Genomic DNA, 57,671 nt, shown 5'->3' with positions numbered 1-57,671 from the left:
CACGCACGATACCGCCAGCGCAGTGCTGGCCACGCCGCTCATGCAAGACGACGCCGCTTATCTCAGCTCTGGCACCTGGTCCTTAATGGGTATTGAAAGTTTACAACCCTGCGTCAGCCGCACGGCACTCGATGCCAACATCACCAATGAAGGAGGCGCGGAGGGCTATCGGGTGTTGAAGAACATCATGGGCCTGTGGTTGTTACAGCGCGTTTGCGGTGAATTGCACATTTCAGATCTCTGCACATTGATTGACGCAGCGGAAAATGAACCTGCCTGTCGTGCCCTGATCAATCCCAATCATCCGCGTTTTATCAATCCTGCCAGCATGGTGCAGGAGATTCAGGACGCCTGCGCCGAGCAGCACATGCCGATTCCACAAAGCCCTGCAGCGCTGGCGCGCACCATTTTCGACAGCCTGGCGCTGCTGTATCGCCAGGTGATAGGCGAACTGGGCAACCTGCGCGGAGCACCGGTTCGCCAATTACATGTGGTTGGTGGTGGCAGTCAGAACCCATTACTGAACCAGTTATGCGCCGATGCCTGCGAAATGCCCGTATTAGCTGGCCCAATTGAAGCCTCCACGCTGGGTAATGTCGGCTGTCAGCTGATGGCGTTGGGTGAACTGCGCGATGTGGCCGAACTGCGCCGCTGCATCGACAAGAATTTCCCGTTAGAAACGTTTGTACCTCAGAACGCCAGCATCTTCGCTGCCCACCAGGCACGCTTTGCGGCACTGAGCCAACCTGCTAAGGAACTTGCATATGACAAAGCTGATTGAACAAGCCTTTGAACTGGCGAAACAACGCTACGCGGCGTTGGGTATTGATGTGGACCAGATCATGACGAAACTGGATGGCATTCCGGTGTCCATGCACTGCTGGCAGGGGGATGATGTTCGTGGCTTTGAAAACCCGAATGGCGAACTGACGGGCGGCATTCAGGCCACCGGTAACTATCCGGGGCGCGCTCGCAATGCAGATGAACTGCGCGCTGACATTGAGAAAGCGATGTCACTGATCCCCGGCGCCAAACGCCTTAACCTGCACGCCATTTATCTGGAAAGCGATTCGCCGGTTGAACGCGATGCCATTGAGCCGAAGCACTTCAGCGGCTGGGTAGAGTGGGCAAAAGCCAACAAATTAGGACTGGATTTTAACCCCAGCTGCTTTTCGCACCCGCTGAGCGCCGACGGCTTTACGCTGTCCCATGCGGATAAAAGGATTCGCCAGTTCTGGATCGACCACTGCAAAGCCAGCCGCCGTATTTCAGCGCACTTTGGTGAACAGCTCGGGACGCCATCGGTGATGAACATCTGGGTGCCGGATGGCATGAAAGATCTCACCATCGATCGTCTGGCACCGCGCGAGCGTCTGGCCAGCGCGCTGGATGAGGTGATCAGTGAGAAGCTCGACCCCCGTCATCATATTGATGCGGTGGAGAGCAAACTGTTCGGTATCGGCGCGGAGAGTTACACCGTGGGCTCCAACGAGTTTTGCCTCGGCTACGCCGCCAGCCGTCAAACGGCGCTGACGTTGGACGCCGGACATTTCCATCCAACCGAAGTGATTTCCGACAAGATATCCACTGCCATGCTGTATGTGCCGCGTTTGCTGCTGCACGTCAGCCGCCCGGTACGTTGGGATAGCGATCATGTGGTACTGCTTGATGATGAAACCCAGGCCATCGCCACGGAGATCGCCCGCCATCAACTGTTCGACAAAGTGCATATCGGCCTGGATTTCTTTGACGCCTCGATAAACCGCATCGCAGCCTGGGTGATTGGCACCCGCAACGCCAAAAAAGCGCTGCTGCGCGCACTGCTGGAACCCAGCGATCAGCTGCGGAAATGTGAGCAGGAAGGGGATTACACCGCGCGTCTGGCGCTGCTGGAAGAGCAGAAATCGTTACCCTGGCAGGCGGTCTGGGAAGCCTGGTGTCTGCGCCATGATGTGCCTGCCGATGCCAGCTGGCTGAGCGAAGTGCGTCACTATGAACAACAAACATTGCGTCTACGTTAAGGGATCAACCATGCAAAATATTCTCTCTTCTTCATTCGTTCAGGACATGGTGAAGGCGACCAGTGATATGTGGCTGAAAGGCTGGGATGAGCGCAATGGCGGCAATGTCAGCCTGCGTTTGCTGCCGGAAGAAGCACAGGCCTGGTCAGCTGATTTTTATGCCGAACCGCGCTGTATTGAGTTAACCCAACCGGCGCCGGCCCTGGCCAACGATTGGTTCCTGGTCACCGGTTCTGGCAAGTTCTTCCGTAACGTCCAGCTTGATCCTGCCGACTGTCTGGCGCTGTTACAGGTGGACGACAAAGGGCTGTCGTACAAAATCCACTGGGGGCTCAGCAACGGCGGGTTACCTACCTCGGAACTGGCGGCGCATTTTCAGTCGCACAGCGTGCGTAAGCAGGTATCTAACGGGGCTGACCGCGTGATTATGCACTGCCATGCCACGAATTTTATGGCGTTGAGTTACGTGGTGAATCTGGATTCCGCCCGTTTCACGCGTTTGTTATGGGAAGGCAGCACCGAATGTCTGGTGGTGTTCCCGGATGGCGTCGGTATCCTGCCGTGGATGGTGCCGGGAACCGATCAGATTGGTCAAGCCACCGCCGATGCCATGGCATCACACAGCCTGGTGATGTGGCCATTCCACGGCATTTTCGGTGCCGGTCCGAATCTGGATGAAACTTTTGGCCTGATCGACACGGCCGAGAAGTCTTCAGAAGTGGTGGTCAAAGCCTTGTCCATGGGCGGGATTCGCCAGAGCATCACCACCGAACAGCTGGTGGCACTCGGTGAACGCTTCAGTGTTCATCCGTGGCAGGCTGCATTGGATGCGGAGCGCAGCGATGTTGCGTAAAGCCTTTGTGATGCAGGTGCATGCGCACTGTCATGATGAATATCTGCGTCGCCATTCACCGATCTGGCCTGAGCTGGAGCAGACGTTGAAAGCCCACGGCGCGCACAATTATGCGATCTGGCTCGATGCGGAGCGTAATTTGTTGTTTGCCAGCGTGGAGATTGAATCAGAAGCGCGTTGGGAGGCGGTCGCGAACACGGAAGTGTGCCAGCGTTGGTGGGCATCCATGAAAGATCTGATGTCATCGAATGCGAACAATAGCCCGATCAGCCAGGCGTTGAAACCAATGTTTTTTATGCCGTAAGGCTTTCAAACATGGCACTTTGGTGCAAGTCAGGGGCGGCCTTGAGGTCGCACCTGACTTCAGGATGAGAAAACATCACGGGTCAGCATGCTATGACGCGTTTAACGCGCAGTAGCCTGCCAGAGCAGGCCAGATGGCCATCTGCGTATCGACTATTCCATCGAGATCGTCACGACTTGCGCCTTCACGGGCGCGCACCGACATGCCCTGCAACACGCAGGCCAGATAGCTGGCCAACGTACCGCTGTTGGCACACTGCGGCAATTCACCGCGCTGCTGTCGGCCATCCAGAAATTGCTGCAAAGCCCGTTCCTGCGCATGATGCTGCTTAGCCAGCATCTGTGCAATCTCGTCTGAGCCTGAAGAGAGCGCACTGGATGTGCAGATAAAGAAACAGCCAGCGGGCTTATCGCACTCGGTAAAACAGGCTGTAGTGGCACGGAAATAGGCTTCAATCGCGGCTTTGACATCGAGTGTTTCATCGTTAAGCACCTGTTGACGCTGCGCGCTGAAAGTATCGATATAGCGCTGCATTGCTGCGCGGAACAAGCCTTCCTTATTCTCAAACTCCGCGTAAAGCGTCGGCGCTTTCGCCCCCGTCGCGTTCACCAAATCTGACAGCGAGGTGCCTTCATAACCGTGTGCCCAAAACAACATTAATGCTTTATCCAGCGCATCGTTGCGATCAAATACTTTGGGGCGACCACGCATTTTGCGATTAAGCGTGTCGGTCATTTGCGTCATAGTGACACCTCACTGCATGAAGAACATGTGATTAAATTACCGATCGCTAACTAAATATGCAAGCGCAGCCGACATTCTCCCTCATTCACTTTGCCCGTTTGTGCTTTACCTGCTGCACAACACTCATATCGATAAGTGAAAAAGGGCGCTAAAGCCCATAATCACGCCACTTGCAAATAAAATAACGACCGTTAATAAAATGATTGACGAGATACCCGCTTCGGCGCTAGCATTTAATTAACGGTTGTTAACTTAATTCAGCCGACCCCTTTCATCTGCATAAGAGAGACGATCATGAAAAGCATCAAAATGGTATTAGCCGCAGTCGCACTGTCATCCATCGCGTTTGGTAGCATGGCTGCCGAATTAGTGAATCAGGCACCATTGAACCAGCAGCAAATTGGTGTAGTCAGTGCATCAGGTAGCACTAACCTGACTTCACTGGAGCATCAGCTATCGGAGAAGGCGAGTGCTGCCGGAGCAAAGTCGTTCCGCATCACTTCGACCTCTGGCAACAACAAGCTAAATGGCACAGCGGTAATTTATAACTAATCACCAAAGCGCAAAGAATGGCGCAGGGGCGCACCGATGTGTGCCCCTGGTCGTGAAGCGAATTATCCGTTAGAGCGGAGTTGCGGATACCGACGGAAGATGGTGATACACCAGAACAACGCAACCAGTCCAATTAACCCACCTACGTTACCCACATCCGACATTTTCATATGCAGGCTGACCTGGTTACCCAACAGGGCACCCGCACCAATCCCGATGTTATAAATGCCTGAGAACAATGACATCGCCACATCAGTGGCATCCGGTGCCAGTGACAGCACACGAACCTGCATCGCCAGGCCTATCATCATCATTGCCATGCCCCAGAAAATGCACAGCAGCGAAATGGCTGCCGGGCGCACGGCGGCAAACAGCAAAAGCCCCATACTCAGCGTGATGATGCCAATTGCGGCGAGTAACATCGCTGAGGGGAATTTGTTGCCCAGCGTACTGAACAGCACGCTGCCGATAATCCCGGCGGAACCGAACAGCAACAATAGTAAGGTCGTGAAGTTCTCATCCGCATTCGCGACCACCTGCATAAAGGGTTCGATGTAGCTGTAAGCGGTGTAGTGCGCGGTAACCACCAGCGTCACCAGAATATACATTGCCACCAGCGCCGGACGGCGGAACAGCATCGGTACGCTACTCAGTGAGCCAGTGTGCTCGCTCGGCAGACGTGGCAGTATCCGCACCAGCAAAATCAACAGTACCAACGCTGACAAGCCGATCATGCCGAAAGTGGTGCGCCAGCCGAGATATTGCCCAACGATACGGCCAATGGGCACGCCCAACACCATCGCCAATGCGGTACCGGTTGCCAGCATACTCAACGCCTGGGTTTTCTTGCCAGCCGGTGCAACTCGAATCGCGAGTGACGCGGTAATCGACCAGAACACCGCGTGCGCCAGCGCGATGCCGATGCGCGAAATCACCAGCGAGGTGAAATCCCATGCTACGGACGAAAGCACATGGCTGGCGATAAACAGAATGAACAACACCGACAGCAGCAGGCGGCGTTCAATATTACGCGTCAGCAGCATTAACGGCAGGGATAACAGCGCAACGACCCATGCATAAATGGTCAGCATAATACCGACATCGGCGGTCTTCATGGCGTAGCTCGCCGCGATATCCGACAACAGGCCAACAGGGACAAATTCAGTGGTATTAAAAACAAAGGCGGCAATCGCCAGCAGCACAACGCGTAGCCAGGCTGTTTTACGTGAGACGGTAGTTGGTTGCATGGGGTTCAAATCGATCTGACAGCGAGTGAGGGGGCGAAACGAGCCCGGTTAAGTGACCTGCATCACAAATTGGGGCTATTGTGGAGCATTAATGAGCGGATGAAAACCATATAGACCGTTTTTATTCCTGAATATTTTTTATCGCTGGAGGCCAGGTTAATAGCCTGAGGTTATTATCAATTCTTGCTTTTTGGCTAAAGGGTGAAAGCAGGCAAGAACCATCAAGGCGTAGCGCTTTACGATCCCGTGATGATGAAGTCGGCTGTTTCTGTATGAGAACGATGTGACAGCCGTACTTAACAACACGCCTTAAGCGCTACGCGATTGTCAGACCAGCATTATCAGAGTTGCACCATGTGTTTTAGCGCCACGCTATGCTGAGTGGTCAGGCTTTTTTTTACCGCCACCGGACAACAATGCTCGCATCCCATCGCACTGGAATAAAATTTACGGGCTTGTTGAATGGCGGCAGTGGCCGTGTAGAAAGTCCCGAGAAAGCGCCGTGCACCATCAGAAGGGAGGAACGGGCAGCCTGTTGCATGTACCACATGGTTGTCGTTATAGCCTGCATGCTTATCGACGTAATAATAGAGTTGCATCTAACGTCCTCATTGCTGTGAAAAAAGAAAATCTAACTATTGTTGGAATAAAATGGATTATAGCGACGAATTGTCGTTTTGTTTTAAGTGGGACTATTTGAAAGCGCGATTCTGACGGCTTAAACGAGAAGCGGGGCGCAGCGGCCCCGTCGTTTAGATGAAAGGTATTACAGTTTTCGGCACTGCAAACGCCAGCCGACGAACAAGGCCAGCAACAGCAACACAGTGATGAACAGCGTCACGCCCGTCCAGCCATAGCTGTGCCAGAACACACCGCCTAACGTGCCCGCCACGCTGGAACCCACGTAATAGCTGAACAAATAGAGTGACGAGGCCTGGCCCTTGGCGCGGCGTGCGCGCGGACCAATCCAGCCGCTGGCAACAGAGTGCGCGGCAAAAAAGCCCGCCGTAAACAGCATCATACCGGGCAGTATCAGCCAGAGAGAATGAAAGGCGGTGAGCAACAGTCCGGCCAGCATAATAGCCGTGGCGCTAATCATCACCGGACCACGACCAAAGCGACTGGTCATCGCGCCCGCTTTGGGAGAACTCCACGAACCGGTCAGATAAACCACCGACAGCAGGCCCACCACCGCCTGGCTCAACGACCAGGGTGCGCTCAACAAACGGTAGCCGATGTAATTAAACAGCGTCACAAACGCGCCCATCAGCAGGAAACCTTCTGCGAACAGGAAAGGTAACCCTTTGTCGCGCCAGTGCAGCCGGAAGTTAATCAACAAGCTGCGCGGACGTAACGAGGCGGGACGGAAATGACGTGACGCCGGCAAAATCTTCCAGAACATCAGTGCGCCCGCCAGCGAAAAGCAACCGATCACCCCAATCGCCACACGCCATGAGAAGAAATCGGTTAGCACGCCGGTCAGCAAGCGACCGCTCATGCCGCCAATGGAGTTACCGCTGATATACAGACCCATCGAGAAGGCAATGACGCGGGGATGTATCTCTTCACTCAAATAGGTCATACCGACCGCCGCAACGCCACTAAGAGACAAACCAATCAGCGCACGCATCATCAGAATGCCTTGCCAGCTGGTCATGGTGGCCGAAATCAGGGTGCAAATGGCAGCGAGCATCAGGGCAGTGACCATCACTGATTTACGCCCGATGGCGTCGGAGAGCGGGCCGGTCACCAGCAAGCCCAGCGCCATCAATCCCGTGGAGAGTGACAGTGAAATACTGCTCTCAGCGGGAGAGACGCCAAACTGCTGCGACAGCACGGGCAGAATCGGCTGAACACAATACAGCAGTGCGAAGGTGGCCAACCCTGCGGAGAATAATGCGAGAGTGACACGCATAAACTGCGGTGAACCACGCTCAATCCATTCTGAGGGGGCGACGGTTGAAGCAGGCTGAACGGACAACTCGTCTTCATGAATTGTCACTGCCTGGGAAGAGCGACTCACGGAATATCCTTAGATGAGAAACGGTCTGATTACTGTAGGAAAATGGGAATAGGTTGTACAATATATTAATAATCTCAAATGAGACGTTTAAAGTATGAATGTTGAGTTGCGCCATCTGCGTTATTTCATCGCCGTTGCGGAGGAGCTGCACTTTGGCCGCGCGGCACAGCGGCTAAATATCTCCCAACCGCCGCTCAGCCAACAGATCCAGCAGCTGGAGCAGGAGATTGGCGCACAGCTGTTTACCCGAACCAATCGCAGCGTGCAGATCACACCTGCCGGTCAGTTGTTTTTACAGGATGCGCGCGTCATTCTGCTGCAGGTTGAACAAGCCGCCAGTCGGGCTGCGCGTGTGCACAGTGGACAGGAAGGCGAGCTGCGCATTGGTTTCACCTCTTCCGCACCCTTCACCGGTCTGGTTTCCGATGCGCTTTATCAATTTCGTCAGCGTTGGCCGGAAGTGCACATTTCGATGCAGGAAAATAACACGCGTCAGCAGTTAGCACCGCTGCACGAAGGTCGGCTGGATTTAGGTGTGATGCGCAACACGCCGTTGCCAGGCGATTTACAGCATAGGGTACTGCTACGCGAGCCGTTGTGCGCGCTGGTGCACTGGGCACATCCGCTGGCGGATGCCGAATCGATCTCCATTCAGGCACTGGCCAACGAGCCCTTCGTGTTTTTTGATCCACAGGGGGGGACCGCGCTGTACGGGGAAACACTGGCGCTGCTGCACCGTTATCAAATCAAACCCTTTATTACTCAGGAGGTGGGCGAGGCGATGACGATTCTCGGTCTGGTCGCAACCGGATTGGGTGTTTCCATATTGCCGGCCTCATTTCGGCATGCGCGACTGGCTGATGTGGTGTGGATTCCTCTGCAGGAGAACGATGCCATTTCTGAAGTCTGGCTGGTCTGGTCAGCCACGCGGCAACCCACTGCGCAAATGCAGAATATGATGCAATTGATGATGCAGAATGCCGAAATTTAAATCGTCTGATGATCAATGGCCCGATCTTTATGTGCGATAAATCACATTTCTAATCAAATATTTGACGCTGCCTGCCAATCTGCATCACCATAGCTGCTGTTTATTTAGAAGCGCGAAAATATCCGGGAGCAGGGCGTGAATCTGGACAGTCAGCCTGGCCACATTGACCAAATAAAACAGACCAACGCAGGCGTGGTTTACCGACTGATTGACCATTACGGCCCGATATCGCGTATTGAGCTTTCTAAACGTGCCCAGCTGGCGCCCGCCAGCATCACCAAAATCGTGCGGGAAATGCTCGATGCGCATCTGGTGCAGGAAACTGAATTCCAGGAGCCGGGCAGCCGAGGGCGCCCGGCCATTGGTTTGATTCTGGATACGCTCGCCTGGCACTATCTTGCCATACGAATTCAACCGGGACAGATCACGCTGACGCTGCGCGATCTTAGCAGCCGTGCGTTGCAGGAAGATCGTTTACCCCTGCCTGCCAGCGCTGACCAGCCGCTGCTGCAAACACTGCAGAATAGGGTCAATGAGTTCTTCGTCCGCCATCAAAACAAACTTGAGCGTCTTACCGCGATTGCCATCACCTTACCCGGTTTAATTAACGCGGCATCGGGTGTGGTGCATCGCATGCCGGGCTATGATGTGCAGGAAATGCCGTTAGGTGAAACACTTTCCTCGCTCACGGGTTTACCCGTATTTGTGCAACATGACATCTCCGCCTGGACGCTGGCCGAAGCGCTGTTCGGTGCTTCGCGCGGTGCGCAGGATGTGATTCAGATAGTGATTGATGAAACGGTAGGCGCGGGCGTGATCAGCGGAGGCCAACTTTTGCACAAACGTGGTCGTGCGCTGGTAGAAATTGGACATACGCAGATCGATCCTTACGGCCAGCAGTGTTACTGCGGCAATCATGGCTGTCTGGAAACCGTAGCCAGCACCGGCAGTTTATTGCAATTGGCTGCACAGCGTTTGTCTTCGCAACCCGACAGTTTGCTGCATTGTGAACCCCTGACCATCGCCAGTTTATGTGCCGCTGCACAGCAAGGCGATCGGCTGGCGCGTGACGTCATTGCCGGGGTGGGCCACCACATTGGTCGCATGCTGGCAATGATGGTGAATATCTTCAACCCACAACAAATCCTGATTGGTTCTCCGCTTAATCAAGCCGCTGATGTGCTGTTTCCTGCAGTCAGCAGCACTATTCGTCAGCAGGCGTTACCCGCGTACAGTCATGAGATCCAACTTGCCCCTACCAGCTTTAGCGATCCGGGTACTTTTGGTGCCGCCGCGCTGATCAAAGACTCACTTTATAGCGGTCATTTGCTGGTAAAACTGTTGCAGGGCTAATCACTGCTCGCCTTAAGTTTGCGCTAACGCAATCTGCCATCCGAGACATTTCCTTAAACTGCCTTCTTCGCAGGTTACACATCGCTTCAACGAAGGAGGAGTAAGGTGAAAACAATCTTTGTCACCGGTACCGACACTGCGGTGGGTAAAACCGTCGTGTCACGCGCACTGCTGCAGTGTTTTGCCAAAGCGGGTCTCTGTGCCGCAGGCTACAAACCTGTTGCCAGGAGTGCACAGCACACGCCTGACGGGTTGCGTAATAAGGATGCTTTGCTGTTGCAGCAGGCGTCGGGTCTTGAACTGCCGTACCCTGCGGTGAATCCCATTACGCTGGAAGAAGATGAAATCAGTACCAGCGCATCGGTGCGAATGGATTATCCGTTGCTGAGCCGCTGCCTTGAGCAGTTAAAAAGTCAGGCTGCGCGGGTAGTGGTGGAAGGCACCGGTGGATGGCGCAGTTTGATGAATGATCTGCAACCGTTGTCCAGTTGGGTTCAACAGGAACAACTGCCGGTCGTCCTGGTGGTGGGCATTAAGGAAGGTTGCATTAGCCATGCTTTACTGACCGCCGATGCCATTGCACGCGATGGTCTGCCTTTAGCGGGTTGGGTCGCCAATCGTATTAATCCGGGATTAGCGCATTACGCTGAAATCATTGATGTTCTGCGTGAAAAACTGGGCGCGCCACTGCTGGGCGAGTTGCCTTATTTACCCCGTGCTGAGCAGCGCGAGCTGAGCGGTTATCTGGATATTTCTCTGCTGGACGAGACACTGATGCACGATGACAGTGCGCAGCTTGCGGCAGGATGAAACGAAGTGATGCAAATGATCGGTGGCTGAATCTAAGGTTTCGGATTCAGCATCCGAGAACATCCTACTTAAATCCTATTATTTTCATTCTGTTATAAAATTTTTCCTCATTATGAGTGCCACTGGCGTGAATTATGCATCAGCCCTGCTGATGAATATTCTGCCGGAGCACACTTATGTCACACTCCCCAAAAGGTTTATTGTATGGGCTTGATGCCCGTATTGGTCCTGTTCCCGCCTTTTTCGCTGCGTTGCAGCACGTCCTTGCCAGCGTGGTGGGGATCATTACGCCGCCACTGATTATTGGTTCAATCCTCGGATTGCAGACTTACATTCCGTATCTGATCAGCATGTCTTTGCTGGTTTCCGGTTTAGGGACGTTTCTGCAGGCGCGTCGCTTTATGGGGATTGGGGCGGGCATGATTTGCCTGCAAGGCACCAGCTTTGCCTTTCTGGGTGTCATTTTGTCCGGTGGTTTGATGGTGAAAGCGCAGGGCGGTTCACCGGAAGCTGTGATGGCGATGATCATGGGCTGCAACTTCGTGGCAGCGTTTATTCCGATGTTGATCAGCCGTTGCGTAGCGCCGTTGAAGAAAGTGCTGACGCCGGTGGTGACCGGCACGGTGATCACCTTGATCGGCATCAGCCTGATTAAAGTTAGCATCACAGATTGGGCAGGCGGGCATAACGCCGCTGACTTTGGCGCTCCGGGGAATCTGGCGCTGGGCGCGCTGACGCTGCTGGTGATCATTGTGCTCAACCGTTCCCAAAATCGCTGGATGCGTCTGGTTGCGGTGGTGGCAGGCATCGCCGTGGGTTGTCTGGCGGCGGCACTGACCGGCCATCTGCCCATCAAACCGATGGCCTCCGGCTCCTGGTTGGTTTTGCCTTCATTTTTCCGCTTTGGCTTTGATTTTAGCTGGAGCATTTTCGTGCCGATTGCGCTGGTGTCGGTGATTTGCGTGATTGAGGCGGTAGGAGATTTGACAGCGAATTGCCTGATCTCACAACAACCGATTGAGGGTGAAGGTTTTCAACGTCGTTTGCAGGGCGGCATTCTGGCAGATGGTATGAGCTGCCTGTTTGCCGCGATGTTTTCGGCATTCCCTAACACCACTTTTGCGCAGAATAACGGCGTGATTCAGATGACCGGTGTGGCCAGCCGTTATGTTGGCATGGTGATTGGCCTGATGTTATTGCTGTTGGGCGTGTTTCCGGTGATCGGCAATGTGCTGCAGCAAATCCCTGCGCCGGTCCTTGGTGGCGCGACCCTGGTGATGTTTGGCAGTGTAGTGGCGGCAGGTATTCGTGTGATGACGCAATCACCGTTGGGCCGCCGTGAGATGTTAATCGTCGCGGTGTCATTTGGCATTGGTTTAGGTGTGGAAGCGGTACCCGAGGTGTTGAAACAGTTGCCATCATTGGTGAGTAATCTGTTTGGTCATGCGGTGACCACGGGTGGCATTCTGGCGATGCTGCTGAATATTGTGTTGCCATCGGAACGCGGGGATGAACGGGTGGTTAATGCGGTAGAGGAAAATCACTGATTTTGAGTCTGTGCGTACGTCGGAAGAAGTGGGGATTTAAACCGCTGGCTGTGAGTCGGTGCGTACGTCGGAAGAGGTGGGGATCTAAACCACTTACTGTGAGTCGGTGCGTACGTCGGAAGAGGCGGCAGATCGTAAAGACGCCGTAAACCATCCCTGGGGCTCGGCCCGCGCCATCTCTGGCGCAGGACGCTTTTACTCTTCTGCCGCCTCTTCCAACGTTTTAGCTGTTGTGCGGCTTTCTGGATTCAGACTGCTGTGCGATTTGCCCTGAGATTCGTCCAGTGTGCGATTTGACTTTGAAATTGTGCGTGCGCTGGGATAGGTGGGGGTCTAAACCGCTGCCTGTGCGTATGTCGTAAGAGGTGGGGATCCAAACCACTGGCTGTGAGTCGGTGCGTACGTCGGAAGAGGCGGCAGATCGTAAAGACGCCGTAAACCATCCCTGGGGCTCGGCCCGCGCCATCCCTGGCGCAGGACGCTTTACTCCTCTGCCGCCTCTTCCAACGTTTCAGCTGTCGTGCGGTTTGTTTGCGTTCGGGCTTTCGTGCGATTTGCCCTAAAATTCAGCTGTTGTGCGGTTTGTCTGCATTCGGGCTGTCGTGCACTGTTCCTTAAGATTCAGCCATTGTGCGTTTGCTAAGGATTCAACCTACGGCGCGTACGTCCTGAGCTGAGGTAATCCGCGATATAGTCCTGCGAAATCTCACCGCTGTAGCGACCTTCCTCATCCACGATCGGCATCCAGACAGTGTTGTGCTCATACAGCTTTGATAGCACCACGCGCAGGTTCTCTTCCGCTTTGCCCGTCACCTTGAAGGTATGCAGCATCTCCTCGCAGCTTCCGGTGGCATTACGCGCTTCGCGACGTTTCACAAACCCCTGCGGCTTGCCATCATTATCCACCACGGTGACCGATCGCATATCGTTGTCATCCATAGTGGCGAAAGCCTCCTGCAACGGAGTGCTGCGCTTAACGGTGATGGTCGGCTGTTGATCGGTGACGTCACCCGCCTGCACCAGCAGCAGACGTTTCAGCGTACGATCCTGGCCCACAAAGGAACCGACGAAATCATTGGCCGGTTTCGCCAGCAGTTCGTCGGGACTGGCGCATTGCACGATCTTGCCCTGACCAAACACCGCGATGCGATCGCCCAGTTTGAGTGCTTCATCGATATCATGGCTCACCAGCATCACGGTTTTCTTCAGCTGGCGCTGCATCTCAAGAAACTCATTCTGAATCACTTCACGGTTGATCGGGTCGACAGCACCGAAAGGTTCATCCATCAGCAGCACCGGTGGATCAGCCGCCAGCGCGCGGATCACGCCGATACGCTGCTGCTGACCGCCTGACATCTCTCGTGGATAGCGATGCAGGAATTTGCTGGGGTCGAGCGCCACCATGCTCATCAATTCAGTCGCCCGTTCGCGACAGCGCTTTTTATCCCAGCCCAGCATACGCGGCACCACGGTAATGTTCTCTTCGATAGTCATATTGGGAAACAGACCAATCTGCTGAATCACATAGCCAATATTACGACGCAGCGTGACGGTATCCTGCCCACTGGTGTCTTCGCCGTTGATCAATATCTTACCGCTGCTGGCAGGAATCAGACGGTTGATCATCTTCAGCGTGGTGGTTTTGCCGCAACCGGAAGGGCCGAGCAGCACACACATCTCTCCGGCAGGCACTTCCAGGCTGACGTTATCCACGGCGTTAAACGCGGTGCCGTTCTTTTGCGTAAAGGTTTTCGTCAGGTTTTCCAGTTTTATCATTATCGAATCCCCTTAGGAGTCAGCGCCGACTGCAAACGGTGCAGTAGCCAATCAAGCACAATCGCTAATAAACAAATCATCAGTGCGCCCGCAATCAGCATGCGCACGTCACTGCCGCTGATGCCATCCAGCAGCTGTAAGCCCAATCCACCTGCGCCTATCACAGCAGCAATCGCCATGACGCCGACGTTCATCACCACGGCAGTACGAATACCGCCGAAGATCACCGGCAGCGCCATGGGAATCTCCACCCAGCGCAGGCGCTGCCAGAATGTCATGCCAATACCGCGGCCGGCTTCACGCAAGCCCGGTGACAAATTCTCCAGTGCGGTATGGGTGTTACGCACAATCGGCAGCAGGGAATAGAGAAATACCGCGCAGATAGCGGGCAAAGCACCAATACCCTGACCGATCATAGAAAACAGCGGAATCATCAGACCAAACAGCGCAATGGTCGGAATGGTCAGTACAATGGTGGCGATACCGAGCACTGGCGTTGCCAGCCATTTGAAACGCACAATCAAAATACCCAACGGCACGCCAACGATGATGGCGAATCCCACCGCCACCAGCACCAGCCAGGTATGCTGCCAGGTTAACGCCATCAGGGTGTGCCAGTTACTCATGATGTAATGCAAAGTCTCCATGACGCCTCCTTACAGCATGTTTTTCGATTGAAGGAAATCACGCGCCACCTGCTGCGGTGACTGGTGATCGATATCAACACGTTTATTCATCTCGGTGATCGCTTCGTCGGAGATCAGCGGTGAGAGTTGATTGAGGGCCGCGTCCAATCCCGGATGGCTTTCCAGCACATCCTGGCGCACGACAGGCGTGACGTTGTAACTCGGGAAGAAGTGCTTATCGTCCTCCAATACCTTGAGATCGAAGCCTTTGACTCGTCCGTCAGTGGTGTAAATCAAGCCCGCATCGACAAAGCCATCGCGTACCGCGTTGTACACCAATCCCGGGTCCATCTGGCGAATCTGCGGGCGATCCAGCGGCATGTTATAGGCTTTCTGTAATGGCTTGAGACCATCGGAGCGGCCAGAAAACTCTAAATCGAGACCGAGTTTCCAGTTGTGGTCTGGGTCAGTTTTGCGCACCTGCTCCAGCTTCGCCACCAGCTGTGACATGGTGCTGATGCCTTCTTTGTTTGCACGGTCACGCTGCATGGCAAATGCATAGGTATTATTCATTGGCGCGGGGTCAAGCCAGATCAGCCCCAGTTTGGCATCGAGCTGTTTGACGGTTTTATAGGCTTCTTCTGAGGACATCGGTTTGTTGATGTGATTGAAGATGATCAGCGAAGTACCGGTGTACTCCCAGGTCATGTCAATTTGCTTGTTGATCATCGCATTGCGGCCGATAGTCGTGGCGATATTGGTCTTGGGGACCACCTGAAAACCTTTCTTTTGCAGCCAGAGCACGGTCATGGCAGACAGGATGTGCTGTTCGGTAAAGCTCTTCGTTGCCATCACAAGTGGTGTGGCCGCAGCGGCGGATTGGCTGATGGCCAGTGTGGCGGCCAGTGCCAGCGCTGAGTGCTTCATCCAGCGCGTTAAGTTGTACGTGATACCCATCACTTAGCTCCTTGTGTTAAGCCGCAGAGTGCGGGCTGAGGAAACGTCCGAGGGCTGCCAGCAGCAAATCGAGGATCAGTGCAAACAGGGCGGTGGCCACGGCACCAAGGATCAACGTTGGGAAGTCATTGAGGTAAATGCCGGGGAAAATCAGTTCACCATAGCTGCTGGCACCGATCAGGAAAGCCAGCGGCGCTGTTCCCACGTTAATGGCAGTCGCGATGCGTACGCCCGCCAGAATCACCGGCAGTGCATTGGGAATTTCCACCTGAAGTAGACGCTGGAATTTGGTCATGCCGATACCGTTGGCGGCTTCAATCAGCGACGGCGGCACCGCGCTCAAACCGGCAAAGGTATTACGCACAATCGGCAGCAATGAGGCGAGAAACAGGGCGATTAACGCAGGGCGATCGCCAATCCCGACGATGACCATTGCTAATGCCAATACCGCCAGCGGCGGCAACGTATTTCCGACGTTAAAGATCTGCATCACATACTCAGCCCAGCGGCGGGCGAACGGGCGGCTCAGTAATACCCCGCTCGGAATACCAATCAGCAGAGCAAAAAACATTGACCAAAACACTAAAAACAGATGCTGTTGGCCGAGATAGATTAAGTCTTCTTGCCGGTCGCGCAGCGTATTCAGCCCGATTCCCCAAACCAGCAGGGCAATCACCGCGACGATGGCCAGCAGTGCTAGCCCGGCTCTACTAATGAGCGATGCATTGTGCATGCGAGAGTCTCCCTGATTCGACAAATTGTTCGATCTCGTTATGTCATTTCACGGTTTAGGGTGTAGTGAAGAAAGGGTCACATACGAAAATCCCGCACCGCATTAAATTGCAGATAAAATGACTATTAGATGCTGCTTTTACAGTGAATAACTGGAAAGTGTCGTTAAAAGCTATAGCAATGCTTAGCGTAATGCGCCAGTTTTTACGGCAAAATCAGACAGATAGAAGGGGGGATAAAACCTGCTTAACCCGCATGAAATAAGGCATCATCTGACAATAAAAAAAATTCATCGAATTGAGTGACATTGTCACTTTTCAGGCGCACACAGAGGAAACTCATCTGATGGAAAATCAGCTAGCCTTGAGAGAAAAAAGGGAGACGTATGACTGAAACTGCAGAATTGAACACGGAACATCGCCACTGGATCCTTATCGCCTGCATGCTAGCCATGTTTATGGCTGCGATTGAAGTCACCATTGTGGCGACCGCGATGCCAACCATCATTGCTGAACTCGGTGGGTTTTCGCAGTTTGGCTGGGTTTTCTCGATCTATTTGCTGACGCAGGCGGTGAGCGTACCACTGTATGGACGGCTCGCTGATATGTGGGGCCGCAAACGGCTCTTCTTCATTGGCGTCTCGCTGTTCCTGATGGGTTCGATATTGTGCGGGTTTGCGCACACCATGACGTGGTTAATACTGTTCCGCGCCTTTCAGGGGCTGGGGGCAGGCGCGATTATGCCGCTCACCAGCACCATTGTGGCTGACATCTATTCTCCGCGTGAACGAGCCAATGTGCAGGGCTGGCTCTCCAGCGTTTGGGGTGTCGCGGCTATCATTGGGCCACTGAGCGGAGCCTGGCTGGTACAGCACTTTAACTGGTCGGTGATTTTCTGGGTGAACGTGCCGATTGGCCTGTTTTCCATGCTGCTGTTAGCGCGTTTTTTACCGGCGCGTGAACATCACAAAGGGGCAACCCTGAATCTTACCGGCAGCTGCTGGCTGATGATCTGCGTCACCGCGTTATTGGTTGCGCTATTGCAGGCGGATGCCCTTGGCTATTGGCTGCTGGCTTTCTTATTATTAGCGCTTCTGGCGGGCTGGCAATTAAAGCAGCACGAGCAACGTGCTGAGGCGCCGCTGTTTCCTCTCGCCATCTGGCGTAGCCGTCTCATTCTGGCAGGCAATGCCGGTAATTTGATCATTGGCGCCACCATGATGGGCATCAGCGCTTTTCTGCCAACGTGGATTCAGGGTATTACTGGCGGTACACCGCTGCAGGCGGGGAGTGCGCTGGCGATGATGTCGATTGGCTGGCCGTTAGCCAGCACGCTGAGTGGTCGTTTGATGTTAGTCACGTCCTATCGCTTTACCGCGCAGCTGGGAGCCTTGTTATTGATTGCGGGCAGCGCGCTGCTACTGCTGTTGCGAGCCGACAGTTCGATTATGCAAGCCGGGCTGACTGCCTTTGTCATTGGCACGGGTATGGGCATGACCAGCACCACCTTCCTGGTGTCGGTGCAAAACCATGCGCACTACGACATTCGTGGCATTTGCACTGCGTCAATTATGTTTAGTCGAATGCTGGGTTCGGCGATTGGTACTGCGCTGATGGGGGCGGTACTGAACTTCAATCTTGCTCAGCGTCTGCCGCAGGCCCACGATCCGATGCAGCAAATCATGTCACATGAAAGCCGTCAGTCACTGTCCGAAGCGACGTTGCATCAGTGGACAGATCAGATCGCCGCTTCGCTGCACTGGGTATTTGTGGTGGCGTTAGCCATTGCGATGTTGACGTTGTGGATTGCGTGGTTAATGCCGCGCCAGCGGCCTGAAGCGGAATGAAAAAGGGCGGCCATCAGCCGCCCATTCAGTGTTACTGCGCAGGGGCATCCTGTGAACTGCCTGCGCTGGCCGGGACATCACTTTCGCTGTCGCGGCCGTTTTTCTTATACACGATTTTCTGGCTGTCATTTTCGCAGTGACCCACCACCTGACCGCCCGCTTGATCGGCCTGATCGTTAGGCACAATATCCAGCGTGAAGTCTGATTCGGCCACGCCATTACTGACGATTTTCTTGCTGATATCTGCTTTGACACTTTCACAGGAAGCCTGTGCCAGCACCGGCAACACCAGCATTGCCATCAACATCACTGCATTACGCTTTTTCATCACACTCTCCTTGGTTCTGAATTCCCTTGAAAACTATAGCAGCAACAGCGAATTAAGGTGCGACCGTACGGCCGGTACGACGATCTAGGCAGCGCAAGGTGTTCGGTTCCCAGTACGCATTGACGTTATAGCTCTTCTCGCAGTTATCACGGGTGTCAAAAGCCTTATCGGTTTTATCGAACTCTTTCTCCACGCGCGTATTCACTTTGTTGCGCAGATTTTTGGTGTCGTTCCACTGCTCTTTGCTTTGACGCGCGGCTTCGTTGCTGGAAGCACTGTTGCCATTCTCAATGATCAGGCGGTCAGTTTGGGCCGATGCCAGCGGTGCAGTCAGCAGCGCGCCGCAGGTTAACGTCACAGTCAGCAGGAGAGAAAACAGGTTTTTCATTGTGATTTCCTTTAGTTAACACCAGCACAGCCAGAAACCCGGCTGTTACAACCATGAGGGCTAGTATATCATCGCTGCAACTTTGCTCACCAGCGGTGAGCCTTTTGTTTAGGCGAGAGAGAGATTTTCTATGCTGGTGAAAACCACTTTGCTGTTTTTTTTGACTGCAATTGCCGAAATTGTCGGCTGTTTCCTGCCGTGGCTGTGGCTGAAGAAGGGAATGAGCGCGTGGCTATTACTTCCTGCAGCGATAAGTCTGGCGCTGTTTGTCTGGCTACTGACCCTCCATCCGGCGGCAAGTGGCCGGGTATACGCGGCTTACGGTGGTGTTTATGTTGTGACGGCGCTGATTTGGCTGCGCGTGGTGGATGGCGTCAAACTGAGTACGTGGGATTGGGTTGGCGCGTTGGTGGCGTTTAGCGGTATGTTGATTATTGTTGCCGGTTGGGGCCGGGCGTAAGTGAAGGGCGCAACCTGTGCGCCCATGGCAACAATCAGCCTTTATGCACTTTCAGACCTGCAAGCGTCTGGGAGACCGGCATGATTTCCAGCGTATTGATATTGACGTGTTTAGGCAGTGTCGTGACCCAATATACCGCCTCAGTGACATCTTCCGCTGTCAGCGCGGTGGTGCCTTCGTAAACGGCATCTGCACGCCCATCGTCGCCTTTGAAGCGCACATTAGAAAACTCGGTGCCGCCCACTAAGCCCGGCTCGATATCGGTGACGCGCAGCGCGGTGCCGTGTAAATCGGTACGCAGATTAAGGCTGAACTGGCGCACAAACGCTTTGGTCGCGCCATAAACATTGCCGCCCTGATAAGGCCAGCTGCCAGCGATGGAGCCGATGTTAACGATGTGACCGACATTGCGCTCCACCATGGCGGGCAGCACGGCACGCGTCATGTACACCAAACCTTTGTTGTTGGTGTCGATCATGTTTTCCCAATCTTCAATATTGGCTTTATGCGCGGGCTCGATCCCTAATGCCAGACCGGCGTTATTCACCAGCACGTCGATATCACGCCACTCTGCGGGCAGCGCAGCGATAGCTTCATCAATAGCGGCGCGATTACGCACATCCAACTGAATGGTGTAAAGGTTGGCACCCAACTCATCTTTCAGCTCTTTCAGACGCTCTGCGCGACGTCCGCTGGCAATCACTTTATGACCATTAGCGATGAAGCGACGGGTGATGCTTTCACCAAAACCGGCGGTGGCGCCAGTGACAAAAATAATCATCTCACTGTTCCTTAAACAATTGTACGTCAATGTTAACCAATTGATTTTAAATTTAAAAAACCAACAATGAAACTCTACGAGTTATGGGCGGGGGAAGCATGATCATTTTGCGAGTGCCCGGTTGAGCAAATTTACCCGGCAGCACTCAGCTCTCCAATCCATAAACCGTATACATCATAAACCATCTATGCAGGCTCATGGTCTTTGTGCGTTGCGATAAATGTGGGATTAGCCACCGTGGAGGGCATTTAACATGCACAACAATCTGGCTTTGCGGAGGGAGGAGGCACGGGCGCAGCGCTGTGTTACGTGGGTCAATTCATGCTAACAGGTTGCCTGATTTGGTTGAATTAAGGCATGCAGCTGCTTTTATTACTTGCTGAGTCTGACGTGTGCGATCTGGCTGGCGGTGAGAGGTATTCAATTCATCACCGGATTAAGTCTGTTGTTTCCACGTCATGAAGGAAAGCAAGCCTGGCATCGAAGTTTATCACCCCGACACCAGGTGCCTGTTTGGCTCAGTGAATCAGAAGGAACGCCAGTTATCCTCCGAGGAGGTGCCCGCTGTTACCAGCGCTGCGCGCGATTTTAGCGGGGAGAGAACCGGCTTTTTGACGAAACTTTCAGATCTCGGTGTCATGGCATCATTGCTATCCATCAATTTAAACGTGCTGACCAGTTCTGCCATCACTGCAGCCTGCTCTGACATGGACAGGGCGGCACTGGCGGACTCTTCAACCAACGCTGCATTCTGCTGCGTGGTTGTGTCAATTTGTCCCATTGCGATATTGATTTGACCGATACCCTCACTCTGTTCGCGGCTGGCATGGGCGATTTCTTCAATCAACTGCGTCATGTTGTGGATATCAGACACAATGCTGGTCATACCCTGATCGGCTTTGACGACCAGTTCTCTGCCTGAAGTCACGCGTGAAACCGTGTCATCAATCAGTGTCTTGATCTCGCGCGCAGCACCTGCGCTTCGCTGAGCCAGACTGCGGACTTCGCTGGCGACCACCGCGAAGCCTCGGCCTGATTCTCCGGCGCGCGCAGCCTCAACAGCGGCATTCAGTGCCAGAATGTTGGTCTGGAATGCAATGCCATCAATCACCTTGATGATTTCGGACATCTTCTGCGAATCGTTCGAAATCTCCTGTATCCGTGAGGATACAGCGTTCATCACGGTGCCGTTATCTCTGACCGCCGTGGCTACGCCGCTGACAAACTGGCGTGCCTGCTCGGTATTATTGGCGGTATTGCTCAGCGTTGAAGTCAGCTCTTCTAACGTAGCTGCCGTTTCTTCCAGGCTCGATGCTTGCTCCTCGGTGCGTGAGGCCAGGTCATTATTACCGCCACTGATTTCACTGGAGGCAAGCGCGATGTTGTTTGCACCTTCACGCACGCGAAGCAGCACGCCCGAGAGTTTTTCAACAAAACGGTTGAACGCCGCTGATATCTGCGCCAGCTCATCTCCGCCACGCACATCCAGGCGACGCGTCAGGTCACCTTCCCCTGAAGCCACGTCTTCCAGGGCGTCACGTAAAATGGCGAGGCGACGCAACTGCTGGTTGAATACCAGCCCGGCAATCAGCGCGGTAATAATCAGACTCACCAGAGTAATGAGGATGCTTTCACGCTGTAATGTCGTCAGTGATGCCGTCACTTCATTACGATCAACGGCGATCACCAGTGACCATGGCGTCCCTTTAACGGGAGACGCGTAAACAAACTGCTGTTCGCCACCGATGGTCAATTCGGCATGACCGCCATTGCTGGCCAGATTATGGATAGTGTTGATATCGAGTGAAGGTGATAACTCGGTCACTGGCTTGAGAATCAGATCTGCTTGCGGCGCGGCAATCAGTTTACCGCTGCTGTCGACCAGGAAGGCAAAACTCTTCTCAAGTGGATGGATGGCACTCACCGTATTGGAGACGGTATCGAGGTGCAAATCACTGCCTATTACACCCAATGTTTTACCGTTATCCACAATCGGCTGAGCAAAGGTAATGGTCAGCTTGCCCGTTGAGGCATCGACATACGGATCCAGTAACACCGGATGGCCGGCTTTGACGGTTTCCAGATACCACGGACGTTGGCTGCCATCATAGGTTGCTGGCATAGGGTGCACGAACACATGGGAATGCGGCTCAGGATAGACGATGTAGGCATCATCAAACTCGCCTGCTTCGATCGCAGCACGGAGAAAAGGAACAGCATCGTCGTGACGGCCAAACGCTGTTTTGATCGATCCGGTGATACGTTGTTTTTCTGCTGCCCAGCCAGCCAGTTCGGCGGCATGAATCCGCGAAAGCTGGCCAATCCGCTCATCAATGCTCTCAAGTGTCTTGCCACGCACCGTGGTGTAAGTAAAAGTGGCAAGTGCGATAAGGGATACTGCCGTAATAACCACGCTGATAGCGATTAAACGCGAGCGTAATGTTTTTAACATGATTGACCTTCCACCCAACTGGATCACATTTGAGGTTTATTTTTCCAGAATGCGTCCTGCGTCACTGAAAATTCCGAATACGTATCTGTTATCGGTAACCCAGCATAAAACTGTAGTGAGAAGGATGAGATGACACGGAATGGCAGCAGCCAATTTCAGGGTAATTTTAAAGCTATTCAATATTTGCCCCGCGAGGAAATCTTCTGCACGGAAAGCGTGCAACACCGCACCGCAATGGCGCATAAAAACCAATGCTATGGCTATATCTCATCAAATATTTCTGTTCGATAGGGAACAAAATCACTCCGCAATCGGTTGCTAATGTGAGCAAACGGTTGCGCATTCGATTGCGATTAAGAAACGGTTTCGGCGCTACAAAAAAATGAACAACACATTGAAAATTAACAATATTATTTAATTTTCGCGTTGGCATAGCGTTTGCACTACACCTTTAAGGCAACTCATTGCAATTTTACTTATCAAGGAACCGTTATGCCTTACGCCTCTGAAACGCTACTGCGCGCCAGCTTTTTTGATTTCACCGCACTGGCTTCTCAGCCCGATGATATCGCTGCGCATGCGCGCTACCTCGAAGACGGCTTGCTGACATTGCGCGAGGGTAAGGTGGTGTCGCTTGAAAGTTGGGAGATCGCAGAAGGGCGCGTTGATGCCGCCACGGTCATCGATCTGCGTGGCAAGCTGATCGTGCCGGGCTTTGTTGATACCCATATTCACTATCCGCAAACCGAGATGATTGGCGCATTCGGCGAACAGCTGCTGGAGTGGCTGAACCAATATACTTTTCCGGTCGAGAGTCAGTATCACTGTCCGGATCACGCAGCACAGATGTCGGCTTTCTTCCTGCAACAATTGCTGTCTAACGGCACCACCACGGCGTTGGTGTTTGGCACGGTGCACAAACAATCGGTCGATGCGCTGTTTCATGCCGCGCAACTGCTGGATATGCGTCTGATTGCCGGAAAGGTGATGATGGACCGCAACGCACCAGAGTATCTGACAGAAACGCCGGAAGAGAGCTATCAGGATTCACGTGAACTGATTGAACGCTGGCACCAGCGTGGTCGTCTGAGCTATGCCTTGACGCCACGTTTCGCGCCGACCTCCTCGCCAGAACTGCTGGAAAAAGTCCGTCAGCTGCGCGAAGCGTTCCCGGATACCTGGTTGCATACGCATCTGAGTGAAAATCAGCAGGAAATCGCCTGGGTCAAATCGCTGTTCCCGGCGCGGGATGGTTACCTCGACGTTTATCATCATCATCAGCTCACCGGCAAACGCAGCGTTTTTGCTCACTGTCTGCATCTGGAAGAGAACGAGTGGCAATGCCTGCACGACACGGATTCCTCTATTGCCTTTTGTCCTACGTCGAACCTGTTCCTCGGCAGTGGCCTGTTTAATATTAAACGCTGCTGGCAGCAGGGTGTGCGCATGGGCATCGGAACGGATGTGGGCGCCGGCACCACCTTCAATATGCTGCAAACGCTAGGGGAAGCCTACAAAGTTGGGCAGTTACAGCAGTACAAGCTCAGCGCCTGCGAAGCCTTTTACCACGCGACCCTGGGTGGTGCGCATGCGCTTGATATCGACGACAAAATTGGCAATTTCAATCCCGGTAAAGAAGCGGATTTCGTGGTGATCGATCCCGCGGTTTCACCGCTGCAAAAACTGCGTAGCGCCAACAGCAAAGATATCTGGGAACGCTTATTTGTGATGATGACGCTGGGAGACGATCGCAACATTGCGCAAACCTGGGTCAGCGGTAAACCGGTGTGGCAGCGCGATCGTGAGGAGGTCACTGCATGATCCAGTTCCTACTGAATAATCGGCTGGTCACCGAAACGGCCTTAGACCCGAATCTGACCGTGCTTAACTACCTGCGCAGCCATCAACAGCGGCGGGGAACCAAAGAGGGCTGCGCATCAGGTGACTGCGGCGCCTGTACAGTAACGCTGGGAAAAGTGGTGGCGGGGCGAATGCAGTATCAAGCCATCAACAGTTGCCTGACGTTGGTGAGTAGCTTACAAGGCAAACAGCTGATCACCGTTGAAGATCTGAAGCAGGGCCGTGAACTGCATAGCGTGCAGCAGGCAATGGTGGATTGTCACGGCTCACAGTGTGGCTACTGTACGCCTGGCTTTGTCATGTCGCTGTTCACTTTGCAGAAAAATACTCAGGGCTGGAACCAGCCACAGGCCGAACAAGCGCTGGCTGGCAATTTATGCCGCTGTACGGGGTATCGGCCGATTATGGCCGCCGCACAGCAAGCCTGCGAGCAACACGCTGCAGACAACTTTACGGCCGATGAAACCGCACTGGTGAAGCGCTTACAGGCGCTGAATCATCGGGAAGTACAAATTCTCGAAGCCAACGGCAGCCGTTGTTTCGTCCCTAAAACCCTGGCGCAGCTTGCAGCACTGTATCAGCAGTATCCTGAAGCGCGACTGTTGGCAGGCGGTACTGATCTCACCTTGCAAATTACCCAGCAGTATCGACGTCTACCGCTGTTAATTGCGCTGGAGCAGGTTGAGGAATTAAGCGTCTGTTCTGAAGATGATCGAGAGATTCATCTGGGTGCCGCTACGCCGCTTCATCATTGTTATCACTTCCTGGCGGCGAAAATTCCTGCCTTCAGTGACATGCTGGAACGCTTTGCGTCATTGCAGATCCGTAATCAGGGTACGCTCGGCGGCAATATCGGCAATGCCTCACCCATCGGAGATTGTGCGCCCATGCTGCTGGCACTCAATGCGCGCCTGGTGTTGCAGCAGGGGGAGAGTCTACGTGAAGTGCCGCTGGACCAGTTCTTCATTGGCTACAGGCAAACCGTGATGCAGCCGGGAGAGTTTATTCGTTCGATAGTGATACCAAAAGTGACGGTGTCACCTGATTTCGTGGCATGGAAAGTGGCTAAGCGTCTGGATGATGACATTTCGGCGGTGTTTATCGCCATCAACATTCAGCTCAAGGATGGCGTGGTAGAGCAGGCGCGGCTGGCGTTTGGCGGGATGGCAGCAACGCCGAAACGGGCAATCGCAGCCGAGGCTGCCCTGACTGGTCAGCCACTGACCCCCGCTACCATCGAGCAAGCCTGCGCGGCGCTCAGCCAGGATTTCCAGCCGCTCAGCGATTTCCGCGCCAGCGCCGACTACCGCTTACAGGTTGCACGCAATTTGCTACGTCGTTATTACGCACATACCTGTGGCGAACTGACCATTACCGAGGTGGCGCGCTATGTCTCATAACCGACCTGCATTAAGCGAAACGTTGTTAAAAAGCCAGTTTGCCAGCGACATGAAAACCGGCGTGGGCCGCAGTCAGAAGCATGAAAGCGCCGATAAACACGTTACGGGCGAGGCAATCTACATTGATGACAGGCCGGATCTGCCTGGCCTGCTGCATCTCTGCCCACGTCTTAGTGATCATGCACATGCGCGTATCACGCATATCGATGTGCAGCCTTGCTATGCCGTCCCCGGCGTGGTGAGCGTACTGACCTGGCGCGATGTACCCGGCCTGAATGATGTCGGCCCGCTGGAGCCGGGCGATCCCTTACTGGCTCAGGATAGCGTGGAGTATCTCGGGCAAATTGTGATTGCGGTGGCCGCGGATTCACCCGAAGCCGCGCGCGCCGGTGCCGCCGCGGCCATCATTGAATATCAGCCGTTACCGGCGATTCTGGATGTGCGAGAAGCACTGGAGCAGCGTCACTTTGTGCAGCAACCGCACGTTCATCAACGGGGTGATGCTGATGCAGCACTGGCGCGTGCGCCGCATCGCATTCAGGGGGAATTCCATATTGGCGGCCAGGAGCATTTCTATCTGGAAACCCAGACCGCGTTAGTGATCCCAGGCGAAGACGACAGCCTGCAGGTTTTCTCTTCGACGCAAAACCCGACGGAAGTGCAGAAGCTGGTGGCCGAGGTAATGGACATCACCATGAACAAAGTCACCATTGATATGCGCCGGATGGGCGGCGGGTTTGGCGGTAAAGAGACGCAGGCTGCGGGTGTGGCCTGCCTGTGTGCGATTGCCGCGCGCCAGACACGGCGTCCGGTAAAAATGCGTCTGGCGCGACGCGATGATATGCGTATCACCGGTAAGCGCCATCCCTTTTTTGTGCGTTACGATGTGGGCTTTGATGATGAGGGTCGATTCTGTGGTGTCAAAATCGATTTGGCGGGAAACTGCGGCTATTCCCTCGATCTGAGCGGATCGATCGTCGATCGTGCGATGTTTCACGCAGACAATGCCTACTATCTGGGTGATACACTGATCACCGGCTATCGCTGCCGCACGCACACGGCGTCTAATACTGCCTATCGCGGTTTTGGCGGGCCTCAGGGCATGGTGGCGATTGAGCAGATCATGGACCATATCGCCCGCGAGCGCGGGTTGGACCCGCTCGAACTGCGTAAGCGCAACTATTACGGCAAGCAGGATCGCAACATCACCCATTACCATCAGCAGGTGGAAGATAATCTGCTGATGGAGATAACGGAACAGCTTGAAGCCAGCAGCGATTACGCGACACGCCGTGCGGACATCACAGCGTTTAACGCCAGTCATCGTTTTATGAAACGCGGGTTGGCCTTAACGCCGGTGAAATTTGGTATCTCATTTACCTCCAGCTTTCTTAATCAGGCCGGTGCCTTAATTTTGATCTACACCGATGGCACGGTGCAGCTCAACCACGGCGGCACCGAAATGGGCCAGGGATTGAATACCAAGGTGGCGCAGATTGTCGCGGAAGTGCTGCAAATCGATATCAGCCAGATTCAGGTCACGGCAACCGATACCGGTAAAGTCCCTAATACTTCACCGACGGCGGCCTCCAGCGGCGCCGATCTCAACGGCAAAGCCGCGCAAAACGCCGCGCAGATATTGCGCGATCGCATGACAGAGATGCTCTGTCAGCAGCACCAATGCCTGGCCGACGCCGTCTCCTTCAGCAATGGGATTGTGCGCGTGGGCGAGCAGCACTTTACCTTTGCCCAGGTGGCGCAACAGGCGTGGCTGAATCAGGTGCCCTTATCCGCCACCGGTTTTTACAAAGTGCCCGGCATCCATTACGACCGCAACGCTGGGCGTGGCAAACCCTTCTATTACTTCGCTTATGGCGCAGCGTGCTGTGAAGTGCTGATGGATACCTTAACCGGCGAATACCGTTTGCTGCGTGCGGATATCCTGCATGACGTCGGTGCTTCGCTCAATCCGGCACTGGATATCGGGCAAGTAGAGGGCGGTTTCGTGCAGGGCATGGGCTGGTTAACCTGCGAAGAGCTGGTGTGGAACGATCAGGGCAAGCTGCTGACAGACGGCCCGGCAAGTTACAAAATTCCCGCCATCAGCGATGTCCCCCATGATTTGCGCGTCACGCTGGTTGAAAATCGCAAAAATCCTCAGGACACGGTGTTCCACTCGAAAGCCGTGGGTGAACCGCCGTTCATGCTGGGCATTGCGGTCTGGTGTGCATTACAGGACGCGGTTGCCAGCGTGGATAACTATCGCCGCCATCCGCAGCTGGATGCCCCCGCCACGCCCGAGCGCGTTTTCTGGGGCGTGCAGCGCCTCTCAGGAGCGGATGATGATTTATCATGACTGGATCGCTGTATTGCACAGTTTGCGAGAGAAACGTGAGAGCTGCGTTTTAGTCACCGTGCTGACCCAACGCGGCTCTGTACCGCGCGATCGCGGCAGTAAAATGGTGGTCAGCGCCAGCGAAACTTATCTCACTATCGGCGGCGGCCATCTGGAATATCAGTGCATTGCGCTGGCGCGCGACATGCTGGAGCAGCGTTGTCAGCAGCCGCGCAGTGAAGAGTTTGCCCTGGCCGCGCGGCTCGGCCAGTGCTGCGGCGGGCATGCCACGCTGCTGTTTGAACCGCTGATGCAGCAGCAGCCTGAAATCCAGCTGTATGGCGCGGGCCATGTCGGGCAGGCGCTGGTTAACTTGCTGGCAACGTTACCCTGTCACATAACCTGGATCGATAGCCGCGCCGCCCAGTTTCGCCATGTGCCACCGGGCGTCACCGTGCGTCAGGTGGAAGACCCGATCGATTGCGTCAAAGAGGCCGCACCGGACAGCTATTTCATTGTGATGACCCACGACCATCCGCTCGATTTGGCCCTAAGTGAAGCCATTTTGCGGCGCGGTGATTTTCGCTATGCCGGCGTTATTGGTTCTGCGACCAAAGCGCAGCGCTTTCGCTATCGGCTGGAAGGCAAAGGGATCGCGGCGGATGCACTGGCGCGGCTGCGCTGCCCGCTCGGCCTGCCGGATGTCAAAGGCAAACTGCCAGCCGAAATTGCCGTGGCGGTGGCGGGCGAAATCATCTCTGTGTATCAGCACCAGCAGAGCGGTTGTTGAGTGACGTTGAAACTGCCAGGATAGAAGCATCCCGCCGCACTGGTTGCGGCGTTGCTGATTATCAGGAGCGATAATGACTTCACGAGCCAATCCGTTTTTCACCGTCAGTGCATTGCCCTATCAAACTCCGCCTTTTGACCTGATTGAGGAAGCCGATTTTCTCCCGGCTCTCGAAGCGGGTATCGAAGAAAAACGTCAGGAAATTGCCGCCATCGCCAATAATCCTGAACCGGCCACTTTTGCCAACACCTATGAAGCCCTGGAGCGCAGCGGGCAGTTGCTGAACCGCGTTAATCTGGTGTTTGGGGCCATGACGTCGGCGAACACCAGTGAGGTGTTGCAGGAAGTGGAAGAACTGATCACCCCTAAACTCACCGCGCTGAGTGATGAGATCCATCTGAACAGCCAGCTGTTTGCCCGTCTCGACAACGTGTACCAGCATCGCGGTTCTGCCTGCCCGGATGCAGAGTCGATGCGTCTGGTGGAAGTCACCTGGCAGCACTTCCAGCTGGCCGGTGCCAGTCTGAGCGATGCGGATAAAGCTCAGCTGCGTGCCTGTAATCAGGAACTCGCCACGCTGAGTACCCGTTTTGGCAACAAGCTACTGGCGGCGACCAAAGCGGGCGCGTATACGGTGAGCAGTGTGGCGGCGCTGGCAGGATTGAGTGAAGAAGAGTTAGCCCATGCTAAAGCCGCAGCGGAAGCGCGTGGATTACACGGCGAATGGCTGCTGCCGTTACAAAACACCACGCAACAGCCCGCCTTGCAATCGCTGGAAGTGCGTGCCACGCGTGAAGCCTTATTCAATCAGGCACTGACGCGCAGCGAACAGGGCGATGAAAACGATACGCGTGCGATTGTGTTACGCATGGCGCAGCTGCGCGCAGAACAGGCGAAACTGCTGGGTTTCAATACTTACGCGGAGTGGAGTATGCAGGATCAGATGGCGAAAACGCCGGATGCTGCTTTTGCGTTTATGCGTAATATCGTCCCGGCGGCGCGGGCCCGCGCCGAGCGAGAAGCCGCGGACATCCAGCAGATCATTGAGCAGCAGCACCACAATTTCCCGCTGCGCGCCTGGGACTGGAATTTCTATGCTGAACAAGTGAGAAAAGCCAAATACGCCCTGGATGAGAGCCAAATCCGTCCGTACTTTGAACTGAATAACGTACTGGAAAAGGGCGTTTTCTGGTCCGCCAGCCAGCTGTTTGGTATTCGCTTCGCGCAGCGTCACGATCTGCCGGTGTATCATCCGGACGTCAACGTTTATGAAATCTTCGATGCTGACGATACGCCACTGGCGTTGTTCTATACCGACTTCTACAAGCGTGATAACAAAAGCGGCGGCGCCTGGATGAGCAACTTCGTTGATCAGACAACGCTGCTTGGCACCAAACCGGTGATTTACAACGTCTGCAATTACACCAAACCGCAGGCTGGGCAACCGGCGTTGCTCAGCTGGGATGAGGTGATCACACTGTTCCACGAATTCGGCCATGCGCTGCACGGACTGTTTGCGACTCAACGTTATCCAAGCCTGTCTGGCACCGCTACGCCACGCGATTTCGTCGAGTTCCCTTCGCAGATTAACGAGCACTGGGCCAGCGATGAAAAAGTGTTCGCCAACTATGCCCGTCATTATCAGAGTGGCGATGCGATGCCCGTAGAACTGCGCGAGAAGATGGTGCGCGCAGCTAAGTTCAACAAGGGCTACGACATGACCGAACTGCTGGCGGCGGCGTTACTGGATCTGCAATGGCATTCGCTGACCACGCAGGACAATCCGCAGGATGTCAGTCACTTTGAACTACAGGCGCTGGCAGCAGAGCAGATCGCGTTAGCGACCGTACCACCGCGTTATCGCTCCACTTATTTCCGCCATATCTGGGGCGGAGGGTATGCGGCCGGTTATTACGCGTATATCTGGACGCAGATGTTAGCCGATGATGGCTATCAGGCCTTTGTTGAACGTGGCGGGTTGAGTCGCGAGAATGGCCAGCAGTTCCGCGATCATATTCTTTCACGCGGTAACAGCAGCGATCTGCAACATCTGTGGCTGGCATGGCGTGGAAAAGCACCGGAGATTGGTCCGATGCTGAAGAATCGCGGTCTAGAAGAGGCGTGATAAGCAGGGCGCACGGCGTGAAGTGAACCCCGAAAGTTGGACACCGTTCCAACGAGTATGGGGTTATTCCAGGCGGTGCGCCCAAGCTTTAACCCAACGGGCCACCTTCAATGGTGTCACACATCCCGGCCAGCACCCGCTCGCCGGTTTCGTTTTTCAAATCGGCATACCACGCGGCGGTCACTTCCGCATCTTTCGCATGTGTTACATCGCAGCGTTTGCGTGCTTTCAGCACCAAATCTTTGGTGCGTTCCACGCGGCGCGCCTCGTAGCGCTGCAATCCATCTTCGATACCCAGCGAATGCGAGGCCAGCGTCTGCGCCAGCACCACCGCATCTTCCATCGCGGCACAGCCGCCCTGGCCGATATCCGGCGTGGTGCTGTGGGCGGCATCGCCGAGCAAGGCCACACGACCTTTGACGAAACGGCTAAAGGGTTCAATGTCGTGAATTTCAACCCGATTGGTGGTGTCGGGATTGATACTGTCGATTAGACGCTGCACCGGATCGGCCCAGCCGCTGAAGTAATTCTTCAGATCCTGCCGCAGAGTGGAACGATCTTCGGCTAAGCCCTTGGGCAAAGGCACGTCGAAGAAGAAGTAAAAGCGATTGCCGCTCACCGGCATCAAGGAGACGCGCTTGCCCTCGCCAACAAACGTTGTCCACTGATCGGCTGGGGCGATGCTTTCATCGACGGTGACCAAACCGTTCCAGTTAACGTAGCCGGCGTAGCGTCGTTCGACATGTTCTCCCAACACATAGTGGCGGATCACGGAATGCGTACCGTCAGCGGCGACAAGGAAATCGCCTTCAGCCAGGCTGCCATCATCAAACCATGCAGTCACGCCCGTGGCGCTTTGCTCGACCTGCGTCACGCGTTTACCAAACTGAATACGCGAGCGACCATAGGTATCAATCAACATCGCCTGCAACTCGGCGCGCGCCACTGGATAAGGGTATTCTCCCACCTGCTGCACCAGGGGTGACAGGCTAAAGCGGGTCAGGGTGCTGCCAGTGTGCGCGTCGTTATAGGCCATAAACGCCATATTGCCGCCCAGAGCCTGCAGTTGCTGTTTCATGCCGAGCGCGTTCAGGCATTTTACGCCGTTGGGCCAGATAGAGATGGCCGCGCCGACCGGCTTCATCTCTTTAACCGCTTCGAATACGGCGGTCTCGAATCCCGCTTTCTCCAGCGCAATCGCCGCGCTCATGCCACCAATACCCGCTCCAATCACAATCGCTTTCATCACTGTCTCCTTTGTCTACCTGATGTCTCCTGCAACTTTCGTACCATTAAGTTTTCTTCGCGTGGTTATTGTGTATTTCATTGATTTAAATGAATTATATCTGACCCATCAAAGTTTATGCTGCACCGTTATCGCGCAACAATTTGCACGACAATAGGGCGCCAAAAGCCGAAGGTGAATCGAATGTTGCAATATGGCGTTTGGCAGAGGAGACGCCATACTATGTAGAACCTTTTCGCGAGGAGCGTCATATGAAGTGGATAATAGTGTTGGTCATGCTGTTCAGTGCCGGTGCGATAGCGCAAACCCAATGGCAACCGGATAAGAAAGTGCCGGTGGCGCAGTTGACGCCGGTCGCCGCCAAATGCGACCTCTCGTCATGTCAGCAAAATTGCTACATCCAGCAGTCGCAATGCAAAAATGACAACGGCGGTGGCTGTGGATCGCTCGCACAAATTTGCGTGCAAAACTGTTCGAACGAGTGCCGATAAATGAAATAAATCTGTCATAACAGGGTGCTAGCGTGTTTCCCCGGCAAGGTAATATTCTGATAACAGGGGAAAATAATGAAAACCCGCTATACACTGATTGCAACGGTTTTACTGCTCGCTCAACAAGCTCATGCGGCAACGCTGCCGCAGGCAGCGGCACTGGCCGCGCAAACGTCAACCGGTTCAACCCCAGGCTATACGCAGCTGGAACAGCAGTCGCTACAGGCTCAGCGCGCCTGGCTGCAAGGTGACAGTGCGACACTGAAACGTGAGCAACTGGAAAAAGCCAAACAGACCAGCACGCAGGCAGACAAAGCGTGGCTCAAAAGCAGCGGTTACGATTTCAACGTCAAGCAAAATCAGCAGGCTGGCATCGCGCTGTTATCAGGTTTCAGCACATTGCCAGACAGTGTATTGACGGCTAACCGCGCCACCGTGACCGATATCAACCTGAATGCCACGCAGAACATGCGCCATCAGGCGTTACAGGATGCGGAGGCGATCAGCTCGCTCTATTTCCTGTCTGATGCGATGGGGCCGCGTCTCGGCAAAGCTTTCATCACGGCTTATGACAAAGGTGAAATCAATAAAGCTGCTGCGCTGATTAAAGCCAGTGAGGTCAGCACCAGCGCCGCTAAGAAACATTTCAACTACCCGCGCCCGTTCCTGCATGAAGGCAACACCATACATCTGGTACCGGATGATGTGGTGGTGAAAGACAATGTGCGATATACCGCGGACGGCGGATCGTTCCCCAGCGGGCACACTAATACCGGTTATACCGATGCGCTGCTGATGGCCGAAATGGTGCCAGAACGCTTTGAGGCGCTGGTGACACGCGGCGCGCGTTACGGTTATTCGCGTCTGGTGCTGGGCGTGCATTATCCGCTGGACGTGATGGGTTCACGCATGGTGGCAGAGCGCAACGTGGCGACCTACCTTAACGATGCACGCTATCAGGTGTTGTTCAAAGAGGCGCGCGATCAATTGCGTACCGCGTTAGAGAAAGAGTGCGGCACCTCACTGGCTGAATGCGCACGTTCGACCGGCAAGGACGATCCTTACCGCGCGCCGGATATGAAACAATTCTATCGTTTCACGATGAGCTACAATCTGCCCAAAGCCAATGTGAAAAATACGCCGGTTCAGATACCGCAGGGCGCAGAGATACTGCTGAAAACGGCGCTGCCGCACCTGTCTGACGCGCAGATTCGTCGCCTGATGGTGAAAACAGCCTTGCCAAACGGTTATCCGCTGTCGGGTAATGCTGAGCAATCCTTCTGGCAGCGCGTCGATCTCACCGCCGCGTACGTCATGGCGAAGTGATCCAGACGCGGGCACTGACGTCGTCAATACGTCGGTGCCCGCAACTGACGGATTTGGGTTCTTGTTACGGTGATCAAACGCGAAGCGCGTAGAGAGGGTTAACGCGATGTCTGCAGCAACAGCGGAATAGTCAGAACAAACCGCGCATTATCTTCTCAGACTACCGTATTCGGTATGAAGATCCCCAGTGCATAGCCACGGCCCGGGAGCTAATCGACGATAAATAGCTTCGCACCGTGTGTTGTGGAGGAACGATGTGCTTCGGCATTATCGGCAACCTGATAACTCACGCCCGGCGTCAAAGTAAAAGTGCGGCCATCTTCCAGTTCGGTGATCATTTCGCCTTCCAGACACAGCAATATATGACCTTTGCTGCACCAGTGATCGGCGAGATAACCCGGTGAATACTCCACCATGCGCACACGAATATCGCCAAAACGCTGAGTGCGCCACAGCGCAAACCCGCTGTCGCCCGGATGTTTTTCGGTTTCGAGGGTGCTCCAGTCGGTAATGCCAAACGGTAATTGATTGATCTGCACGACGCTATCCCTATTGAATTCGACGAGAACACAACATTACCGCCTGGCATAAAAATAACCAGCTAATTCAACCGACTTCATGCCACATTTCGCTCATCGCCAGCTCCAGCCTTTTGAACACCCGATAACGTGCATCATGAAACGCAAAGCGTTCCGGGCGTGGCTGTAACTCGCCGGGATTAAGGAGTACTGCGTGCTGCGCCGCCGTGGCCAGATCGGGCCAGACACCCACGCCGACGCCCGCACAAAGCGCAGCACCCAGCGCGCCAGTCTCTTTGCACTCCGCCACGCGAATTGGAATCCCTAACACATCAGCAAACATTTGCGGCCAGATACAACTGCGCGCCGCGCCACCAGAGAGGATGGCGTGGGTAAACGGGATCCCTGCCGCGCGCAAGCGATCGATGTGCGCGCGATGGGCAAATATCACGCCTTCAAACAGCGCAAACAGCATATCCGCGCGCGTATGCCAGCCGCTCAATCCGTAAAACCCCGCTTTTGCGGGTTCAGATTTACGACCGGAATAGAGGTAAGGATGATAGAGCGGCAACTGCGGGTTGGGCTCAACATGGGCCACAGTATCACTGCTGTGCGCCGCGCCGCTGCCAGCGCGGCCATCATCGAACTCACGCAGGAACCAGTCGAGATTGGCGGCCGAGGTGGCGCTGGCTTCAATCGCCATAAAGCGATCATTTTCAATAATTGAATTCATAAACACGGGCCGCTGGTAATCCGGTTTATCGACCACCACCTGATTGATGCTCCAGGTGCCTGCGACGATAGAAGCCTCTCCGGTTTTCACCACGCCAGAACCAATGGCGCTGGCCACCACATCGAAAATGCCGGCCACCACCGGAATGCCTGACGGTAATCCGGTGAGTTGCGCGGCGAGCGCGGTCACGTGTCCGACCACCGCACAAGATTCGCGCAGAGGCGGCAGCAGGTTAAGCGCCTCTTCAATGCCATACAGCGCCATCAACTCGCGGCTGTAATTGCGCTGCCGATAATCGATTAATCCGGCCCCGGCGGCATCGGAAACCTCCGCGCTGATAGCCCCGCAGAGGAAATGGGCGATGACATCTTTAGCACACAACAAATGGCCGATCTGCGCCCAGCGATCGGGCTGATGCTGTTTAATCCAGCTTATCAGCACGGGCGTGGCAGCGGGCCAGGGCGTCTGCAGCGAAAGTTGATAGATGGCTTTATCGGCGCCGCTGGCTTCCAGGTCCTGCACGGTTTCCATGGCGCGATGGTCGATGGATTGAATGCCGAACAAGGGCTGTTGCTGCTTATCAAGTGCATACAGACCGTTACCGTGACCTGCCGCGCCCACGGCAATCACCTCATTCGCCGCGCTGCCCGCCTGTTGCAGGCAGCGCGTGACAGCCACGCTGACCCCGTGCCAGATATCTTCTACCGGACGCTCCGCATAACCTTCCTGCGGCTGGTGGGTTTCTCCCGCACATTCGGCAACCGACAGCACGCGGCCACTGAGATCAAACAGTACCGCTTTGATCATGGTGTTTCCGGCATCTATACCGAGAAGTTGACTCATATCCGACTCCGATTCACAGACGAAGACGGCGCACCGCTTAAGCGCCGGTGCAGGTAAAACTCAACCCTGCTGATAAACGTCCAGGGCTTCCGCGCCGCTGGCGCCCTGGTGGATGATCGCCATCAGCGCTTTCACCACGCGAGACGGATTATCGTGTTGATACACGTTCCGGCCGTACACCATGCCGCTGGCACCTTGTGCCATTAACGCGGCGCTTTTCGCCAGTACCGGTGCCAGTTCACCTTTACCGCCTCCTCGCACCAGCGTAGGGCAGCGCGCCGCTTCCACGACGCGGTGAAAATCTTCTACATTTTCCGTTGGATCGGCTTTGATGATGTCAGCGCCAAGCTCTCGCGCCAACCGCACCAGCGGCACGATTTTCCCGACATCACCGAGTGAACCATAAGCCGCACCTTGTCCGGCGGGGGCCATCACCAGAGGCTCAATCATCAACGGCATGGCGTAACGATCGCACGCCTGACGCAGACGGCCGATATTCTCCACGCACATGCGGAAAATGCCGGGTTCATCAGGGATCAGATAGAGATTCACCACCACTGCAGCCGCATCCATCTGCAATGCAGCTAGGATGGGCTCATCAGGGTTGTGCAACACCGCCCACATCTCACGATGGCGTGCCACGTTGTAAGCGTTACCGACATCCGTGCGCATCACCAATGCTGGCTTACGGCCTGCGACCTGTTGTAACAGATCCGCCTGGCCGTAATTCACCTGAATCGCGTCCGGCTGTGCGGCAATCAGGTTTTTCATTACCCCCTCAATATTTTCCAGCCCAATCAGAAAATCAGGCTCGTTAGCAATGCCGTGGTCGATGGCCACATCAAGGCATTTGCCGTGTTGAAACAGACGATTCATGCGGACTTTATTGCTGACTAACATGGCGTGTTTCCTCCTGAAAAAGAGTGGGGTTAAGGCCGGTCAGACCGTGCTGACGCGCCAGGCTGGCGCAGCTGCTTTGTAAATGGTGTTGTCGTTGAGTGGCGTTCCAGCCGCGCAAGTCAGCCATCAGTTCAGCAATTTCTGCTACCAGTGCGGGGGTTAATTCGCCGCAAATCGCCAGCGAGGTGCGGCGCACCAGCAGGTCCTCAAGCTGCTGAACCTGCTCATGCTCAATGAGGTAACGGAGTTCCAGCGCGCTATAACCTGCATGATGCTGCAGCGGTTGTTCACCCTGTTGCTGGATCAGGTGCAGGATCGGCAGAGCACGACTGCCATAACGGCGGACTAACTGCGACACGCGGGGCAGTGGCAGGGAATACTGCTGTGCGAGCTGGGTAAGCCACGCGGTTTGCCCGGAAGGTGCTGGAAAATCGCGGCCGCCGCCAATCGGCAGATCGCCGCTCGATACCCGGCGTTTTTCTCCGATCAGACGCAAGACCCGGTCCGCTGCCTCTTCACCAAACTGACGGAAGGTAGTCCATTTACCACCGACCAGACAAAGCAGGCTGTAAGTATGTGCGGCAGCGGGAGGCAGCAGCACCAGCGAGTGATTGCGGGAGATTTGCCCGTTAACTTTGGCGTCGCTGGCCGGAAGTGGACGCACACCGCAGAAGGTGTACAGAATGGACGATTCCGGCACCACGACGTCAGGGAAAACAAAGCGCAGCGACTCAAGAATGTAGGCTTTTTCCTCTTCCTCACACACCACGCTATCCGGGTCGTCAACGCGAATATCCGTTGAACCCAGCAGCACCTTGCCAAACCAGGGAAACATGATGCAGACGCGACCTTCCTGGTTTTCGAAATAGACCATTTCCCCATCGAGCATCTGTAACAGTTCGGGGTGATCGATGATCAGATGCGAACCCTTGGTCCCGCCAATCAGTTTGGTGAAATGCCCAGAGGGCGCCAGGCGATGATTAAGCTGATCTATCCACGCGCCGCCGGCATTCACCAGTACATGCGGCTGCAGAGTAAAGTGCTCACCGCTGAGTGCATCCTGTAAGGTAACGGATTCGCCATCGGCACTCACCAGTTGCAGATAATTCAGTGCCAGTGCGTCCGGACAAGCACGCTCAGCATCCTCTATCAATTCATAACCCAGTCGTTCCGGTGCACTGATCCAGGCATCGTAGTAGCTGGCGCTGTATTTCACCCAGGGGGCGAACCCAGGCCAGCGGTCGCGCGTAGCCGCCTCGGCGCGTACCTGATGTTTCGGCATGGAGCCGTACTGTTTGGTGTAAACATCGTAAAGACTGAGGCCGGTTTTGATCAGCAGTGCACCACGCCGCGTGGGTTTATCGCTCAGACGCAGAAAGCGCCGCGTGGCATTGATGAGCCCACCCCCCAGATTATCGATCGGGACGGTGGTGCGCAGCGGAAAAACATAGTGCGCGGCATTTTTCAGCAGCCGGTCGCGCTCAATCACCGACTCTTTAACCAGCGCAAACTCGCCGGTTTCGAGATAGCGCAGTCCGCCGTGGATCATGCGCGATAAGGCACCGCTGGCCGCCTGACACCAGTCGCCTTTTTCTACCAGAATCGCTGGAATACCTTGTAATGCCAGCTCGCGAAAAGTACTGATGCCGTTAATGCCGCCACCAATAATGAGCACCGGTGTCGACGTGCGTTGTCGTAAAGCGCTGAGTCGCTGCTCGCGTGTTGCATTATTCTCCATGGATTGCTCCCCGGCTCGCGGCCATTTCGAGTACACCTGCTGTGGTAGATGTGGCTGATCACGCTTGAATAAGAAAGAGTGTCACCTTTCCATACCCGTAGCGGTAAAGCGTATTGTGAGATTTAAATCGTTGACGTAAAAAGGAGTTATCGTTAATGGGATTTTCAAGAGTTGTGATTGCTCTCACAAAGACGGTGTAAGTGTGAGGACGCAGTCGTATCTGAATTAGAGCTGAAATTAGTTTCGTGTCAAAATAATGACTTAACTAAAATTAAGGGATTATCATGAATTTCTCGAAGATCGTCGGTGCGATTGGCTTGCTGACCAGCAGTAGCGTTTTCGCACAAACCCCTTCACCTGACACCATTATTAAACCGTTGATGGAGCAGTATCAGATTCCGGGCATGGCGGTGGCTATTTTGCACGATGGCAAAACCGAGTTTTACAATTACGGCGTGGCATCCAAAGAGACCCGGCAGCCGATTACCGCGCAGACCTTGTTCGAAATTGGCTCCCTCAGCAAAACCTTTACCGCCACCCTGGCGAGCTATGCTGCTCAGCAGAAAAAACTGCAATTTAGTGATAAAGCCAGCACCTGGTTGCCGGAACTGAAGGGCAGTGCCTTTGATCAGGTGTCACTGCTTAACCTCGCGACCCACACATCGGGTACGCCGCTGTTTGTTCCGGACGATGTCACCAATCAGCAGCAGTTGATGAACTGGTACAAAAACTGGCAGCCGTCGGCTCAGCCGGGCACCCAGCGTGTCTACTCCAATCTCGGGATTGGTATGCTCGGCATGATCGCCGCCAAAAGTTTGCATCAGCCATTTATTCGCGCGATGGAACAGCAACTGTTGCCTGCAATGGGCATGCATCACACTTACATTCAGGTGCCCGCGTCGGCGATGGGCCAATATGCCCAAGGTTATAACAAGCAAGACAAGCCAGTGCGTGTGAAGCCAGGCCCATTGGATGCGGAATCCTATGGACTGAAATCGACATCAGCGGATTTGATTCGCTGGCTGGCGATCCAACTCGATGAACAGCAGGTGGCGACGGAGTGGCAGCAGGCGATTGCCGCCACGCATCAGGGCTACTACAAAACCGCCGCGTTTACCCAGGCGATGATGTGGGAATACTATCCGCTGCCCGTTTCAGCCCAGCAGTTGGTGGACGGCAACAGCGGCCAGCGCATCATGAAAGGGATGTCGGCCACGTTGATCACGCCACCGCAGGCTGCGCCACAACAGGCGTGGTATAACAAAACCGGTTCGACTAATGGCTTCTCGACCTACGCGGTGTTTATTCCGTCACAGAAAATTGCGGTGATTATGCTGGCGAATAAATGGTTCCCAAATGACGATCGCGTCATGGCAGCGGACAACATCATTCAGGCGTTGAGTCATTAACGGATGGATGGGCGCGCCCCGGCGCGCCACGTTAAACGGCACGCTACTTTCGTGCATCCAGAGCGAGTTTAACGGCCATTCCCGCCAACACCGTCCCCATCAACCAGCGCTGCAAGCGCTGCCAGCTTGGGCGTGCCAGTAAAAATGTCGACACCTGGCCAGCGGTAGTAATGAAAATCGCATTGACCGTCAGGCTAATCACAATTTGGGTGACGCCCAATACCAGCGACTGCGCCAGCACGCTACCGTCATGCGGACTAATAAACTGCGGTAACAGTGACAGAAACATCATGGCGATTTTTGGGTTGGCGAGGTTAGTGAGGAAACCCATGGTGAACAATTTACGCGGATTGTCGGCAGGGAGATCGCGCACGGAGAATGGCGAGCGGCCACCGGGCTTAAGTGCCTGCCACGCCAGATACAGCAAATAGAGCGCGCCACCGAAACGCAACGCGTCATAGGCCCAGGGTACCGCCAATAGCCAGGCGGTGATGCCAAGCGCCGCGCACAGCATGTAAAACACAAAACCTAACGCCACGCCGCCGAGGGAAATATAACCCGCCCGTTTGCCCTGACACAGCGAACGTGAAACCAGGTAGATCATATTGGGGCCCGGTGTTAGCACCAATCCCAATGCCACTAATGAAAACGCTAACCAACTTGACAGTTCTGGCATGCAACACTCCTTGCGTTATTTTCGCAATTATGGCGTGAACCTGGCATATCAGGCAACGCACGTTTTCAGACTGACAACAGGAATAAGCTGCGTTAGTTTGGCTTGGCTTATTTTATTTAAAAGGGAGATGAAAATGACCGTTCCTGTAGTGGCACTGCTAACGGCAAAACCGGGTTGCGAAGATAAAGCTGAGCAATTATTTCGTGGGGTTATTGAAGAGACGCTGCGCGAAGAAGGGTGTATTACCTATCAGCTCAACATCGATAGCAAAAATCCGCGCCGCTTTGTCTGGACTGAAGAGTGGGCGAGCCAGGAATTACTGGATAAGCACCTGAATGCCCCACACATCGTTAAACTGTTCGCGGATCTTGAACCGCTGTTAGAACACGCCGAAGTGGTGGCATTACGCAAAGTCGCGGGTGGCAATGCGTGAAGGGAATAAGCAGACTTCGGTCTGCTTTTTATTTGTAGATTTTGATATGAGATTCCGCTTCAGAATATAAAGGAGACCAGAATGAGAACGCAAAAGCGTTGAATGGGTTACGTCGCTATTGTGGTCGATGATTATGACCGCGCGATTGAATACTATACGCAAAAACTGGGGTTCCATTTAATCGAAGATACCCCGCAGCCGGGCAAGCGCTGGGTGGTGGTCAATCCTAATCCGCAGAGCGATTGTAACTTGCTGCTGGCGCAGGCATCGAATGAGCGCCAGCAAGGGTTTATTGGTAATCAATGCGGCGGCCGCGTGTTCCTGTTTTTACAAACGGACGACTTCTGGCGTGATTACCAGCAAATGAAAGCCAATGGTGTCACTTTCTGTGAAGAACCCCGCGAAGAGGAGTATGGCACGGTTGTGGTTTTTGAGGATTTGTACGGCAACCGTTGGGATCTTTACCAGAACAAATGATCGACCGGTCTTACTCGCCTCAAAACCCAGGTTTCAAACACCGGTTAAGCGGCCGATAATGGAAGCCAGAAATGACCTGGTTTCCCACTTTAAACAGGTAGATGCGGGCGGTGAAATTCTCGTCTGCCAACGGATCAATATATTTCCCGACAGCGGGATCTTGCGTATCGGGACCCGCAATGCGAAAAGATTTGCGGGTGGATACCGTAACGGAATCGGAGTGGTAGTCATAATCCAGGTTCACAGTGCGATCGACACTCATTCTGCTTTCCAACCCCTGCGGTGACATAAACGCCAGATAAGCATTAAGATGGCCTTCACGACTGCCGCTTAATATATCCCAATAGCCATGGCTTACCACGGTCCGGTCTGGTTCATCATAGATAATAAACGTCTCGGTCCGGCAATCGCCAGAAAATGGCCGTACAAAATAGGGCAGCGAAAACCAACCCAGCAACAATGCCAACAGGCAACATGCCGCAGAAAAAGCCATTCTCATGGATGGTTTCTCCCGATAACCGCAAATGTCTGGCAAAAGGTTGTCGCCAGTTCAATTTCGCCATTGCACACAAAGAAATTAATCGCGTTGCCACGATCAGCATTAATGTAGATTTTGCTTTGCGGCGTAATGGAAACCTGCATTTTGTTAAGCCAGTAATTCACGCGCGTTGCCGACTCATGTTTGTCATTTTCCACGTATTGAGAAAACAGAATGGTGTGCCCATTTAGCTGGAGTGATTCGCCATATCGCAATGGGTGGATAAGTTGTTGGCTACGAATCAGAGCGCCCGCGATAAAGAACAGGCAGCAGAGCAGCAGCGTAAGTGCCCTTAATTTTATGTTCGCCGGTTTATTCTTAACGGCTGATTTCGATGTATCAGAAACCGAGAACGCTGATGTCTCTTGCTTTTGATTCACACTATCCTGGCATTCCGGTAACGAATAATTTTGTGAGTCTGATACCAGGGTAATGCAACCGGGTTTTAAGCGATATCCCATGTATCCCAGTGTTTCAAGAATTTCACCTTCCACATCGAGTGAAGCGAGTGATTTCCGGATGCGAAAAAGGGTTTGTCGTACAGTATTATCGGAGACCACAGCCCCATGATTTTTCCAGCAGGCGTCATGTAAGGCTTCTTTGGAAACGATATTACCTTCATGCTCACACATGTACGTCAGGCATAGTTTACTTTGCCTGCTAAGAATAATCTCTTTATCTTCCAGCCTGATCAGACCGGTATCGGTAAAAAAAATAATGGTCACTTCTGCCTGGTCCCCATGGTGCATCTTCAACGCACACTTTTCATTCGGCTGATTATAACACGGTCTGACAAAAGGGCATTCTGATGATGCCATTCAGGTAGGTAACAGCCTTGTCACAGGTTTATCCATATGATTAATATAGAAATAATTATCACGCTGGTGACTTTTAAGTGACATTTACGCCAGCTTATTGAAAGCCTTCAATCTAGCGAATAATATGCGCATCGGATTAATCGCATGGCATCGGATAATATCGATCAGATGAATCTGTAATAATTGCATATTGGCGTGTTTACAATTGAGGAATATCAACAATGCATAGCGTCATTAAAATAACAACAAGCAAACTCAAGAATAAAAATATCGCTATCATGACACCCAGCGCAATCACCTACTATGGTATTCGCGCCATGTTGACAACATTGAATGCTGTGACGGTGACTCACCATCCCATCCAAACTCATGATGAACAGATCAACATCATTGATAAAGACTTAGATCTGATTATTATCGACACTGAGGTTGGCAATGCAGATGTTATCTCTATGCTGATAAAATCTTACTTGCCCACGGCATCTGTCATCATTTTAACCCGCGCATCGGATATCAGACTATTACAAAAATATAAAAAATCATGTGTGCAAGCGATATTAAACAGGAAAAGCAATCAACGCGAGGTTGAAGATGCGGTGACGGCAGTACTTGAACATCGAGTTTGGGGATTTGAAGTCAAACCCACTGCACCGCAGAAGGGTTCATCTCTTCGACAGGTATTCTCATCGAGAATGTATGAAGAAGCGATGCTTTCACTTAGTACCACGGAAAGAACGATCATCCGCTCCATCTATCGCGGCCGTACCGTAACGGATATTGCTGTTGCCAAAGACAAAAGTATTAAAACTATTAGCAGCCAAAAACAGTCTGCAATGCGCAAACTCAATGTAAAAAACCTGGCTGAACTCCATCAGCGTTATCACGCCTGGCTGGAATAGCACCTGGCCGGCCATTTCGTTCGCACACACCACCGTCTTCTTTCTCTTTATTTCCCGTCATTTCTCATCATTTCCCGGCACCGGAGAGCCACTCCGGTGCACTTTCGGTTGGACGTTTTTCTCAGTTTTTTGTGATGTATTTCATAAAATCGTGCGCTGAGGTTAGGTGAAATATCGTCAGGTTGTTATGAATGAAGCTTATCTAAGTTTCATTCGAAACAATTGGAGCGACAACATGAATACATCTTTTACCTCTTTACAACAACCTGAAGATGCAAAGCACCCTATCCGCTTGATGAAACACGTGCTCAGAGCACAAATCGGCGATGTTGAGGGCCTGTTTGAGCAGGTCAGAAGCAAAATCCTCAGCGAAATTGCTGCAGCACGCGAGGAGGAAGCGCGAAACGGCACGGCATGGCCACAGGTACGTTGGGATGACATCGCCGCTGGGCGCATTTCCGATGAAGTAAAGGATCACATTCGTCGTCGCGGGTGTGTGGTTGTGAAGCAAACTTTTACGCGCGAGCAGGCGCTGGGCTGGGATGCGTCAATGCTGGAATACCTTGATAAAAATGATTTCGATGAAGTCTATAAGGGGCCGGGTGACAACTTCTTTGGCAGCCTCGATGCATCACGTCCTGAAATTTACCCGATCTACTGGAGCGAAGCACAGATGTCTGCGCGCCAGAGCGACGCCATGGCACAAACCCAATCCTTCCTGAATCGCCTGTGGACCTTCGAATCCAACGGAACGCGCTGGTTTGACCCTGATGTCAGCATTATCTACCCCGATCGCATTCGCCGTCGTTTACCTGGCACGACATCAAAAGGGCTGGGCGCGCATACTGATTCCGGTGCGCTGGAACGCTGGTTACTGCCGGCTTACCAACAGGTGTTCAGCAAAATTTTTAATAACCAATTCGATCAATACAATCCCTGGGATGCGGCACATCGCACCGAAGTGAACGAATATCAGGCCGGCACGACCACCAAATGTTCAGTTTTCCGCACTTTCCAGGGATGGACAGCCCTGTCTGATATGCAATTGCATCAGGGATTATTGCATGTGGTGCCCGTACCCGAAGCGATGGCTTATCTGTTGCTGCGTCCACTGCTAAAAGATGTGCCGGAGGATGAGCTTTGCGGTGTTGCACCGGGCAAAGTGCTGCCCATCTCACAGCAGTGGCATCCGGAACTGATTGAGGGATTGTGCTCGATTCCGGCCATGGAGGCGGGTGATTCTGTGTGGTGGCATTGTGATGTGATTCACTCGGTTGCTCCGGTTGAGGATCAACAGGGTTGGGGCAATGTGATGTACATCCCTGCTGCGCCCCTGTGCGAGAAGAATGCTGCCTATGCCACTCAGGTTGCTCAGGCATTGGCCACCGGTGCTTCACCGGGTGATTTCCCGAAAGAGGACTATGAAACCCACTGGCGTGACCGGTTTACCCTGGACGCGTTAAATCGCAACGGTCGTCGCAGTCTCGGCTTAGAGTAAGTTTCTGGTAAGCTGAGTAAAATTTAAAATGAAGCAGGCATTATGAACGCACGTCATCAGCACATTATCCAACTGGTCAGCGAACGCGGCAGCGTCAGCGTTAATGAACTGGCGCAAACCACCGGCGTTTCTGAAGTGACGGTGCGTCAGGATCTGAATGTTCTGGAGAAAGGCGGCTTTCTGCGCCGCGTGCACGGTTCTGCCGTGGCGCCAGAAAGCGATGATGTTGGTGCACGTATGCAGACCCGCTTTGCCGTCAAAAAACGCCTCGCGGAGTTCGCCGCTTCGCTGGTTAACGCGGGTGAAACGGTGTTTATCGAGGGCGGCAGTACTAACGCTTTGCTGGCGCGCGAACTGAGTGAACGCGGTGATATCACGATTATCACCGTAAGCCATTACATCGCTGGATTGTTGAGAGAAAAGGGCGGTGATGTGATCATTCTCGGCGGGCTGTTCCAAAAAAGCAGTGAGTCCGTGGTTGGGCCGCTGACGCGTTTGTGCATTCAGCACCTCAATTTTCATAAAGCGTTTATCGGTATCGACGGCTGGGATGCCGTTACCGGATTTACCGGCCGCGATATGCTGCGCTGCGATGTGGTCAACGCGATCATGGAAAAGCAGACGCACACTGTCGCGCTCACCGACTCCTCTAAATTTGGTCAGATCCATCCTTTCGCCCTGGCGCCGACATTGCCCTTTAAGCAGGTGATCACTGATAACCAACTGTCCCCGGCGTTTCAGGAGATATTGCGCCAGCAGCCAATGGAATTAACGCTGATTTAGCGGCACCGCCAGTGAGGATCCATCATCATTGTCATAAAGAAGGATTCAATGTTCCCTAACATCACCTCTAAAAAACTGCACTATCGCCAGTTAGCTGCCGATGACTGGCGATTCTTTCTCTCGCTGCAACAGGATGAGCGCGTGATGCGCTATGTGGCCGATCCGCAGTCTGAAGACGAGATTCGACGTGACAGGTTCGAGATAAGATTGCCACGCTGGCAAAAAGGCAGTGCACATTGGCTCTGTCTGGTCATCATAGAAAAGGGGCACTCTGCGCCGTTAGGCCTCACCGGATTGATTGATCGCGGTGCAGGCATAGCGGAAGTCGGTTTTTTACTGGCAGCAGAGGCTCAAGGCAAAGGATTGGGTTCGGAATCACTTCACGATATCGCGCGTTATGCGCTGAATGAACTGGGCTTTCGCAAGCTGATTGCCACTGTGACTGCAGGAAATGAAGCCTCACGCAGGACACTATTAAAAGTGGGATTCCACCAGGAGGGCACCTTGCGGAAAAGCTATCATCTCGCCGGTGAATGGCGGGACGATTGGGTCTTTGGATTATTCGCGGACGAATGGAAGCCACTCTAGCCTGCGATCAATGCCTGTGCCGTTAACTCATCGGTAATTAATCCCGTCACCAAACCGCTGGCCAATACCGCGCGGATCGCGTCGACTTTGCTTAATCCCCCCACCAGCGCCACAATCTCGGCGCGGTGGGCAAGCTCTAAATCCACCGACAGCGTGCGCGCCGTCAGGCTGTTGTGAATCATCTGCCCGCTGGCGTCAAAGAAATGACCGAGCAGCTCGCCGACAGCGCCAGAAGCTGAGATATCGTTGATCTCGGCTTCATCAATCATGCCGGCTTCCACCAATTGCGCGGCCGGTTCCACGGTGCCGATCCCCACCAGTTTCACCTCGCTCTGTGCGGCCATGGCAAACACTTCGCTGACGCCGCGCTGTTTAAGCAGCACGTCGCGGTCTTCCTGAGTATTGGCAAAGAACGGCACCGGCATCATATACGCCTGCGCACCGGTTTTTTCGGCAATGCGATGCATGACATCGTGGGGATTGAGCGCATAGTTGCGCGTCAAACAGCCCAGCAGCGAAACGAAGCGCATATGCGGGGCGTCAATGCGCGGGAGCTGATGAATGGCGGCGGAAAGGGTGCGGCCGTGTCCCAGCCCCAGGGTGATCGCAGGCTGCGACGTGAGGAGATTGCGCAGGTAATCCGCACCCGCCATACCCAGCGTTCGCACCGGCAATCCCTCTTCACCAAGGTCAGGCGCAACGTGGCAAAAACGCAGTCCGTGCTTTTCGCGCAGCTGATCTTCCAGCGCCACGCACGCCATGATATCGCCATCAATCGACACCTTCACCGCACCCTCCGCGACCATTTTGGCAATCATGCGATGGGTTTTGACAGACGGTAATCCCAGACGTTTGGCGACTTCAGCCTGGGTCAGGCCGCCCACGTAATGCAGCCAGGCGGCACGCAGGGCTAAAGAGTCATCGCGTTCAGCGGGTGTTGGAGCCGGTTTCATGTTTCTTTTCCTGATGATTAGACTTAAGAAGCCAGATGCAAATCCTGCACGCCCGTATCAATGTGCGATGCCCAAAACGCAACGCTTTCCGCGATATCCGCCACCACCTGGCGGTCAGTGGGTTCACGCTCTTTAAAACTCAGTTCGAGGCAGATTTCGTTATCGTGCGCGCCGCCGCGCGCCAGCGCGTCCAGCAGCGCCTGGGGCTGAATACGGCCGCCCGCATTGTACTGCAATGTGAAGGGTCTGTGGCCGCCTTTGTCCATCATGCTTTGTTTTATATGAATAATCGGCGAGTAGCGCGGCACCGCTTCTGCCCACGCGTAAGGGTCGTAATCACGCGGGTCGGCTGAAGTCACATCGCCGTGATCGATATCCGCCATCATCCACATCGGCAGGGCAAAGGACTCACTGCTCAAACGCTGCTGCAGTGCGAGGCAAGCCGGAATGGTCTCACCAAACTCGCGTCCGATGCTCATCGGTTCCCAAAACAGGTATTTCAAGCCGGCGGATTGGGCATGTTCCGCCACCTCGGCCCAGCAGTCTATTGCGATCTCGATCAAGGCATCCCGCCGCGTCCTGTCGTTGAAATCCTGCTGGGTGAAAATGGCGAACTGCGATCCGACCGCCTCGCCGCCCAGTTCCGCAGTGATATCCGCGAAGGTTTTGAACCAGTCAACATAGTAGCGCCGCACTTCAACGTCCGGATGACCAAAATGATTGAGGCGGCCATAGGGGCCGGTCATACCCGATGTCACGCGCACCCCGGTTTCTCGCAGCGCTTTCTGCATCTGGCGCGACATGCGGTTGATGGTGGCGGCTGGCCAGCCGGGATTAATAAATTCATGAGTTAACTGCAGATCGCGGATACGGATCTGTTGTGCCACGGTGTGAATCAGATCCCGCGGATCGGCAAAACGATTCACCAGTGGGTTGGTATTGAGCGAAAGCGTTAAGGGCATGATTACGCCTCCTTACGCAGCGGCACGGCCGCAGCATAGGTCGCGTCAAACCATTGGCTAAAGGCCTGCTGCTGCACTGCCGTCAGATGCAGCTGATGTTTGGTGCGACGCCACAGCACATCCTCCGCCTGCTGCGCCCACTCATTTTCCACCAGGTAGCGCACTTCGGCTTCATATAACTGCGCGCCGAAATGGCGGCCCAGATCGTTGAGCTCACGAGCGTGACCCAGCACTTTCTCAATGCGCGTGCCATACAGGCGCGCATAGTGTTTGCGTAGCGACGCCGGTAACCATGGCCAGCGCGTTTTCACTTGCTCAAGGAAACTCTCGAAATCGCCATTTGCCATATCACCGCCCGGCAAAGTGGCCTCGCGTGTCCAGTCTTCTCCCATATTGGGGAAGAAGGGCGCGAGCTTCTGGATAGCGTGTTCTGCCAGCTTACGGAAAGTGGTAATTTTGCCACCAAACACATGCAGCAGCGGGGCGTCTTGCTGATCGTCGAGATCGAACACGTAGTCACGCGTGACGGCAGAAGGGTTACCTTTGCCATCGTCAAACAGCGGACGCACGCCCGAGAATCGGGTAATCACATCGCTGGCGCGCAGTTTCACTTTGAAGTAGCGATTGACCACATCGATCAGATATTGCTGCTCGCTGTCATCGGCGGTCACCGCTTCCGCCTTGCCCTTCCAAGGGATATCGGTGGTACCGATTAACGCCTTATCACCTTCATAAGGGTTGATGAAAATGACGCGTTTATCGGTGTTTTGCACCAGATACGCCTGCTGGCCTTCCCAGAATTTCGGCACGATGATGTGTGAACCTTTAACCAGACGCACGCTGCGATTGCTTTTGGTCTGCGTGACCTGATTAACGATATCCAGTACCCACGGCCCGGCTGCATTCACCAGCACTTTGGCAAACACTGTACGCTGTGCACCACTGGCCTCATCCTGAATCGTCACTTCCCACTTGCCGCTGATGCGTTTAGCCGACACACAACGGGTGCGCGGCAGAATTGTCGCGCCGCGTTCCGCAGCATCCACGGCATTGAGCGCGACCAGGCGGGCATCATCGACCCAGCAATCGGAGTACTCGAAACCTTTGCTGTAGCTATCGAGAATTGGCGCGCCTTCAGGATCGCGCATCAGATCAAGCGATCGCGTGCCGGGCAACTTTTTACGCCCGCCTAAGTTGTCATAGAGGAATAGCCCCAAACGCACCAGCCACGCCGGGCGATCGGTCGGGCTATGCGGTAACACAAAACGCATCGGCCAGATAATATGCGGCGCGGCATTCAATAACACTTCACGCTCGATCAGCGCCTCACGAACCAGGCGGAACTCATAATATTCGAGATAGCGCAGCCCGCCGTGTACCAGTTTGCCCGAGCGCGAGGAAGTACCCTGTGCAAGGTCGTCTTTTTCACACATCATCACGGACAAGCCGCGCCCGGCCGCATCACGTGCGATGCCCGCGCCATTAATGCCACCGCCAATGACAAACAGATCCAGCGTATTTTCACTCATGGTGTACTCCTTAAAACTTATTCAGTGCATGCCAGGCGGCAGGGAGATCGCTGCGGATCTGCTGATAATGGGGAAACAGTTGGTTATAACGCTGCGACAGTTCAGCGGAAGGCGGTTCAGGCGCATCCAGCAACGGGCGCACCCAGGTTTCCACGCACTGCGCCATGGAGGGATAGGCACCAATCGCTACCGCTGCCATCATCGCGGCGCCCGCTGCACCGGCTTCATCACGCTGGCTGATACGCACCGGCGCGCCAATGCAGGAAGAGAGGATCTGGCGTAGCGGCTGGGAACGCACCGCACCGCCCGTGAGACGAATCTCACCCGGCAGGGTGCTGCCCATCGCCTGATAACAATCACGCGCGGCCATACCGATGCCTTCAATCACACCACGCACCAGGTCGGCAAAATTGTGCTGATAGTTAAGTCCGGTGAAGCTGGCGCGTGCGTCGGCGTTGACGAACGGCCCGCGTTCACCGGCAATCGAGATGTAGGGATGGAACAGCAGGGTGCCGGGTTCGGCTTTGTTGAGCCACTGGTCGATATATGCCACCAGCCGCGCATGATCGATTTCACAGCCGAATCCGCTCAGCAATTCACTGGCCACATTTAACAGCCAGTCGAGATTGAGGGTAGACGCCATATTGGTTTGCACCTGTGTCACATAGCCCGGCCAGGGCAGCGGAATCACATAGCCAGTTTGCGCCGGATTCAGCCACACCTCATCAATGGTCACGCTGCGCAGATGCACGCCGGTAGAGCCGACAATTGAGCAGGCGGTATGGGCTTCGCCGGTGTGCACGCCTGCGCCCAGCGCGGTCATCGCCATATCCACATAACCCAGCGATATCGGTGTGCCCGCGAGCAGACCAGTGAGAGCAGCGGCCTCAGCGGTCAATGGATGGGTGATTTGTGTGCCATCAATGATTTCGGGCAGCAGATGGCGGCGATGTTCCAGTCCCAGCGCCGCGATGACGGTGTCGTCATAACGCTGGGTGCGAAAGTTACCAAAGGTGAAGCTGGACTCAGAAGGATCGGTGGCACGTACGCCCGTCAGATTCAGGTAAAGCCAGTCTTTGCAATGCAGCGCCACTTCGCTGTTCGCCAGCAGATCCGGAAAGTGCTGGTCCATATGCGCCATCTGCGAACCCTGCTGACAGGTATTCAGCCCGGTGCCCGTGGCCTTAAAACGCTCGGCTGCAAGGGCGTGCTGGTCTAGGGCATCGACGGTGTGTGCCGCACGCGCATCCAGCCAAATCCAGGCATCCTCCACCGGCTGGTTGTTGGCACCGACCAGCCAGGTGCCATCCCCTTGTGCGGTGACGGCCACGGCCACCACGCGGGAAGAGAGGTTTTCCACACGCTCGCCCAGTTTCCTTATCGCGTCCACGGCATCTTGCCAGGTCTGCGTCATGGATTGCTGCGCGGCACCGCCTTCGCTGCGGTAATAACGGTTACGCACGGAGGCACACGCCAGCTGTGTGCCTTCCAGATCAAACGCCACCGCTTTCACCACGGAGGTGCCGGAATCCAGACCCAGAATGATATTGCTGTTACCCACGTACACCTCCGAAGGGAAGAAAAATTGACCCATCACGTCGTGTTAATTCCCTGTGATGAATTTGCTAAATAATGTCTTACACCACTTCCCATGGAGATAACATATATCGTGTATTATTTTTCTATAAAACGAATAAATTTCACCTCAGTTAGCGAGTTTGATCACGAAAATGGCGGTGGTACAGGACAGGGTGAAATGAGATATCACAAGAAGAAGGCTTGTATGGCGGGCCTTTATTAGCTGGAAAGGCGCTAAGGTGTGAATTTAGCGATCCAGATCGCGCTCCTGAAATATTCGTGAACCCTCTGTTGACAATTTAGTCACATCAGCACAATCCTCATCACAAGAGTTATCACATTTATAACATTTAATGCGGCGATTATCGCAGCAGATAACAGTGAGAGGTCACGTTATGTCCGATGTCTCAATGCTGGCACAGCAGCTCTCCCGAAAGCGCATTCGCCGCTACAGCATCATCGGTGTTGTGGTGGTTGCGGTGATTGCCGCCATGGCCATTGACACCAAAGTGGTGAAAATCGGTTCCGGGCAAGATGTGCAAGAGCAAGGTTTCTCGCCGGATAGCTACGGGGAGAAAACCTTCCCCGGTATTCAGCAGGATGTTGAAGCGCGGGCGGTGGATGCAAAAACCCTCGCCGATGCATTGAAAGCCAATCAACAAGCCGCGGTACAGCAATACGGTGTGGGTTCGCCGCTTCCGGTCATCCCCGTCAAGCTGGAGGGGGTGGTTCAGTCAGGGCAGATGGGCATCTTCCCGCTGAAAGTGGCCGGCTTACCGGAAGGAAATGTGATTCGCCTGCAAACGGGCCCGGCTATCACCGGCACCGACTTGCGTGATGCTAGCGGAAAAATCCAGTTCGGTGATTTTACCAACCAAATTGAGTATCAAAACGCCGGTTCGGCGATCAATCGTGCCATGAAAGCCAAAGTATTGGATAAGTTGGATCGCGATACGCTGCCCGGTAAAACCGTGCAGGTGGTGGGGGTGTTCCGGTTGCTCGCGCCGAATAACTGGATGGTGACGCCAGTCAGTCTGGAGGTGAAATGAAACCGTTCAACGTTAACCCGGCGCTACTGAAAGGCGAAGTGATCCTTGAAGCGCGCAACATCAGCAAGATCTATGGATCGACCCATGCACTCAAGGGCGTGAATTTTGAGATCCGTCGCGGGGAAGTCACTACGTTGTTTGGTGAAAACGGCGCAGGCAAATCCACGCTAATGAAAATTTTGTCAGGCGTGATTACGCCAACATCCGGGGAAATTCTCTACAACGGCGAAGAGAAAGTATTTCGCTCCGCCACTGAAGCACGCGATTGCGGCATCTCGATTATCCATCAGGAGCTGAATCTCGCTCCCAACATGAACGTGCGCGACAACATCTTTATGGGGCGCGAAATCATGAAGTCGGGTGGGGTGGATTATGCGGAAGAAGCGCGCATTACCGCCCATCTGATGGCGGCGCTGGAGGAGGAGATTGATCCGCTGACGCCGGTGGAAAACCTGCGTCTGGGCCAACAACAGATCGTCGAAATCGCCCGCGCGTTGTCGGTGAATTCACAGATTCTGATCATGGATGAACCGACATCGGCGCTCAGTGCCGCGGAAGTGGCGGTGCTGTTCCAGGTGATCCGCGATCTCACCAGTCAGGGCGTGGCCATTGTTTACATCTCACATCATCTCGAAGAGGCACTGGAGATCACCGATCGCGCCGTGGTACTGCGTGATGGCGTGATGACCGCGTACGCGAAACGCGATGAGATCGATCTCGAATGGATCGTGCGCAATATGGTGGGCGACCACTTTGACCTGGGTTCGCCCCCGCAAGGGTATGACTTTGGCGACCAGGCGTTGACTGTGCAAGACCTGACGGTGAAAAGCAAAACCGGGATTCGGCTGGTGGATAACCTCTCGCTGGCAGTGAAAGCCGGTGAAATTGTCTGCATCTATGGCCTGATGGGCGCGGGGCGCACCGAACTGCTGGAGTGTATCGCCGGGCGTATTCATCAAAGCCAGGGACACATTTTGCTGCAAGACACCGATGTCAGCGGCTTAACCATTCAACAGCGCATTCAAATCGGCCTTGCGTTGGTGCCGGAAGATCGGCAACGCGACGGTCTGGTGCAAACCATGTCCGTGGGCGAAAACCTGTCGCTCGCCAGTATCAGCGAATTTGTGCGCGGTCTGGTGCTGTTACCGCGTCGTGAAAAGCAGCTGGTGACAGACAGTATTCGCAACGTGACGGTGAAAACCGCTGGCGGTGAGGCGGCCATCGGTTCGCTTTCCGGTGGCAATCAACAAAAAGTGGTGATCGGCAAAATGCTGGCCACCCGTCCAAAAGTGATCCTGCTGGATGAACCCAGCCGCGGCATTGATATCGGTGCCAAAGCGGAAGTGTTTCGTCTGCTGGCAGAGAACGCCAAAAAGGGGCTGGCGGTGGTGTACACCACCTCGGAAGTGGGGGAATGCCTGAGTATCGCGCATCGCATTGTGGTGATGAGCAAAGGGCGCATTAACGCCATTTTCGATTCCAGCGTCAGCAAAGAACGCATTATGGCCGCTTCAGGCGAGTCTCTGGTGGCATGACATGAAAAACGGAGCAAACGGTATGACAGACAGAACACACACGCTGGATTCGCCGCCAGCTGCGAGCAAAAAGAAGGCTGACAAAAGCCTTAATCTGGCACGGCTGCTGCTGGAAGGGCGCGCCTTTATTGCGCTGCTGGTGATAATTGCCACCTTTTCCCTGCTCTCGCCTAACTACTTTACCGGCGCCAACTTCCTGACCATGGCTTCGCACGTGGCGATTTTTGGCTTACCGGCGATTGGCATGCTGCTGGTGATCCTCAATGGCGGGATTGATTTGTCCGTGGGCTCGACGCTGGGTCTGGCTGGCGTGATGGCCGGCTTTATGATGCAGGGGATTAACCTCGACGCGCTGGGTGTTATGCTGTATCTGCCCGTGTGGGCGGTGGCGATATTAACGCTGGTGATTGGCGCGCTGGTGGGATTGGTGAATGGCGTGCTGATTGCCTGGTTCCGCGTTCCGGCGTTTGTTGCCACGCTCGGCACCATGTATGTGGCACGCGGTATTGCCCTGCTGATCACTAACGGTCTGACCTACAACAAACTCTCTGGAAGTGATGCGCTCGGCAACACCGGCTTTGACTGGCTCGGCTTCAATCGCATCTTCAATATCCCCGTCGGTGTGTTGGTGCTGGGTGTGGTAGCACTGGCCTGTGGTTTCCTGCTGAGTCGTTCGGCGTTTGGCCGCTGGCTCTATGCCTCTGGTGGTAATGAGCGCGCCGCCGATCTTTCCGGCGTGCCGGTGAAACGCATCAAGATCAGCGTTTACGTGTTGTCGGGTATCTGTGCCGCGATGGCGGGACTGGTGCTCTCTTCACAGCTCACCTCAGCCGGCCCAACGGCGGGTACCACCTATGAACTGACCGCAATTGCTGCGGTGGTGATTGGCGGAGCGGCCCTGACCGGTGGTCGCGGTAATGTGCGCGGCACGCTGCTGGGCGCTTTTGTAATCGGTTTTCTCTCTGATGGCTTAGTGATTATCGGCGTTTCTGCCTACTGGCAGACGGTGTTCACTGGCGCCGTGATTGTGCTGGCGGTATTGCTCAACACCCTGCAATACGGCAAACGCAGTCGCTAACTCACGCGCGCTGTCTGGCAGCGCGCGGTTATCCGTAAAACCTGTACCCTAAATAATAACGGAGCACCTATGTTCACAAAACGTCTGTTTATTGCTGCCGCAGCGATGGCTATCACCACCTTCGCTGCACCGACCTGGGCGGATAACGGGTTGATGACCATCATCGTCAACGATCCTTCCAACCCTTACTGGCTGACAGAAGGCCAGGTCGCGCAAAAAGCGGCTGAAAAACTTGGCTACAGCGCAAAAGTCAGCGCGCACAAAGGTGATACCAACACCGAAAGCCAGCTGATTGATACGGCGATCACCAACAAATCCAAGGCCATCATTCTTGATCCGGCTAACGCCGACGGTTCTGTCGGTTCAGTGAAAAAAGCCATCGCGGCGAACATCCCGGTGTTTATCATTAACGCCGAGCTGAATCAGAGCGGATTGGCCAAAGCGCAGTTGGTTTCTAACAATGCGCAGGGCGCGGCGGTGGGCGCAATGGAGTGGGTGAAACAGGTGGGCGATACCGCCAACTATGTTGAATTAGTGGGCCCACCATCCGATAACAACGCGGCAACGCGTGCCAATGGTTTTGATACCGTGCTGTCACAGTACCCGACGCTGAAGAAAGTGGGTCAGGAAGTCGCCAACTGGGACCGTACCCAGGGCTTCAACAAGATGCAGTCACTGCTGCAGGCTAACCCGAATATCAAAGGCGTGATCAGCGGCAACGATGAAATGGCGCTGGGGGCGATTGCCGCGTTGAAAGAAGCCGGTAAGCTGAACCAGATCAAAGTGGGTGGTTTTGATGGCTCGCCGGATGCTGTTGATGCCGTAAAAGCCGGTACGCTGGCGTATACCGTGATGCAGCCCGTGGCGCAGTTCGCGCAGAAAGCGGTAGAGCAGGCTGACAGCTTCCTGAAAACCGGTAAAACCGGCGCAGCATCGGAAAAACAGCTGTTTGACTGCATTTTGATCACCAAAGAGAACGCGGGCAATTTCGTATCACCATTTGTACTGAAGCAGTAATGCATGACGTGCGGCTTTCGGGCCGCACACTGCTCAGCGGACGCACTCCGGTGCATCGCTGTAACCCTTCTCGTGAGTCCAAACACCACATCATTTGCAAAAGGCGCGTTTCCGCGTTGTAATCACCTGGAACCCGCATTTCTGCATCACTTTCTGGACGAAATATGGCGCACAACCCGCAGGACTCTTCTCTCAACGTCTTCATGGCTGAACCCTTACCCAGCGACAGTCGTCAGGCGCGGCAGTTGGCGCGACGCCAGTTGATCGCGGAAGCCGTGATGGCAGAAGGCGCAATTCGCATTGAAGATATCACCGACCGTTTCGGCATCAGTCTGATGACCGCGCACCGTGATATTGATGAGATGGTCGAACGCGGATTGCTGCATAAGTCGCGTGGGGTGGTCTCTGCTACGCCAACCAGCCTGGTCGAGTCCAGCGATATCTACCGTGCGACGCGTCAACTGGAGGAGAAGCAAGCCATCGCTGAAGTGGCTGCCACTTATCTGGAGCCAGGACAGGCGATTTTCCTTGATGATTCCACCACGGTATTGCAGATGGCTCGCCTGTTACACGCGCGCGCCCCGTTAACGGTGATCACAAACTCACTGACACTGATGAATGAGTTGCGCAACGGGCGCGATATCACGCTGATGGGATTAGGCGGTCAGTTTTATCACTGGTGCAATGCGTTTATGGGCCGCATGACGCGAGAAGAGATTACCAGTCTGCGCGCCGATGTGTTCTTCGTCAGTATG

General features: G+C 54.3%; 54 protein-coding genes (2 of these 54 running past the window's edge). 30 read left to right on the top strand and 24 right to left on the bottom strand.

Going from position 1 to position 57,671, the window contains the following annotated elements:
• The 4 genes in view from rhaB to rhaM are tightly spaced (at most 10 nt apart) and all read left to right on the top strand, a layout consistent with a single transcriptional unit that may run on beyond the window.
• Positions 1–781 carry the 3' portion of a rhamnulokinase gene (gene rhaB / locus IAE30_RS09090; RefSeq protein WP_200538648.1) on the top strand. The gene continues 701 nt to the left of window position 1, outside the view, so the window shows 781 of its 1,482 coding nt (coding positions 702–1,482); its start codon lies beyond the left edge, outside the window; its stop codon occupies positions 779–781.
• Entirely contained in the window at positions 765–2,021 is a 1,257-nt protein-coding gene (locus IAE30_RS09085) for an L-rhamnose isomerase (RefSeq protein WP_200538649.1), read from the top strand. The genes rhaB and IAE30_RS09085 overlap by 17 nt, the downstream gene beginning before the upstream one ends.
• A 10-nt stretch (positions 2,022–2,031) precedes the next feature.
• On the top strand, positions 2,032–2,874 hold the full coding sequence (gene rhaD / locus IAE30_RS09080) for a rhamnulose-1-phosphate aldolase (protein WP_045833366.1): 843 nt from the start codon (positions 2,032–2,034) through the stop codon (positions 2,872–2,874).
• Entirely contained in the window at positions 2,864–3,178 is a 315-nt protein-coding gene (gene rhaM, locus IAE30_RS09075; RefSeq protein WP_200679326.1) for an L-rhamnose mutarotase, read from the top strand. The genes rhaD and rhaM overlap by 11 nt, the downstream gene beginning before the upstream one ends.
• Before the next feature lie 90 nt (positions 3,179–3,268).
• Here rhaM and IAE30_RS09070 read toward each other — a convergent pair whose 3' ends face one another.
• Positions 3,269–3,922, bottom strand: a complete 654-nt coding sequence (locus IAE30_RS09070; RefSeq protein ID WP_200679324.1) for a TetR/AcrR family transcriptional regulator — start codon at positions 3,920–3,922, stop codon at positions 3,269–3,271.
• 294 nt (positions 3,923–4,216) lie between these two features.
• Here IAE30_RS09070 and IAE30_RS09065 point away from each other — a divergent pair, with 294 nt between their 5' ends.
• Positions 4,217–4,474: a YdgH/BhsA/McbA-like domain containing protein gene (locus IAE30_RS09065; protein WP_038646891.1), complete on the top strand. Its 258-nt coding sequence runs from the start codon at positions 4,217–4,219 to the stop codon at positions 4,472–4,474.
• 62 nt (positions 4,475–4,536) lie between these two features.
• Here IAE30_RS09065 and IAE30_RS09060 read toward each other — a convergent pair whose 3' ends face one another.
• The 3 genes from IAE30_RS09060 to IAE30_RS09050 all read right to left on the bottom strand — a co-directional run bounded on the left by IAE30_RS09060 (position 4,537) and on the right by IAE30_RS09050 (position 7,744).
• The gene (locus IAE30_RS09060; RefSeq protein WP_034831177.1) at positions 4,537–5,721 is read right to left on the bottom strand and encodes a sugar transporter; all 1,185 of its coding nucleotides are present in this window, start codon (positions 5,719–5,721) and stop codon (positions 4,537–4,539) included.
• A gap of 341 nt (positions 5,722–6,062) precedes the next feature.
• Entirely contained in the window at positions 6,063–6,320 is a 258-nt protein-coding gene (locus tag IAE30_RS09055; protein ID WP_038646892.1) for a hypothetical protein, read from the bottom strand.
• Positions 6,321–6,487: 167 nt separating this feature from the next.
• Positions 6,488–7,744, bottom strand: coding sequence for an MFS transporter (locus IAE30_RS09050; protein ID WP_038646894.1), 1,257 nt, complete (start codon positions 7,742–7,744; stop codon positions 6,488–6,490).
• 94 nt (positions 7,745–7,838) lie between these two features.
• On the opposite strand from IAE30_RS09050, the gene IAE30_RS09045 reads away from it, so the two are divergent.
• From IAE30_RS09045 to IAE30_RS09030, 4 genes are all read left to right on the top strand, one after another.
• Complete coding sequence (locus IAE30_RS09045) at positions 7,839–8,735, top strand: LysR family transcriptional regulator (RefSeq protein ID WP_200679322.1); 897 nt, start codon at positions 7,839–7,841, stop codon at positions 8,733–8,735.
• Between the two features lie 135 nt (positions 8,736–8,870).
• Positions 8,871–10,088 carry an ROK family protein gene (locus tag IAE30_RS09040; RefSeq protein WP_038646898.1) on the top strand — a complete coding sequence of 406 codons (1,218 nt, stop codon included), beginning with the start codon at positions 8,871–8,873 and terminating at the stop codon, positions 10,086–10,088.
• A gap of 105 nt (positions 10,089–10,193) precedes the next feature.
• On the top strand, positions 10,194–10,898 hold the full coding sequence (bioD, locus tag IAE30_RS09035; RefSeq protein WP_200679320.1) for a dethiobiotin synthase: 705 nt from the start codon (positions 10,194–10,196) through the stop codon (positions 10,896–10,898).
• 176 nt (positions 10,899–11,074) lie between these two features.
• Positions 11,075–12,445 (top strand): nucleobase:cation symporter-2 family protein, encoded by a 1,371-nt coding sequence (locus tag IAE30_RS09030; RefSeq protein WP_200679318.1) that lies wholly within the window; start codon positions 11,075–11,077, stop codon positions 12,443–12,445.
• A 639-nt stretch (positions 12,446–13,084) separates the two neighbouring features.
• Here IAE30_RS09030 and osmV read toward each other — a convergent pair.
• From osmV to IAE30_RS09010, 4 genes are read right to left on the bottom strand one after another with little or no spacing between them, the layout of a single operon-like run.
• Positions 13,085–14,221 carry an osmoprotectant ABC transporter ATP-binding protein OsmV gene (gene osmV, locus IAE30_RS09025; RefSeq protein WP_200679316.1) on the bottom strand — a complete coding sequence of 379 codons (1,137 nt, stop codon included), beginning with the start codon at positions 14,219–14,221 and terminating at the stop codon, positions 13,085–13,087.
• Positions 14,221–14,868 (bottom strand): osmoprotectant ABC transporter permease OsmW, encoded by a 648-nt coding sequence (osmW, locus tag IAE30_RS09020; protein WP_034823432.1) that lies wholly within the window; start codon positions 14,866–14,868, stop codon positions 14,221–14,223. The genes osmV and osmW overlap by 1 nt, the downstream gene beginning before the upstream one ends.
• Positions 14,869–14,877: 9 nt before the next feature.
• Complete coding sequence (locus IAE30_RS09015; RefSeq protein WP_200679481.1) at positions 14,878–15,774, bottom strand: glycine betaine ABC transporter substrate-binding protein; 897 nt, start codon at positions 15,772–15,774, stop codon at positions 14,878–14,880.
• Between the two features lie 46 nt (positions 15,775–15,820).
• Complete coding sequence (locus IAE30_RS09010) at positions 15,821–16,537, bottom strand: ABC transporter permease (protein WP_038646907.1); 717 nt, start codon at positions 16,535–16,537, stop codon at positions 15,821–15,823.
• A gap of 384 nt (positions 16,538–16,921) precedes the next feature.
• Here IAE30_RS09010 and IAE30_RS09005 point away from each other — a divergent pair, with 384 nt between their 5' ends.
• Positions 16,922–18,382, top strand: a complete 1,461-nt coding sequence (locus IAE30_RS09005; protein ID WP_200538654.1) for an MDR family MFS transporter — start codon at positions 16,922–16,924, stop codon at positions 18,380–18,382.
• Between the two features lie 31 nt (positions 18,383–18,413).
• Here the strand turns inward: IAE30_RS09005 and IAE30_RS09000 are convergent, their stop codons facing one another.
• Together IAE30_RS09000 and IAE30_RS08995 are read right to left on the bottom strand one after the other, a co-directional pair.
• Positions 18,414–18,710 (bottom strand): DUF1161 domain-containing protein, encoded by a 297-nt coding sequence (locus tag IAE30_RS09000; RefSeq protein WP_038646911.1) that lies wholly within the window; start codon positions 18,708–18,710, stop codon positions 18,414–18,416.
• 52 nt (positions 18,711–18,762) lie between these two features.
• Positions 18,763–19,098: a DUF1283 family protein gene (locus tag IAE30_RS08995; RefSeq protein ID WP_200538655.1), complete on the bottom strand. Its 336-nt coding sequence runs from the start codon at positions 19,096–19,098 to the stop codon at positions 18,763–18,765.
• 130 nt (positions 19,099–19,228) lie between these two features.
• Here IAE30_RS08995 and IAE30_RS08990 point away from each other — a divergent pair, with 130 nt between their 5' ends.
• Complete coding sequence (locus IAE30_RS08990; RefSeq protein ID WP_081946728.1) at positions 19,229–19,558, top strand: YnfA family protein; 330 nt, start codon at positions 19,229–19,231, stop codon at positions 19,556–19,558.
• A 34-nt stretch (positions 19,559–19,592) separates the two neighbouring features.
• Here the strand turns inward: IAE30_RS08990 and ydfG are convergent, their stop codons facing one another.
• Together ydfG and IAE30_RS08980 are read right to left on the bottom strand one after the other, a co-directional pair.
• A complete protein-coding gene (gene ydfG / locus IAE30_RS08985) occupies positions 19,593–20,339 on the bottom strand; it encodes a bifunctional NADP-dependent 3-hydroxy acid dehydrogenase/3-hydroxypropionate dehydrogenase YdfG (RefSeq protein WP_200679314.1) in 747 nt (248 codons plus the stop codon).
• Between the two features lie 526 nt (positions 20,340–20,865).
• Positions 20,866–22,791 carry a methyl-accepting chemotaxis protein gene (locus IAE30_RS08980; RefSeq protein ID WP_234472709.1) on the bottom strand — a complete coding sequence of 642 codons (1,926 nt, stop codon included), beginning with the start codon at positions 22,789–22,791 and terminating at the stop codon, positions 20,866–20,868.
• Between the two features lie 492 nt (positions 22,792–23,283).
• On the opposite strand from IAE30_RS08980, the gene guaD reads away from it, so the two are divergent.
• The 5 genes from guaD (at position 23,284) to dcp (ending at position 31,301) form a co-directional block, all read left to right on the top strand.
• Entirely contained in the window at positions 23,284–24,612 is a 1,329-nt protein-coding gene (gene guaD / locus IAE30_RS08975; RefSeq protein ID WP_200679312.1) for a guanine deaminase, read from the top strand.
• Positions 24,609–26,051, top strand: a complete 1,443-nt coding sequence (xdhA, locus tag IAE30_RS08970) for a xanthine dehydrogenase small subunit (protein ID WP_200538657.1) — start codon at positions 24,609–24,611, stop codon at positions 26,049–26,051. The genes guaD and xdhA overlap by 4 nt, the downstream gene beginning before the upstream one ends.
• On the top strand, positions 26,041–28,407 hold the full coding sequence (xdhB, locus tag IAE30_RS08965) for a xanthine dehydrogenase molybdopterin binding subunit (RefSeq protein ID WP_200538658.1): 2,367 nt from the start codon (positions 26,041–26,043) through the stop codon (positions 28,405–28,407). Before xdhA ends, xdhB begins: the two co-directional genes overlap by 11 nt.
• Positions 28,394–29,176, top strand: a complete 783-nt coding sequence (gene xdhC, locus IAE30_RS08960) for a xanthine dehydrogenase accessory protein XdhC (protein WP_038646928.1) — start codon at positions 28,394–28,396, stop codon at positions 29,174–29,176. Before xdhB ends, xdhC begins: the two co-directional genes overlap by 14 nt.
• A 73-nt stretch (positions 29,177–29,249) precedes the next feature.
• The gene (dcp, locus tag IAE30_RS08955; RefSeq protein ID WP_200538659.1) at positions 29,250–31,301 is read left to right on the top strand and encodes a peptidyl-dipeptidase Dcp; all 2,052 of its coding nucleotides are present in this window, start codon (positions 29,250–29,252) and stop codon (positions 31,299–31,301) included.
• An 88-nt stretch (positions 31,302–31,389) separates the two neighbouring features.
• On the opposite strand, the gene hpxO is transcribed toward dcp, so the two are convergent.
• On the bottom strand, positions 31,390–32,547 hold the full coding sequence (gene hpxO, locus IAE30_RS08950; RefSeq protein ID WP_200679310.1) for an FAD-dependent urate hydroxylase HpxO: 1,158 nt from the start codon (positions 32,545–32,547) through the stop codon (positions 31,390–31,392).
• Positions 32,548–32,798: 251 nt separating this feature from the next.
• Between hpxO and IAE30_RS08945 the strand changes: the two genes are divergently transcribed.
• Together IAE30_RS08945 and IAE30_RS08940 are read left to right on the top strand one after the other, a co-directional pair.
• Complete coding sequence (locus IAE30_RS08945) at positions 32,799–33,038, top strand: hypothetical protein (protein ID WP_200538660.1); 240 nt, start codon at positions 32,799–32,801, stop codon at positions 33,036–33,038.
• 75 nt (positions 33,039–33,113) lie between these two features.
• Entirely contained in the window at positions 33,114–34,364 is a 1,251-nt protein-coding gene (locus IAE30_RS08940; RefSeq protein ID WP_200679302.1) for a phosphatase PAP2 family protein, read from the top strand.
• A 209-nt stretch (positions 34,365–34,573) separates the two neighbouring features.
• On the opposite strand, the gene IAE30_RS08935 is transcribed toward IAE30_RS08940, so the two are convergent.
• From IAE30_RS08935 to IAE30_RS08920, 4 genes are all read right to left on the bottom strand, one after another.
• Positions 34,574–34,903 carry a DHCW motif cupin fold protein gene (locus tag IAE30_RS08935; RefSeq protein ID WP_045833384.1) on the bottom strand — a complete coding sequence of 110 codons (330 nt, stop codon included), beginning with the start codon at positions 34,901–34,903 and terminating at the stop codon, positions 34,574–34,576.
• A gap of 67 nt (positions 34,904–34,970) precedes the next feature.
• A complete protein-coding gene (locus IAE30_RS08930) occupies positions 34,971–36,458 on the bottom strand; it encodes an FGGY-family carbohydrate kinase (RefSeq protein WP_200679300.1) in 1,488 nt (495 codons plus the stop codon).
• 60 nt (positions 36,459–36,518) lie between these two features.
• Entirely contained in the window at positions 36,519–37,358 is an 840-nt protein-coding gene (locus IAE30_RS08925; protein ID WP_200679299.1) for a class I fructose-bisphosphate aldolase, read from the bottom strand.
• Positions 37,342–39,096, bottom strand: a complete 1,755-nt coding sequence (locus IAE30_RS08920) for a glycerol-3-phosphate dehydrogenase/oxidase (RefSeq protein WP_200679297.1) — start codon at positions 39,094–39,096, stop codon at positions 37,342–37,344. The genes IAE30_RS08925 and IAE30_RS08920 overlap by 17 nt, the downstream gene beginning before the upstream one ends.
• Positions 39,097–39,377: 281 nt before the next feature.
• On the opposite strand from IAE30_RS08920, the gene ampC reads away from it, so the two are divergent.
• Entirely contained in the window at positions 39,378–40,505 is a 1,128-nt protein-coding gene (gene ampC / locus IAE30_RS08915) for a class C beta-lactamase (RefSeq protein WP_370585539.1), read from the top strand.
• Positions 40,506–40,548: 43 nt separating this feature from the next.
• Here ampC and IAE30_RS08910 read toward each other — a convergent pair whose 3' ends face one another.
• Positions 40,549–41,181, bottom strand: a complete 633-nt coding sequence (locus IAE30_RS08910; RefSeq protein WP_200679293.1) for a LysE family translocator — start codon at positions 41,179–41,181, stop codon at positions 40,549–40,551.
• Between the two features lie 133 nt (positions 41,182–41,314).
• Here IAE30_RS08910 and IAE30_RS08905 point away from each other — a divergent pair, with 133 nt between their 5' ends.
• Complete coding sequence (locus IAE30_RS08905; protein ID WP_038646947.1) at positions 41,315–41,614, top strand: putative quinol monooxygenase; 300 nt, start codon at positions 41,315–41,317, stop codon at positions 41,612–41,614.
• Positions 41,615–41,716: 102 nt separating this feature from the next.
• Entirely contained in the window at positions 41,717–42,091 is a 375-nt protein-coding gene (locus tag IAE30_RS08900; protein ID WP_200679291.1) for a VOC family protein, read from the top strand.
• 19 nt (positions 42,092–42,110) lie between these two features.
• Here IAE30_RS08900 and IAE30_RS08895 read toward each other — a convergent pair whose 3' ends face one another.
• The gene (locus IAE30_RS08895; protein WP_038646951.1) at positions 42,111–42,590 is read right to left on the bottom strand and encodes a hypothetical protein; all 480 of its coding nucleotides are present in this window, start codon (positions 42,588–42,590) and stop codon (positions 42,111–42,113) included.
• Positions 42,587–43,354 carry a winged helix-turn-helix domain-containing protein gene (locus tag IAE30_RS08890; protein WP_200679289.1) on the bottom strand — a complete coding sequence of 256 codons (768 nt, stop codon included), beginning with the start codon at positions 43,352–43,354 and terminating at the stop codon, positions 42,587–42,589. Before IAE30_RS08890 ends, IAE30_RS08895 begins: the two co-directional genes overlap by 4 nt.
• Before the next feature lie 314 nt (positions 43,355–43,668).
• Here IAE30_RS08890 and IAE30_RS08885 point away from each other — a divergent pair, with 314 nt between their 5' ends.
• From IAE30_RS08885 to IAE30_RS08870, 4 genes are all read left to right on the top strand, one after another.
• The gene (locus IAE30_RS08885) at positions 43,669–44,346 is read left to right on the top strand and encodes a LuxR C-terminal-related transcriptional regulator (protein ID WP_200679287.1); all 678 of its coding nucleotides are present in this window, start codon (positions 43,669–43,671) and stop codon (positions 44,344–44,346) included.
• Positions 44,347–44,581: 235 nt separating this feature from the next.
• On the top strand, positions 44,582–45,844 hold the full coding sequence (locus tag IAE30_RS08880; protein ID WP_200679285.1) for a DUF1479 domain-containing protein: 1,263 nt from the start codon (positions 44,582–44,584) through the stop codon (positions 45,842–45,844).
• 42 nt (positions 45,845–45,886) lie between these two features.
• A complete protein-coding gene (locus IAE30_RS08875) occupies positions 45,887–46,627 on the top strand; it encodes a DNA-binding transcriptional regulator YciT (RefSeq protein ID WP_200538666.1) in 741 nt (246 codons plus the stop codon).
• 48 nt (positions 46,628–46,675) lie between these two features.
• Positions 46,676–47,215 (top strand): GNAT family N-acetyltransferase, encoded by a 540-nt coding sequence (locus IAE30_RS08870; protein ID WP_200679282.1) that lies wholly within the window; start codon positions 46,676–46,678, stop codon positions 47,213–47,215.
• Here IAE30_RS08870 and IAE30_RS08865 read toward each other — a convergent pair.
• The 4 genes from IAE30_RS08865 to IAE30_RS08850 are packed head-to-tail and all read right to left on the bottom strand — an operon-like array spanning position 47,212 to position 52,253.
• A complete protein-coding gene (locus IAE30_RS08865; protein WP_038646961.1) occupies positions 47,212–48,168 on the bottom strand; it encodes a sugar-binding transcriptional regulator in 957 nt (318 codons plus the stop codon). The genes IAE30_RS08870 and IAE30_RS08865 overlap by 4 nt on opposite strands.
• A gap of 23 nt (positions 48,169–48,191) precedes the next feature.
• Positions 48,192–49,130 (bottom strand): sugar phosphate isomerase/epimerase, encoded by a 939-nt coding sequence (locus tag IAE30_RS08860; protein ID WP_200679280.1) that lies wholly within the window; start codon positions 49,128–49,130, stop codon positions 48,192–48,194.
• A 2-nt stretch (positions 49,131–49,132) separates the two neighbouring features.
• A complete protein-coding gene (locus IAE30_RS08855) occupies positions 49,133–50,659 on the bottom strand; it encodes a glycerol-3-phosphate dehydrogenase (RefSeq protein ID WP_200679277.1) in 1,527 nt (508 codons plus the stop codon).
• Positions 50,660–50,669: 10 nt separating this feature from the next.
• Entirely contained in the window at positions 50,670–52,253 is a 1,584-nt protein-coding gene (locus IAE30_RS08850; RefSeq protein WP_234472715.1) for an FGGY-family carbohydrate kinase, read from the bottom strand.
• Between the two features lie 379 nt (positions 52,254–52,632).
• Between IAE30_RS08850 and IAE30_RS08845 the strand changes: the two genes are divergently transcribed.
• From IAE30_RS08845 to IAE30_RS08825, 5 genes are all read left to right on the top strand, one after another.
• On the top strand, positions 52,633–53,286 hold the full coding sequence (locus tag IAE30_RS08845; protein ID WP_200679275.1) for a DUF2291 domain-containing protein: 654 nt from the start codon (positions 52,633–52,635) through the stop codon (positions 53,284–53,286).
• Positions 53,283–54,821: a sugar ABC transporter ATP-binding protein gene (locus IAE30_RS08840; protein ID WP_200679273.1), complete on the top strand. Its 1,539-nt coding sequence runs from the start codon at positions 53,283–53,285 to the stop codon at positions 54,819–54,821. Before IAE30_RS08845 ends, IAE30_RS08840 begins: the two co-directional genes overlap by 4 nt.
• Positions 54,822–54,843: 22 nt before the next feature.
• Positions 54,844–55,899 carry an ABC transporter permease gene (locus IAE30_RS08835; RefSeq protein WP_200679271.1) on the top strand — a complete coding sequence of 352 codons (1,056 nt, stop codon included), beginning with the start codon at positions 54,844–54,846 and terminating at the stop codon, positions 55,897–55,899.
• A gap of 69 nt (positions 55,900–55,968) precedes the next feature.
• The gene (locus IAE30_RS08830) at positions 55,969–56,916 is read left to right on the top strand and encodes a D-ribose ABC transporter substrate-binding protein (RefSeq protein WP_034823484.1); all 948 of its coding nucleotides are present in this window, start codon (positions 55,969–55,971) and stop codon (positions 56,914–56,916) included.
• A 164-nt stretch (positions 56,917–57,080) separates the two neighbouring features.
• Positions 57,081–57,671, top strand: the 5' portion of a protein-coding gene (locus tag IAE30_RS08825; RefSeq protein WP_200679269.1) for a DeoR/GlpR family DNA-binding transcription regulator. Its footprint extends 276 nt past the window's final position; only the first 591 of its 867 coding nucleotides appear in the window; the start codon lies at positions 57,081–57,083; its stop codon lies beyond the right edge, outside the window.

The organism is Pantoea sp. S61, assembly GCF_016625145.1.
GTDB classification, from domain to species: Bacteria; Pseudomonadota; Gammaproteobacteria; order Enterobacterales; family Enterobacteriaceae; genus Pantoea; species Pantoea rwandensis_B.
The sequence above is the reverse complement of the archived record's forward strand: the minus strand, read 5'-3'. Positions and strand labels throughout refer to the sequence as shown.

Excerpts from the sequence above, each read along its gene's own strand:
- IAE30_RS09060 (WP_034831177.1), bottom strand. The coding sequence starts at position 5,721 with ATGCAACCAACTACCGTCTCACGTAAAACAGCCTGGCTACGCGTTGTG.
- IAE30_RS09055 (WP_038646892.1), bottom strand. The coding sequence starts at position 6,320 with ATGCAACTCTATTATTACGTCGATAAGCATGCAGGCTATAACGACAAC.
- IAE30_RS08905 (WP_038646947.1), top strand. The coding sequence starts at position 41,315 with ATGACCGTTCCTGTAGTGGCACTGCTAACGGCAAAACCGGGTTGCGAA.
- IAE30_RS08840 (WP_200679273.1), top strand. The coding sequence starts at position 53,283 with ATGAAACCGTTCAACGTTAACCCGGCGCTACTGAAAGGCGAAGTGATC.
- xdhA (WP_200538657.1), top strand. The coding sequence starts at position 24,609 with ATGATCCAGTTCCTACTGAATAATCGGCTGGTCACCGAAACGGCCTTA.
- IAE30_RS09085 (WP_200538649.1), top strand. The coding sequence starts at position 765 with ATGACAAAGCTGATTGAACAAGCCTTTGAACTGGCGAAACAACGCTAC.
- IAE30_RS08830 (WP_034823484.1), top strand. The coding sequence starts at position 55,969 with ATGTTCACAAAACGTCTGTTTATTGCTGCCGCAGCGATGGCTATCACC.
- dcp (WP_200538659.1), top strand. The coding sequence starts at position 29,250 with ATGACTTCACGAGCCAATCCGTTTTTCACCGTCAGTGCATTGCCCTAT.
- IAE30_RS09005 (WP_200538654.1), top strand. The coding sequence starts at position 16,922 with ATGACTGAAACTGCAGAATTGAACACGGAACATCGCCACTGGATCCTT.
- IAE30_RS08980 (WP_234472709.1), bottom strand. The coding sequence starts at position 22,791 with ATGTTAAAAACATTACGCTCGCGTTTAATCGCTATCAGCGTGGTTATT.
- IAE30_RS08945 (WP_200538660.1), top strand. The coding sequence starts at position 32,799 with ATGAAGTGGATAATAGTGTTGGTCATGCTGTTCAGTGCCGGTGCGATA.
- guaD (WP_200679312.1), top strand. The coding sequence starts at position 23,284 with ATGCCTTACGCCTCTGAAACGCTACTGCGCGCCAGCTTTTTTGATTTC.
- IAE30_RS09045 (WP_200679322.1), top strand. The coding sequence starts at position 7,839 with ATGAATGTTGAGTTGCGCCATCTGCGTTATTTCATCGCCGTTGCGGAG.
- IAE30_RS09065 (WP_038646891.1), top strand. The coding sequence starts at position 4,217 with ATGAAAAGCATCAAAATGGTATTAGCCGCAGTCGCACTGTCATCCATC.
- IAE30_RS09070 (WP_200679324.1), bottom strand. The coding sequence starts at position 3,922 with ATGACGCAAATGACCGACACGCTTAATCGCAAAATGCGTGGTCGCCCC.
- IAE30_RS08925 (WP_200679299.1), bottom strand. The coding sequence starts at position 37,358 with ATGTTAGTCAGCAATAAAGTCCGCATGAATCGTCTGTTTCAACACGGC.
- IAE30_RS08865 (WP_038646961.1), bottom strand. The coding sequence starts at position 48,168 with ATGAAACCGGCTCCAACACCCGCTGAACGCGATGACTCTTTAGCCCTG.
- IAE30_RS08880 (WP_200679285.1), top strand. The coding sequence starts at position 44,582 with ATGAATACATCTTTTACCTCTTTACAACAACCTGAAGATGCAAAGCAC.
- IAE30_RS08895 (WP_038646951.1), bottom strand. The coding sequence starts at position 42,590 with ATGAGAATGGCTTTTTCTGCGGCATGTTGCCTGTTGGCATTGTTGCTG.
- IAE30_RS08870 (WP_200679282.1), top strand. The coding sequence starts at position 46,676 with ATGTTCCCTAACATCACCTCTAAAAAACTGCACTATCGCCAGTTAGCT.
- IAE30_RS08920 (WP_200679297.1), bottom strand. The coding sequence starts at position 39,096 with ATGGAGAATAATGCAACACGCGAGCAGCGACTCAGCGCTTTACGACAA.
- IAE30_RS08835 (WP_200679271.1), top strand. The coding sequence starts at position 54,844 with ATGACAGACAGAACACACACGCTGGATTCGCCGCCAGCTGCGAGCAAA.
- IAE30_RS08855 (WP_200679277.1), bottom strand. The coding sequence starts at position 50,659 with ATGAGTGAAAATACGCTGGATCTGTTTGTCATTGGCGGTGGCATTAAT.
- IAE30_RS08850 (WP_234472715.1), bottom strand. The coding sequence starts at position 52,253 with ATGGGTCAATTTTTCTTCCCTTCGGAGGTGTACGTGGGTAACAGCAAT.
- IAE30_RS09030 (WP_200679318.1), top strand. The coding sequence starts at position 11,075 with ATGTCACACTCCCCAAAAGGTTTATTGTATGGGCTTGATGCCCGTATT.
- IAE30_RS08910 (WP_200679293.1), bottom strand. The coding sequence starts at position 41,181 with ATGCCAGAACTGTCAAGTTGGTTAGCGTTTTCATTAGTGGCATTGGGA.
- IAE30_RS08900 (WP_200679291.1), top strand. The coding sequence starts at position 41,717 with ATGGGTTACGTCGCTATTGTGGTCGATGATTATGACCGCGCGATTGAA.
- IAE30_RS08995 (WP_200538655.1), bottom strand. The coding sequence starts at position 19,098 with ATGAAAAACCTGTTTTCTCTCCTGCTGACTGTGACGTTAACCTGCGGC.
- IAE30_RS08860 (WP_200679280.1), bottom strand. The coding sequence starts at position 49,130 with ATGCCCTTAACGCTTTCGCTCAATACCAACCCACTGGTGAATCGTTTT.
- hpxO (WP_200679310.1), bottom strand. The coding sequence starts at position 32,547 with ATGAAAGCGATTGTGATTGGAGCGGGTATTGGTGGCATGAGCGCGGCG.
- IAE30_RS08885 (WP_200679287.1), top strand. The coding sequence starts at position 43,669 with ATGCATAGCGTCATTAAAATAACAACAAGCAAACTCAAGAATAAAAAT.
- osmV (WP_200679316.1), bottom strand. The coding sequence starts at position 14,221 with ATGATAAAACTGGAAAACCTGACGAAAACCTTTACGCAAAAGAACGGC.
- IAE30_RS08940 (WP_200679302.1), top strand. The coding sequence starts at position 33,114 with ATGAAAACCCGCTATACACTGATTGCAACGGTTTTACTGCTCGCTCAA.
- ydfG (WP_200679314.1), bottom strand. The coding sequence starts at position 20,339 with ATGATTATTTTTGTCACTGGCGCCACCGCCGGTTTTGGTGAAAGCATC.
- IAE30_RS08845 (WP_200679275.1), top strand. The coding sequence starts at position 52,633 with ATGTCCGATGTCTCAATGCTGGCACAGCAGCTCTCCCGAAAGCGCATT.
- IAE30_RS09000 (WP_038646911.1), bottom strand. The coding sequence starts at position 18,710 with ATGAAAAAGCGTAATGCAGTGATGTTGATGGCAATGCTGGTGTTGCCG.
- IAE30_RS08930 (WP_200679300.1), bottom strand. The coding sequence starts at position 36,458 with ATGAGTCAACTTCTCGGTATAGATGCCGGAAACACCATGATCAAAGCG.
- rhaD (WP_045833366.1), top strand. The coding sequence starts at position 2,032 with ATGCAAAATATTCTCTCTTCTTCATTCGTTCAGGACATGGTGAAGGCG.
- xdhB (WP_200538658.1), top strand. The coding sequence starts at position 26,041 with ATGTCTCATAACCGACCTGCATTAAGCGAAACGTTGTTAAAAAGCCAG.
- osmW (WP_034823432.1), bottom strand. The coding sequence starts at position 14,868 with ATGGAGACTTTGCATTACATCATGAGTAACTGGCACACCCTGATGGCG.
- IAE30_RS09015 (WP_200679481.1), bottom strand. The coding sequence starts at position 15,774 with ATGAAGCACTCAGCGCTGGCACTGGCCGCCACACTGGCCATCAGCCAA.
- rhaM (WP_200679326.1), top strand. The coding sequence starts at position 2,864 with ATGTTGCGTAAAGCCTTTGTGATGCAGGTGCATGCGCACTGTCATGAT.
- xdhC (WP_038646928.1), top strand. The coding sequence starts at position 28,394 with ATGATTTATCATGACTGGATCGCTGTATTGCACAGTTTGCGAGAGAAA.
- IAE30_RS08875 (WP_200538666.1), top strand. The coding sequence starts at position 45,887 with ATGAACGCACGTCATCAGCACATTATCCAACTGGTCAGCGAACGCGGC.
- IAE30_RS08990 (WP_081946728.1), top strand. The coding sequence starts at position 19,229 with ATGCTGGTGAAAACCACTTTGCTGTTTTTTTTGACTGCAATTGCCGAA.
- IAE30_RS09010 (WP_038646907.1), bottom strand. The coding sequence starts at position 16,537 with ATGCACAATGCATCGCTCATTAGTAGAGCCGGGCTAGCACTGCTGGCC.